Below are 56210 nucleotides of genomic sequence, written 5' to 3' on the forward strand. Positions count from 1 at the left end.
AGATGGGGCTGGCGCTGATGGACGTTGCCGATGAGATTCGCCCGCATCGGCATCTCGTCGCCTTTCTGAAGGAGGCCCGCGATGACTGCTTCCTGGACGGGCTGGAGAAGTTACCGGGTGGTCCAGAGGCCGGCCGCGCCATCCGGCGGTGGCTTGAGCTGTATGGCATGCGCTGCATCGGTGAGATCGATGTGGCCCGGCCGCGGTGGCGGGAGAGGCCGTCGCTGATGCTGCCGATGCTGCTGGTCAACATCAAGAGCTTCGAGTCGGGCGCCGGCCGGCGCCGATTCACCGAAGGCCTGCAGCGCGCGCGGCTGAAGGAGCTTGAGGTGCTCGACAGCCTGCGCGCACTGCCCGACGGTGAGCGCAAGGCCATGCAAGTCAAGAAGATGATCGACCGGGCCCGCGCATTGGCTGGCTACCGTGAGTACCCGAAGTACGCCTGGATGTGCCGCTGGTTCCTCTACAGGCAGGCGCTGATCCAGGAGGCGCAGCGCCTTGTCGAGGCCAGCGTGATCGACGGCGTGGACGACATCTTCAGCCTGAGATTTGAGGAACTCCAGGACACCGTCCGCATGCAGAAGGTCGATCGCGAGCTCATACGCGAGCGCAAGCAAGCCTTCGAATGGCACTCGACACTGACCCCACCGCGTGTATTGACGTCGGAAGGCGAGGCAGTCGCCGGGGTTCACCGCCGTGACGACTTGCCCGCTGGTGCGCTGGTCGGCATGGGGGTGTCCGCAGGCAGCGTGGAAGGCCGGGCCCGCGTGGTCTTTGATGCAGCGCGGGCCGATTTGCAACCCGGTGACATCCTGGTCACGCCGTTCACGGATCCGAGCTGGACGCCCTTGTTCGTCGCCATCGCCGGGCTGGTCACGGAAGTCGGCGGGCCGACGACACATGGTGCAGTCATCGCGCGCGAGTACGGCTTGCCCGCCGTCGTGGGCGTGCAGGGGGCTACCCGGTTGATCTGCGACGGCCATTGGATTCGGGTCCATGGTGGCGACGGCTTCGTCGAGATCCTGCCGGGGCCTGCTCCAACCCAACCGCCCCCTGGGCCAGCCTAGAGCCGTCGTCCGCCCTGCAAAGCCGGTGTCGGACAGCCTTGTGCGGACGTGGGCTCTAGGCCGGTTCTGTTGAAAAACTCGGTTGACCAAGGCTGCCGCGAGGGGCGGATCTTCTGGCCGCAGGACAGGTGCCTCGCGTGGTTGGCGCTGCGCGCCACGCAAAGGCTTCCAGACGCGATTTCCATAGGACTTGGCCCGGCGGGACGCCATGCTCGACGTCGAGAGTTCTAAGGCCCGAATCGTTCGTGCGAACTCGTCAAATTCCAGTTTTTCAACAGAATCGGCTGGCTGCTGTCACCCAGATTTCGCGATCCAAGGGCCGCTAGCGGCGGCAACGGTCAAAGAACGGTTTGCCGGCTAAGCGACTGCTGGACCACGGTGGGCTCAACCGGTCGGCGCATTACATCGATCACGCGCAACGCCTTCAGCTCAATAGCAGACCTGACCCTCACTCCCACTCGATCGTCGCGGGCGGCTTGCTGCTGACGTCGTAGGTCACGCGGTTGATGCCGCGCACCTCGTTGATGATGCGGCCGCTGGTGCGCTTGAGCAGCGAGTAAGGCAGCTCGGCCCAGTCGGCGGTCATGAAGTCGCTGGTCTGCACGGCGCGCAGCGCGACGACGTAGTCATAGGTGCGGCCGTCGCCCATCACGCCCACGCTCTTCACCGGCAGGAAGACGGCGAAGGCCTGCGACGTCAGCGCATACCAGCTCTTGCCGCTGGCCGGGTCGATGGTGTTGCGCAGTTCCTCGATGAAGATGGCGTCCGCCCGGCGCAGCAGGTCGGCGAAGTCCTTCTTCACCTCGCCGAGGATGCGCACGCCCAGGCCCGGGCCCGGGAAGGGATGGCGGTAGACCATGTCGGCCGGCAGGCCCAGGGCCACGCCCAGCGCCCGCACTTCGTCCTTGAACAGCTCGCGCAACGGCTCCAGCAGCTTGAGCCCCAGCGTCTCGGGCAGGCCGCCGACGTTGTGATGGCTCTTGATCGTCGTGGCCTTCTTGGTCTTGGTGCCACCGCTCTCGACGACGTCGGGATAGATGGTTCCCTGGGCCAGCCACTTGGCGTTCTTCAGCTTCTTGGCTTCGGCCTGGAAGACCTCGACGAACTCGGCGCCGATGATCTTGCGCTTGCGCTCGGGATCGGTCACCCCGGCCAGCTTGCCCATGAACTGTTCGCTCGCATCGACGCGGATCACCTTGGCGTGCAGCTTGCCCGCGAACATGTCCATGACCATGTCGCCCTCGTTCAGGCGCAGCAGGCCGTGGTCGACGAAGACGCAGGTGAGCTGGTCGCCGATGGCGCGGTGGATGAGCGCCGCGGCCACCGACGAGTCGACGCCGCCCGACAGGCCGAGGATGACTTCCTCGTCGCCGACCTGCTCGCGGATCCTCGCCACGGACTCGTCGATATAGCTGCCCATCTGCCAGTCGCCCTGGCAGCCGGCGATGTCGCGCACGAAGCGGCGCAGCAGCGCATCGCCTTGCACGGTGTGCGTGACCTCGGGGTGGAACTGCACGGCGTAGTAGCGCTTCTCCTCGTTGGCCATGCCGGCGATGGGGCAGCTGGGCGTGGAGGCCATCAGCTTGAAGCCCGGCGGCATCACGGTGACCTTGTCGCCATGGCTCATCCAGACCTTCAGCATGCCGTGCTTTTCAGGCGTCTCGAAGTCCTGGATGCCTTCGAGCAGCTTGGTATGGCCATGCGCGCGCACCTCGGCATAGCCGAACTCGCGGTGGTCGGCGGCCTCGACCTCACCGCCGAGTTGCACCGTCATCGTGAACATGCCGTAGCAGATGCCCAGCACCGGCACGCCGGCGTCCCACACGGCCTGCGGCGCGCGCAGCTCGTGGTCCTCGTAGGTGGAGGCGTGGCTGCCCGACAGGATGATGGCCTTGGGCGCGAAGCTCTTGATGAACTCGTCCGACACGTCGTTCGGGTGAATCTCGCAATACACCGCCGCTTCGCGCACGCGCCGGGCGATGAGCTGCGTGACCTGGGAGCCGAAGTCGAGGATGAGGACTTTGTCGTGTTGCATGGTGATCTCAGGCAGTTTGCAAAGCGGTGCGCTGGCCGTGGAAGAAGCGATAGGCAAGGATCAGGGCGATCAGTTGCAATGCGGCGCAGGTATAGAAGGGCAGGCCCATCAGCGGGTCGGTGGCCGGGCAGTGCGACACCCAGCCCAGCAGGGTCAGGCCCACGATGGGCGCGATGACGGCCATCAGGCTGTTCAGCGACGACACGGCGCCCATGGCCTGGCCTTGCCGGGTCGGCCCTGCCGCGTTGGAAATGATGCTCTGCACCGCCGCCGTGGCAACGCCACCGAGCAGATTGAAGCCGATGACGGCATACATCATCCAGCCCTCGGTCGCGAGGCCGAAGCCGAGATAGGCCAGGGACGCCGAGCCCATGCCGATGAGGGCCAGCCGCCGCGGGCTGAAGCGCGCCAGCAGCGGCTTGAGCAGCACGCCCTGGCTCAGCACCGACACGATGCCCACCGCGAACAACGACCAGCTGACCTCGAGCGGCCCCCAGCCAAACTTGAACTTGGTGTAAAGCACCCAGGTCATGTGCAACATGAACTGCGCCAGCGACGCCAGCGCGATGACCGCGACCAGGGAGCCGACGCCCTTCAGCGCCGCCAGGCCGCGCAGGGCCGAGACCGGATTGGCCTTCTTCCAGTTGAAACCCGTGCGCCGGTCCAGCGGCAACGACTCGGGCAGCACGAAGAAGCCGTAGCACCAGTTCAGCACGGCCATCGAGCCGGCAGCCAGGAAAGGCCAATGCACGTCGTAGTGGCCCAGCCAGCCGCCGATGACGGGGCCGAGGATGAAGCCGACGCCGAACATCGCGCCCAGCTGGCCGAAACGGCGCGCGCGGTCTTCGGCCGGCGTGATGTCGGCCACGTAGGCGTTGGCAATCGCGATATTGGCCTGCATGGCGCCCGAGAACAGGCGCACGGCAACCAGCATCCACAGCGCCGTGGCCACGGCCGTCACGAAAAAGCTCAGCGCCAGGCCCGCAAAGCCGATCAGCAGCACCGGGCGGCGGCCGAATCGGTCCGATAGCGAGCCCAGGACGGGCGAGCCGATGAAGTTGGCCACGCCGAAGGCCATGGTCACCAGCAGGAAGGCCGAGGTCTGCTCGTCATTGCTGTGCGTGAAGGTCCCGACGATATGCGGCAGCACCGGCACCATCAGCCCGATGGAGATCATGTCGATCAGCACGGCGGCCATGATGAAGCCCATGGCCGGGGTGCGTTGCGTGGAGGGACTCATCGTCTTCTTGAAAAGCGAAACGGGGCGACTCTCGTTCGCCCCGTTGTCGCCGTCAGCAGCTCATTCGCTGCGGTAGTTGGGCGCTTCCTTGGTGATCTGCACGTCATGGACATGGCTCTCGCGCATGCCCGCCGTCGTGATCTCGACAAACTCGGCCTTGTCCTGCATGTCGGCGATGGAGCCGCAGCCGCAGTAGTGCATCGAGGCCTTCAGGCCGCCGGCCATCTGGAAGATGACCTGCACGACCGAGCCCTTGTAGGGCACCTGGCCCTCGATGCCTTCGGGCACCAGCTTGGACGTGTTCGGGTTGTTGGCCGAGGTGTCCTGGAAGTAGCGGTCGGCGCTGCCCTTGGCCATCGCGCCCATGGAGCCCATGCCGCGGTAGCTCTTGAAGGTGCGGCCCTGGTAGAGGATGGTCTCGCCCGGGGCTTCCTCGGTGCCGGCGAAGGCGCCGCCCATCATGACGGTGTCGGCGCCGGCCGCGATGGCCTTGGCCACGTCGCCCGAGTAGCGGATGCCGCCGTCGGCGATGACCGGCACGCCGGTGCCCTTGAGGGCCGTCACGACGTTGTCGATGGCGGTGATCTGGGGCACGCCGACGCCGGCGACGATGCGGGTCGTGCAGATGGAGCCGGGGCCGATGCCGACCTTGACGCCGTCGGCGCCCGCCTCGACGAGGGCCAGGGCCGCGGCACCGGTGGCGATGTTGCCGCCGATGACGTCGACCTGCGGGAAGGCGCGCTTGACCCAGCGCACGCGCTCGAGCACGCCGGCGCTGTGGCCGTGGGCGGTGTCGACGATGAGGGCGTCGACGCCGGCCTTGACCAGCAGTTCCACGCGCAGCTCGGTGTCTTCGCCGAAGCCGACCGCCGCGCCGACGCGCAGCTTGCCGTGGCTGTCACGCGCAGCATTGGGGAAGCTGGTCTGCTTGGTGATGTCCTTGACCGTCATCAGGCCGCGCAGCTCGAAGACGTCGTTGATGACGACGACACGCTCCAGCTTGTGGGCGTGCATCAGCGCCTTGGCTTCTTCAAGTGACGCGCCTTCGCGCACCGTGATGAGCTTGTTCGCCGGCGTCATGATCTCGCTGACCTTGGCGTCCATGCGGGTCTCGAAGCGCAGGTCGCGGCCGGTGACGATGCCGACGACACGCTTGCCTTCGACGACCGGGAAGCCGGAGAAGCCGTGCTGGCGGACCAGCTCGACGGCGTCGCGCACCGAGGCGTCGGGGCCGATGGTCAGCGGCTCGCGGACGACGCCGCTCTCGTAGCGCTTGACCCGGGCGACTTCGCGAGCCTGGGCTTCGGCGCTCAGGTTCTTGTGCACGATGCCGATGCCACCCTCCTGCGCGATCGCGATCGCCAGGCGTGCTTCGGTCACGGTATCCATCGCAGCGGACACCAGGGGCAGGTTCAGGGGGATATTGCGCGACAGGCGGGTCGCAAGGCTGGTGTCGCGGGGCAACACCTGGGAGAACGCTGGCACCAACAGAACATCGTCGAAGGTGAGCGCTTTGCCGAGAAGGCGCATGAGGAAAGCTCCAGACGCAAAGCGGCATTATACGGAGGTCGCCCAGCTAAACTGCACGCATGCCCAGCAAAGCCCTTCGCCCCATCGTCCTCGCCCTGCTCTGCCTCGTCATGGCCGGCGCCGCCCAGGCGCAGTGGAAGTGGCGCGACGCCAAGGGCAATGTGCAGTACAGCGACATGCCGCCGCCGCCCGGCACGCCTGAAAAGGACATCCTGCAGCGGCCCTATGTCGCGAAGCAGACCATCGTCGTCGCGCCACCGGGTGCCCAGGCCAGTGCCGCTTCGGCGCCCAAGCCGGCCGCCAGCGCGCCCACCAAGGCCGAGCAGGAGGCCGCTGCGCGCCAAAAGCAGGACCAGGAAGGCGACGCCGCCAAGAAGAAGGAAGAGGAGCGCCGCGTCGCCGCGGTGCGCCGCGAGAACTGCAGCCGCGCCCAGGCCAATCTGCGCGAACTGCAGAGCGGCACGCGCCTGACCCGCACCAATGACAAGGGCGAACGCGTCTTCATGGACGAGGCCCAGATCGCCGCCGAAGTCGGCCGTGCGCGCGACGCCATCACCAGCGAGTGCCGCTGATCAGGCCTTGCCCGCCTGCGGCCGGTGCCGCGACACGATGCGCTCGCCGCGCTTGGCGTAACGCAGGCGCCGCGCCTCCTTGGGGTCGACGGTGAGCGGGCGGTAGACCTCGATGCGGTCGCGCTCGCGCAGCGGCGTCGTCAGCGGTCGCAGACGGCCCCAGATCCCGACCTGCAATTGCTCCAGAGGCTGCTGCTGCGCGGCCATGAAATCGGCACAGCCACGCAGGGCGGCGGCTATGGTGGCGCCCTCCTCCACCTCCAGCCAGCGGTGCTGGACATCGCCCGGCTGCGGGCTCCACACCAGCTCAACGCGGGCCATATTGGCTCTCGGCGCGCTGCACGAAGCTGTCGACGAAGGTATTGGCGATGCGATCGAACACCGGGCTCACCACGGCCTCCAGCGCCCCGCTGCTGAAGGCGTAGCTGAGCTCGAAGACGATCTTGCAGGCCGTGGCCTCGCCATCCGCCCCCGGCTTGTTCAGGGGCTGGAACTGCCACAGGCCATCCAGATGGGAGAAGGGGCCGTCGACGAGCTCCATGCGCACGCTGCGCCCGTCCTCGTTGCGGTTGCGCGTCGTGAAGGCATGGCGCACACCGGCGTAAGCGAGGTGCAGGCGGGCCGTGACGGTGTCGGCCTCACGGGCCAGCACCTCGACCTTGTTGCACCAGGGCAGGAACTCGGGATAGCGCTCCACCGCGGTGACCAGCTCGTACATCTCGCGCGGCGTGTACCAGAGCAGAACGGACTTTTTGACCTGCTTCATAGAATGCCAGGATTGTAAGAAGGGCCTCGGGCCCCACATCCCACTTCATGTCCATCGCCGAGAACCGCCGCGCCCGTTACGACTACCACATCGAAGAGCAGTTCGAGGCGGGGGTCGTGCTCTCCGGCTGGGAGATCAAGGCCATCCGCGCCGGCCAGGTCCAGCTGACCGATGGCTACGTGATGATCAAGGACGGCGAGCTGTTCCTGATCGGCTGCCGCATCAACGCGCTGCGCAGCGCCTCCACCCACGTCTCACCCGAGGCCGACCGCACCAAGAAGCTGCTGATGCACAAGGCCGAGATCAAGCGCTTGGTCGGCAAGGTCGAGCAGCGCGGCTTCACCCTCGTGCCGCTGAACCTGCACTACAAGGGCGGCCGCGTGAAGGCCGACATCGCGCTCGCCAAGGGCAAGGCCCAGCACGACAAACGCGAGACCGAGAAGAAGCGGGATTGGGAGCGCGAGAAGGGGCAATTGATGAGACACAAGGTCTCAAACAAGAGCTGACAAGGCCTGCTCGATGTCGGCCTTGAGGTCGGCGCCGTCTTCCAGGCCAATCGCAAATCGCACCAGCGTGCCGCCGTCGAACGGCAGCGGCAGGTCACGGCTGCGGCTCATGTCGTAGGGCACGGCCAGGCTCATGGGGCCGGCCCAGGAATAGCCGATGCCGAAAAGCTGCAGCGCGTCGACGAAGGCATCCACCTGCGCTGCGCTGTAGTCGGGCTTGAAGACGGCCGAGAACAGGCAGGCGGCACCCGCCCCACCAACGGCCAGCCAGTGCTCATGCCCCGGCGAGCCCGGCAGGGCCGGATGGAAGACCTGCGCGACCTCGGGCCGGCCCGCCATCCAGCTGGCGAGCTGGCGCGTCACGCGGTCCTGGGCGGCATAGCGCAGCGGCAGCGTCGGCAGGCCGCGCAACACCAGTTCGACGTCGTTCTGGCCCAACCCATAGCCCAGGTGCTCGTGGGCATGGTTGAGGCGGTCGTGCAGCTTGCGATCGCGTGTGCAGACCGAACCCATCAGCACGTCGGCGCCGCCGCTGGCGTATTTGGTCAGCGCCTGCATGACGATGTCGGCGCCCAGGCCCGGGTGGGTGCCCGGTGCCGGCTCGAAGCCGTTGAAGGCCAGGCCGGCGCCCCAGGTGTTGTCCAGCGCCGTGGTGATGCCCCGCGCACGGCAGGCGGCCAACGTGCCCAGCAGGTCGGGGAACTCCAGCGTGATGGAGCCCGCGGCCTCCAGCCAGACCAGCCTGGTGTTGTCGTGCAGCACCGGCACCGTCAGCGGGTCGTAGAAGCGATGTCTGACACCCCACTGCGGCAGCCAGGACTCGGTCAGGTAGCGGTTCTGGCCGTAGACGTTGTCCGGCACCAGCACCTCGTCGCCCGGGCGCAGCACGGCCAGCGACGGCAGCGTCACGGCCGCCAGCCCGCTGGGCACGAGCAGGCAATGCTCGGCATGCTCGAGCGTGGCAATGCGCGCTGCCAGCGTGTAGCTCGTCGGCGTGCCATGCAGGCCGTAGCGATAGGTCAGGCCATCGCGCGGCCGCGGCTTGTGCAGGTCGGCCGTGTTCTTGAAGAGCACGGTCGAGGCCTTGGCCACGGGCACGGGCACCGCATCCCAGCCTTCGGGGGCGCGGTAAGGGTGGTGGATCAGCTTGGTGCTTGCTGCTCTCTTGCTCATCAGACCAGGCTTGCCACGAGGTCGTGCCCATCCGCCGCGACGACGCGGGCGCGCACGAAGTCGCCCACCTTCATCGTCTTGCTGGCCTTCTCGGGCGGCAGGATCTTCACGGTGCCGTCGATCTCGGGCGCATCGGCATAGGAACGGCCCACGCCACCCTTGCGGCCCAGGGCCGGCGCGGAGTCGATCAACACCTGCAGCGTCTGCCCGACGCGGGCCTGCAGCTTGGCGGCCGACACGGCTTCAGCCACCGCCATGAAGCGCGCACGGCGTTCCTCGCGGACTTCGGTCGGCAGCGCACCGGGGATGTCGTTGGCGCTGGCGCCGTCGACCGGTGAATAGGCAAAACAGCCGGCGCGGTCGATCCTGGCTTCCTGCATGAAGTCCAGCAGATGCTGGAACTCGGCCTCGGTCTCGCCGGGGAAGCCGGCGATGAAGGTCGAGCGGATCACGAGCTCCGGGCAGGCCTCGCGCCAGCGCAGGATGCGCTCCATGTTCTTCTCGCCGTTGGCCGGGCGCTTCATGCGCTTGAGCACGTCGGGATGGGAATGCTGGAAGGGCACGTCCAGATAGGGCAGCACCAGGCCTTCGGCCATCATCGGCAGCACCGCGTCGACGTGCGGGTAGGGGTAGACGTAGTGCAGGCGCACCCAGGCGCCAAAGGGCTTGGCGATCTCGCCGAGCTGGGCGACGAGGTCCAGCATGCGCGTCTTGACCGGCTTGCCGTCCCAGAAGCCCATGCGGTATTTCACGTCCACGCCATAGGCCGAGGTGTCCTGGCTGATGACGAGCAGTTCCTTGACGCCGCTCTCGAACAGCGCGCGCGCCTCGTTCAGCACATCGCCGATGGGGCGCGACACCAGGTCGCCGCGCATGCTCGGGATGATGCAGAAGGAACAGCGGTGGTTGCAGCCCTCGCTGATCTTCAGGTAGGCGTAGTGCTTGGGCGTCAGCTTGACGCCGTAGCTGGGCACCAGGTCGACAAAGGGGTCGTGGGGCTTGGGCACATGGGTGTGCACCGCGTCCATGACTTCCTGGGTGGCATGCGGGCCGGTCACGGCCAGCACGCTTGGGTGGATCTCGCGCACCAGGCTGCCGGCATCCGTGCTGGCAGCGCCAGCCTTGGCGCCCAGGCAGCCGGTCACGATGACCTTGCCGTTCTTGGCCAGGGCCTCGCCGATGGTGTCCAGGCTTTCCTTGACGGCGTCGTCGATGAAGCCGCAGGTGTTGACGATGACCAGGTCGGCGCCGGCAAAGGTCTTGGAGGTCTCGTAGCCCTCGGCGCGGAGCTGGGTGAGGATCAGTTCGCTGTCGGTCAGCGCTTTCGGGCAGCCAAGTGAAACGAAGCCAATCTTCGGGATCGCGGCGGGGGTGATCTGTTCATTCATCCCCGTATTTTCGGCGATGTGGCGCCAAGCGTACTTTTCAGCTGTCGCGTGGCCGCGTGAAACCACCGGGCTTCACTGAAAAAACCGCTATTCCACCGCTTCGACCGTGACGGAGGCCGCGAACGGCGGCTGGGTCGACCGGGCCTCGCGCACGACATAGCTGCCGACCCGCAAACCCGCGGGGTCGACGACCTCGAAGTAGGACAGACGGGTCTCCACCCCTTCGCGCTGCAGCGATTCGGTGCCCGTCGGCCTCAGCTGGTGCCCCGGCGGCACATGGATGCGCCGCTGGTGTTCTTTCTGGATCATGCTCGCTCCCGTCCACATCGGAGGGAGCACCTGCGGCCAGTCGGCGCAAGCTCAAGGCGCCGCTAACAGGCCTCACCCACTGTTACGCGGGTCGGGCCGGCGCGGCGGGGGTGGCTATTTCTTGGGCACGAACGGGAACATCACGCCCGCCTGCTTGAGCTGCTCCTGCCACTGGTTCATCAGCGTCTTGGACTGCTCGGCATAGCCGCCCATCAGCCCGGTCCAGGCGTCGGGCGTGAAGGGGACGCCGCCTGGCGTCTGCTCGGTAAAGCGCGATTGCAGGTCGGTGAAGGCCTGCATCTGGCGCTCCAGCAGCCCACCCATGACGCCCTGCATCGCGTGGCCATAGAAACGGATGATCTGCGCCAGCGAGTTGGTCGAGAACATCGGCACGCCGCCGGTCTCTTCCTCCAGGATGATCTGCAGCAGGATGGAGCGCGTCAGGTCTTCCTGGCTCTTGGCATCGTGCACCTCGAAGTCGATCCCCTCCAGCACCATGCGCTTCACGTCGGCCAGCGTGATGTAGCTGCTGGTCTGGGTGTCGTAGAGGCGGCGGTTGGGGTACTTCTTGAGAATGCGCAGGCTGGGCTTGGTGTCGCCGGCCTGGGCTTGATCGGGTGCCGCTTTCTTGCGGGCAGTCGCCATGCGCTGATCTCCTGTGCAGTGCAGCAAATTCTAGGCAGAGCTGACAGCCGCTCTGAACGGGTTTACCTGGGGCTCGTCAAATTCGACAGCCTCTGCCCGCGACAAGACCCGCGCACCCCGACTCGCAGCGCTTGATCAGGCGCAAGGTCTGATTCGATCGCTCGACCTAGGCTCACGGCCATTGAGCCACAGGCTCGCAGGAGCTGTCATGCCCACGATGAAAGCCGCCGTCGTTCGTGCCTATCGCGAGCCCCTCAGCCTGGAGGAAGTCCCCGTTCCGGAGGTGCCGGCCGGGCAGGTCCTCGTCAAGGTGGCCGCCTGCGGCGTGTGCCACACCGACCTGCACGCGGCCGACGGCGACTGGCCCGTCAAGCCGCCCCTGCCCTTCATCCCTGGCCACGAGGGGGTCGGCCATGTCGCCGCCGTGGGCGCGGGCGTCAAGGGCATCCGCGAGGGCGATCGCGTCGGCGTGCCCTGGCTGCACACCGCCTGCGGCCACTGCGAGCACTGCATGACAGGCTGGGAGACGCTTTGCGATCACCAGCAGATGACGGGTTATACCGTCAACGGCGGCTTCGCCGAATACGTGCTGGCCGACCCAGGCTATGTGGGCCATCTGCCGGACGGCCTGTCATTCGAATCGCTGGCGCCCATCCTGTGCGCCGGCGTGACGGTCTACAAGGGGCTGAAGGTGCTGGACGCCCGGCCGGGGCAGTGGGTGGCCATCGTCGGCGTCGGCGGCCTGGGGCACCTGGCCGTGCAATACGCGCGGGCCATGGGTTTTCACGTCGTGGCGGTGGACATCGACACCGCCAGGCTGCGGCTGGCCAAGCAACTGGGCGCCGAACTCTGCGTGAACTCGGCCGAGGAGGACCCCGTCGCCGTGCTCCAGCGCGAGCTGCGCGGCGTGCACGGCGCCCTGGTGACCGCCGTGTCGCGCGAGTCCTTCGGCCAGTCGCTGGGCATGCTGCACAAGCGCGGGACCATGTCCATGGTCGGCCTGCCGCCCGGCGACTTCGCGCTGCCGATCTTCGACGTCGTCCTCAATGCCAAGACCGTGCGCGGCTCCATCGTCGGCACGCGGCAGGACCTGAATGAAGCGCTGCAGTTCGCGGCCGACGGCGTGGTGCACGCCAGCACCACCACGCACCGCCTCGATGACATCAACCGCATCTTCGATGAGCTGCGGCTGGGGCGCATCGATGGCCGGGCGGTGCTGAGCTTCGAGTGACCCCTCAAGGAGATCCACATGACATATCGCAGCATCCTCGTCGCACTCGATGCGACACCGGCCAATGGGGCCCGTACCGACATCGCCATCGCGCTGGCCCGCCAGTTCGAGGCGCATCTGATCGGCCTGGCGCCCACGGCTGCCCTGGATGCGCAGGCCAGACACGGCGCCGCGGCGATGGCCGACGCGGCAGCGGCCGCCAGCGAACTCCTGCTGGCCGAGGCCATGGCCAGCGCGCAAGGGTTTCGCAAACGCTGCACGTCGGAGGCGCTGCCGTCTTTTGAAGCGCTGGCCGACCCGTCCCCGGCATCGACCTCGCTCGTGCTGCGCGCCCAATGCGCCGACCTGCTGATCATGAGCCAACCCGACCCCTCGGTGCCCGGCCACCGCCAGCAGGAAGCCGAGCTCGAGCAGGTGCTGCTCGCCTGCGCCCGGCCCGTGCTGCTGATCCCCTACACCCACCGGGAGCCGGTCCGCACGCAGCGGGTGCTGGTGGCCTGGGATGGCAGCCCCGAATCCGTGCGCGCCCTGACCGATGCCCTGCCCTTGCTGCGCCGTGCCGGGCAGGTCACGCTGATGCACTGGCGCCGCGATGCGCAAGGCACGGGGCCGCTGGCGCGTCTGGCCGGCATCCGGCAGTGGCTGGCCTTCCAGGGCGTCGACGCCGAGGTGCGCGACGAGGTCACGACCGTGTCCATCGGCGACGCGCTGCTCAACGCTGCATCCGACACCGGCGCCGACCTCATCGTCATGGGCGCCTATGGCCATGCGCGCTGGACCGAGCGGCTGTTCGGTGGCGTTTCGCGCACCCTGCTGGCGTCGATGACCGCACCGGTACTGATGTCCCACTGAGCGCAGCGTCCCATGACCCAACGCCATCTCAACCGACTGCTGGCGCCAGAGTCCGTGGCCGTCTTCGGCGCCTCGGACAAGCCCGGGCGGGTCGGCACCACCGTCTGGCGCAATCTGGCCGCCGGGGGTTTCAAGGGGGCATTGGCCCCCGTCAACCCGCGGCTGCAGGCGCTCGACGGCGCGCGATGCTTCAGCGCCGTGGCCGAGCTGCCCTTCGTGCCGGAACTGGCCATGCTGTGCACGCCACCAGACACCATCGTGCCGCTGATCGAACAGCTCGGCACCTTCGGCACGCGCGCTGCCATCATCGTCACTGCCGGTCTCACGGTGCTGCAGAAGCAGGCCGCGCTCCACGCCGCGCGACCGCACACGCTGAGGCTGCTGGGTCCGAACTGCATCGGCCTGCTGAGCCCTCACCTGGGCCTGAACGCGAGCTTCACCCAGGCCAGCGCCCTGCCTGGCGAGCTGGCGCTGGTGTCACAGTCGGGCGCCTTGCTGACCGCCCTGCTGGATTGGGCGAATGCCGAACAGATCGGGTTCTCCCACCTGATCTCCCTGGGCGAGCACATGGACGTCGACTTCGGCGACCTGCTGGACCATCTGGCCGCGGACCGGCGCACGCGCGCCATCCTGCTCTACATCGAGTCCATCAACTCGCCGCGCAAGTTCATGTCGGCGGCGCGCGCTGCTGCGCGCACCAAACCGGTCATCGTCGTGAAGGCCGGCCGCGCGCCGGCCGGCATCCGGGCGGCGGCCTCGCATACCGGGGCCCTGGCGGGCGAGGATTTCGCCTTCGACGCGGCCATACGCCGCGCCGGCATGTTGCGCGTGGACACCCTGCAAGACCTCTTCATCGCCGCACAGACGCTGGCGCGTTTTCGCGACAACCACAGCCGCGAGCTGATGGTGGTGACCAATGGCGGCGGCGCTGGCGTGATGGTGGCCGACGCGGCCTCCGCCATGGGCGTGCCGCTGGCGCGGCCGGGTCCGGCGCTGATGCAGCGACTCAACGCCGTGCTGCCCGCCAACTGGTCGCATGGCAACCCCATCGACATCATTGGCGACGCGCCGGCGCAGCGCTATGTGGAAACGCTCAAGGCCCTGTTTGACGCCCCTGAAGCTGGCGCCGTGCTGTTCGTGCATGCACCAACGGCCATCGTGCCCAGCGAGGCCATCGCCCGGGCCTGCGCCCCGCTGATGGCAGAACACAGCGGCCGTGTGCTGAGCTGCTGGATGGGCGGCCACAGCGCCGCGCCGGCGCGACGTGCCTTCGAGGCGGCCGGCATCGCCGGGTACGAGACACCCGAGGAAGCCGTGCGGGCCTTCTCGCTGATGCAGACCTATCGGCGCAATCAGGCCGCGCTGCGCCAGACCCCCAGCGCCAGCACGCAGGCAGAGCCGGACCGCGCCAAGGCGCACGCCATCATCGACACGGGCATTGCAGCGGGCCGGGAGTGGCTGGATGAGGTCGATGCGAAGGCATTGCTGGCCAGCTACGGCATTCCCGTGGTGCCCACATTGCGCGTCGGCGCATCGCCACAGGCTGCCGTCGATGCGGCTCGCCAGATTGGCGGGCCGGTGGTGCTGAAGGTGGTGTCCGCCGCTATCCTGCACAAGTCGGATGCCGGCGGCGTGCGCCTGGACCTGCGCGACGAGGACGCCGTGCGGGCGGCGGCGCGGGACATGCTGGCTCAGCTGCAGGCCACGCGCCCCGCAGCCCCCATCGAGGGTTTCAGCGTGCAGGCCATGGTGCAGCGGCCCCATGCCCAGGAACTGATCGTGGGCGCCCATGTCGACGCCATCTTCGGCCCGGTGCTGCTGTTCGGCCAGGGCGGCATCGCTGCGGAAGTGCTGGGCGACCGCGCCGTGGCGCTGCCGCCGCTGAACCGCACGCTGGCTCGCGATCTGGTGGACCGCACGCGCGTGGCACGCTTGCTGGCGGGCTACCGCGATCGGCCACCGGCGCAACTCAATGCGCTGTGCGACACGCTGATCGCGGTCGGGCAGATGCTGGCCGACCTGCCCGAAATGGCCGAGCTGGACATCAACCCGCTGCTGGCCGACGAGCACGGCGTTGTCGCGCTGGACGCGCGCGTGCGCCTGTCCTCTTCGGCGCCCTCGGGGATGGCGCGTTTTGCAGTGCGCCCCTACCCAGCCGAACTGGTCCGCACGCTGCACTGGCGAGGCAACACCCTGGTCATGCGCCCGATCCGGCCCGAAGACGAGGCCCTGCACCGCGAATTCCTGGAGGCCTGCAGCCCTGAAGACCTGCGCATGCGTTTCTTCCAGGCGCCGCACGCCTTGACCCACGACGATCTGGCCCGCATGACGCAGATCGACTACGAGCGCGAGATGGCCTTGCTCATCGTCGACGAGCAGGCACCGGGCTGCCCGACCACGCTGGCCGTGGGTCGCCTCGTGCGCGACCCCGACAACGTCGATGCTGAGTTCGCCCTGCTGGTGCGCAGCGACCTCAAGGGCCAGGGCCTTGGCCGATTGCTGATGCAGGCCTTGCTGGACTATGCGGCGTCGCGCGGCACCCAGCGCCTGGTCGGCCATGTCTTGCGCGAGAACCGCGCCATGCTGAACCTGCTCAAGCCCATGGGCTTCGACATCCAGGCGGACGGCATGCAGCCGCCCGAAGTCTTCGTCGCGAGCCGCGCGGTAGGCTGACCGCGCGCTTCAGTCGGCGCGCTCGCCGGCCTTGCGCATGCGCGCCAGCCACTTGGCAACGCCGGCTTCCTCCAACCCCTCCACGCCGCCGATCAAGGTCTCGCTCACGGGCGCGAAGCCGACGAATCCGAGGATGTTGCGCTCCAGCGATTTCACGCTGTGTGCCCGGAAGTACCAGCGGTAGACCAGCGCCGGCATGCCCATGGTCACGACGACGCGGGCCGAGCGCCCCTTCAGCAATTTGGTGCCCAGCGATTCCTGGCCGGCCTTGCCGACCGCGAAACCGGGGCGCGCCACCTGTTCGAGAAAGGCCTTGAGCAGCGCCGGCATGTCGCCCAGCCACAGCGGGAAGAACAGCACGACGTGATCGGCCCATCCGATGTCGGCCTGCGCTGGCAGCAGCGCGGGCGGCACCGGCCCTTCCTCCCACGCCTGCTTGCTGCGCAACAGCGGGAAGTCGAGCTGGGCGACGTCGATGCGACGAACCTCATGCCCGGCCCGGCCGGCACCTTCTGCGTAGGCATCCGCAAGCGCGTGGCACAGGTGGCTGCCATTGCCGTCGGGATGGCCAAGGATCAACAGGACGTGGCGCGCTTGGGGGGTCATGGCCCCACGGTAGCCCGACAGGCGGCCCCGGCCATTGCGCTGGATCAATCCAGCTCGCGGGTCGGTCCGCGGCCTTCACGGCACGCTGAGCACCAGGGCCGCCTGAAGAATGGCGCGGCGCCTGACGGCGGGCGCCGCGTCGATGCCAACGGAATCAACCAGCGCTGCCGTCGGATGGTCCTGGGTCGCCAGCCCGGCGAAGACGGGAATGGTGGTGCTGCTTGCGATCCGCCCGACCAGTGTGGCCGGCAGGTGCTGGCATTCGACGGCGTCGTAAAGCCTGGCCAGCACCCGCGCGGTGGTGGCGATCTGCTGTGCGCTGCTGTCCTCGTCGAGCCCCAGGTGGACATATGACACATGCGCACCCAGCGCCGTGGCGGCATGGACGAATTCGCCCTCACTCGCCTCGCCCGGCCGGGGCGACACGAGTGCCAGCTTCTTGCCTTGCAGCAGCTTCAGTGCGCCGTTGCCGAGCTTGGAGAGCGCTTGCGCCTGCAGCACCAGGGCGGCTGCATCTTCGGGGTTGGAGAAGTCGGCGCTCGTGACGCCTTGACGGGGTTTTGCAGACATTGGCCGCCAGCGTAGCGACGCGACATGCGCGGGCATTGACGCAGGTCAACGCCGCTGGATCCGGCCTGGTGTTGCGAAGCTCCGTCACCGTCTGTTCACCGAGTGTTACGCAGTGCGACCGACTGGTGCCGCCCGTTGGCATCGCATTGGCGGGCGCTACCTAGCATCCATCGCATCAATCAGCCCTCACCGGAGCCCCAGATGCACACCACCCCGCACAGCGCCATCCAGCGCCCAGACGCCCCGGCCTTTCCTGCCCCCGACGGGTCGAGCACGCGGACGGCTGCGTCGACCGGACAACGCATCACCGATGACCTGGCGCTGCTGCAAGCCACACTGAAGCCCACGCGGCGCATCGTGCACGCTGGCGACGTGCTCTACCGCAACGGCGAGCGTTTCGAGCATCTGTACGTGCTGAACTCGGGCTGCTTCAAGCTGCTCAGCGTCTCCGAGGGCGGCCACGAGCAGGTGGTGGGGCTGAAGTTCCGCGGCGACTGGCTGGGCTTCGGCGGCATCGCCAAGGGCAGCTTTGCCTGCGACGCCGTCGCGATGGACACGGCGGAGGTCTGGTCGCTGCGCTACGACGCCTTGCTGCGGGCCTGTGCCGAACAGCCGCGCCTCATGGCCCTGCTGCATCAGGCCATGAGCAGCGAAATCATGCGCGATCGCGAGGCCAAGACGGCGCTTTGCACCCTCCCGGCAGACGCCCGGGTCGCCACCTTCCTGCACGACTGGGCCGACTCCCTGTTCGTACGCGGCCTGCGCACCGACCAGATCAGCCTGCGCCTGACCCGCGCCGAGATCGGCAACTACCTCGGCCTGACGCTGGAGACGGTCAGCCGCGTGCTGTCAAGGCTGGCCCGGGCCCGGTTGATCGCCTTCAACGAAAAAAGCCGTCGCGACATCTGCATCCCCGACTTCCATGCCCTGGTCGCCTTCACCAGTCGCCGTCCGGCGACAGCCGGCCTTCACTGAGCGACACGCCCTTCGAAGGCGACGCGGCGATCCAGGGAGACACCATGAATGCACAGCATCAAGATCCAAGCGCAACTTCTCTGAACCCAGCGGCCGAAGGCGGGCCCCCCAACCATGATGCGACGTCACTGCGTCGCCTGCTGCCGGGAACCCCGAAGCAGATCGCGGCCGCATACGCCGCCTTCGGCCTGGCATGGATCATCCTGTCCGACAGGCTGCTGCAGTTCGTGGCCCCCGACGTCGCGACCCTGTCGGCCGTCAGCCAGGGCAAGGGCCTGGCCTTCGTGCTGGCGACCAGTGGCCTGATCTACTTCGTGGCGGCGCGTGGTCGCCGTACCAACAGCGGTGCGGCGCACCCGATCGGCTCGGGCAACCTGCTGTGGGTGTTCGCGCTGCTGTCGGCGACCGTGGTCCTGGCCAGCCTGGTCAGCTACGCGAGTTCGACCCGCAAGTCCCATGAGCAGCAGGTGGACCATCTGCGCCGTGAAGCCGCGCTCAAGGCGGACATGGTCCAGGGCTGGGTCGAAAGGCGTACCGACGAAGCCCGGCGGCTTGCCACCGACACGCAATTTCGCGCCAGCGTGCAACGCTGGCATCGCAGCCCGGATGACGCGCTGACCGCCGACATGCGCCGGCAGTTGCTGTTGCTGCTCGCCTCCTCGCGTTACACCGATGCGCTGCTGCTCGACGAGCAGGGTCAGCTGTTGCTGGCGCCGGACAGCCGCGCGCGACACCTCGACACTGCCACGTCATCTGGCGCTGGCGGGGCGATGTTGCGCGGCCTGGTGAGCAGCAGTGACTTCCAGGCTCGGGCGGGCGACCCTGCCAGCCTGCAGTTCGACCTGTTCGTGCCGCTGCCCGGCGTCGACGGCAGGCCCGAAACGGTGCTGCTGCTGCGCACCGCGCCGCGCCGCACGCTGCTGCCCCAGTTGCTGTCGCGCTCGGTCATCGACACAACCGAGACGCTCTTCTTCCGCCCCGCCAGCCAAGGCCTGCTGGCCATCGGCGTCAACGGCTCGGACATGCCGCTGGCACAGCCAACGGATGCGTCCGGCGCCTCACTGGCCACCTTGTCCAGCAGCCCGTCCCTGGCCGGCACGGTGCTGGACGGCCTGGAGCATGACGACGAGGCCAAGGCCGCCGTGGCCGCAGCGGTCCGCGGTTCGGCCTGGTATGTCGCGATGCAGGCACCTCGCAGCCTGCTGCAGGGCGATACCGTGTCCGGCGCGGCAACGCTGGCCATCGTCAACATCCTGGCCGTGCTGGCCGCCGGGGCGGTCATCTACGGCGCCATGAAGCGGCGCGAACTGCAGGCGGCTTCGCGCATGGCGGTGGCCAGCCAGGACAAGGAGCGCGCCTGGAAGATCGCCGAAGCCATCGCCAACTCCTCGACCGATGCCATCTTCGCCAAGGACCTGCAGGGCCGCTACCTGTTCGTGAACCGCGAGCTCTGCAAGTCGCTGGGACGCACCCCTGAGCAATTGATCGGTCTGGACTCCACGGAGCTGTTTCCACCCGATCAAGTACGCCGCCTGCTCGAAGACGACGCCGCCGTGCTGCGCGCGGACAAGCCCGTCTGCGTCGAAACGCGGCTGACGATGGCCGATGGCGAGAGGGTCTATGCCTGCGGCAAGGGCCGGCTCGTGGACGACGAGGGGCGCACCATCGGCGTCTACGGCATCTCCAGCGACATCACGGAGCGGCGCGACCTGCAGCAGCGCATGCGCCAGTGGGCCACCGTCTTCGAGGACATCCGCGACGGCGTCGTCATCACCGATTCACAGGGCCACATCCAGTTGGTCAACCGCGCATTCACGGCCATCACGGGCTACGCCATGAACGAGGCCGTCGGCGCCAGCATGCAGCTGCTGCACTCCGGCCGGCATGACAAGACGTTCTACGAGGACATGTGGGCGTCGCTAAGTCAGACCGGCCATTGGCAGGGCGAGATCTGGAACCGCCGCAAGAACGGCGAGATCTACCCCGAATGGCTGACCATCAGCGCCGTGCGCGAGGACGACGGACCGGTGACTCACTACGTGGGCGTGTTCACCGACATCAGCCGCCTCAAGGACAGCGAGGCCCAGGCCGACTGGCTCGTCCACCACGACCCCCTGACACGCCTGCCCAACCGCATGCTGCTGCAAAGTCACCTCGAGCAGGTACTGAGCAAGGCGCGCCGCCACGAGAGCCGGGCCGTCGTGATGGTCCTCGACCTCGACGGCTTCAAGACGGTCAATGACAGCCTGGGCCATCCCGCCGGCGATGAACTGCTGGTCTGCATTGCCGACCGGCTGAAGACCCGCCTGCGCCAGACGGACTTCCTCGGTCGGCTCGGTGGCGACGAATTCCTTGTCATCCTGGATGGGGGACCCGGTGCTGGCTGCATCGCCACGCTGGCCGGCGACCTGCTGGCCGCGGTCTCGGCGCCCGTCGCGCTGTCCTGCGGCCAGGACGCCTATCTGACAGCCAGCATCGGCATCAGCACCTTCCCCGACGACGGCAGCTCCTCGGCCGTGGAACTGCTGCGGGATGCCGACGCCGCCATGTACCGCGCCAAGGACATGGGCCGCAACCGCTTCTGCTTCTACACCGATGACATGAACGGCAAGGCCATGGCCAAGCTGGACCTGGAGGCAGCGCTGAGCCGCGCCATCGAGCGCAACGAGCTGCTGCTGCACTACCAGCCCAAGGTCGACGCCAACAGCGGCGAGACCATTGCGGCCGAAGCGCTGCTGCGCTGGAACCGGACCGGCGTCGGCCTCGTTTCCCCGGGCGAGTTCATCCCGCTGGCCGAACACAGCAGCCTCATCCTCGCCATCGGCGCCTGGGTCATCGACACGGCATGCCGCCAGATCCGGACGTGGATGAACGCCGGACTGCCAGTGGTGCCCATCGCCGTCAACGTGGCCGCGCGCCAATTCACCGCTGGGGACCTGGACGCCGTCGTGGCCTGGGCCCTGGAGCAGCACCAGGTGCCCGCGCGCTACCTTGAACTGGAGCTGACCGAGGGCATGCTCATCAGCAACCCGCAAGCCGGAACGCAGATGCTGCAGCGGCTGCGGGACCTGGGCGTCAAGGTGTCGCTGGACGACTTCGGCACCGGCTATTCCAGCCTGGCCTATCTGCAGCAGCTTCCGATCGACGCGCTGAAGATCGACCAGTCCTTCGTGCGCCGCATTGGCGAGGCGCCGGACGGCGAGGCCCTCGTCGACGCCGTGATCGGGCTGGCGCATCGCCTGCGGTTGCGCGTCGTCGCCGAGGGCGTGGAGACGCCCGCCCAGCGCGACCACCTGCTTCGCCAGGGCTGCGACGAGATGCAGGGCTACCACTTCGGCCGGCCCGACACGCCTGAGGCGCTGCAGCGAAGGCTGGTCGCCGAGGCGGATTTGGCGCTTGCTTCCTGAACCACACCCCACCCTCTTTCACCAGTACCGCCGCGCATCGCGGCAGGGAGACCTCCATGCGTAGCAACTTGCCAGTCACCGATCGCGAATACCCGGTCCCGGCCGATCGCAACCTCGTCTCGACCACTGATCTGAAGGGCCGCATCCTGCATTGCAACGCGGCCTTCGTGGACGTCAGCGGCTATTCGCGCGACGAGTTGCTCGGCCAACCCCACAACATGATCCGGCACCCCGACATGCCGCCCGAGGCCTTCCGCGACCTCTGGGCCACGATCTCCGCCGGCCAGCCCTGGTCCGGGCTGGTGAAGAACCGCCGCAAGGATGGCGACCACTACTGGGTGCTGGCCAACGTCACGCCGCTGGTCGAGAACGGCCAGCCCATCGCCTTCCTGTCGGTGCGGTCTGCCCCCAGCCGCGCCCAGATCGATGCGGCCGAGCAGCTCTATGCGCAGATGCGCGACGAGCAGCAAGCCGGCGAGCTGGTCCACACCCTGCACCGTGGCCAGGTGCAGCGCCGCGGCTTGCTGGGGCGCATCAGTCGCGCTCTGGCCTCACAGCCCTGGCTGGGCCTGGCGCCCAGCTATCTTGCCGTGGGCGCGCTGGGCGTGGCACTGGCTGGCCAGGGCCCCTGGATTGCAGCCTGCGCCGTCTTCCTGGCCGCTTCTGTCGCGGCGGCCCTGGCGCAGCAGAGGCGGAACCGCGGCCTCATTCACGTCGAGCGCTATGCCAACCAGCTCGCCGCTGGCGACCTCAGCCACAACCTGCAGCCCAGCGGGGATCGCCTGAGCCGAGGGCTGGAGCAAGCCCTGGCTCAACTGGCGGTCAACATGCGCTCGCTGGTCTCCGACACGCGCGCCGAGCTGGACCAGATGAACCGCGTCAGCCGCGAGATCGCCCAGGGCAACCGCGACCTGGCCCAGCGCACCGAGTCGCAGGCCGCCAGCCTGGAGGAAGCCGCGGCCAGCATGGAGCAGATCACGGCCACGGTCCGCCAAAGCACCGATACCACCCACCTGGCCAGCGGCGTGGCGGAAGACCTCAGCGGCGTCTCCCGCCGCAGCGCGCAGGTCGTCCACTCGGTCACCGAGACCATGGGTGGCATTGCGCGCTCGTCGCACAAGATCGCCGACATCATCCAGGTCATCGACAGCATCGCCTTCCAGACCAACATCCTGGCCCTCAATGCCGCCGTCGAATCGGCCCGCGCGGGCGAGCATGGCCGCGGCTTCGCAGTGGTGGCCACCGAAGTGCGCGCGCTGGCGCAGCGCAGCTCCACGGCAGCCCGCGAGATCAAGCAGCTCATCCAGGCCTCCACCGAGCAGGTGCAGGCGGCCGAACGACAGACGGACAGCGCGCGCTCGAGCATTGACACGACACTGAAGGCGGTGGAGAACTTCACCACCCTGATCGGCGACATCGACCGCGGCGCCCAGGAGCAACTGCTGGGCATCTCGCAGATGCACGAGGTCATCCAGCAGATGGATGGCTTCACGCAGCAGAACGCGGGTCTGGTGGAAAAGCTCGCCGGCTCGGCCCAGCAGGTTCTGGCCCAGTCCGAAGAGGTGAGCGCCACGCTGCGCCTGTTCCGGCTGGACCGGAGCCCCACCGCGCGCATCCAGCCCGATGCCGTCGGCCTGAGGCGCGCTGCTCGGCTGGGTGCGGCTTAACCGACCAGGGCGCGGGCGATGGCCTGCGCCAGTTCGGACCGCGAGTAGGGCTTGGGCAGCAGCTCCCAACCCGGCGGCGAGTCGCGATCGGCGTCCAGCAGTTCTGCCGAGAAGCCCGACATCAGCAGAATGGACAGCCGCGGCAGCCTCTGCTGCGCCAGCCGCGCCAGTTCCGTGCCGCGCATGCCCGCGCCCAGCGCGATGTCGGTCAACAGCAGCTCGAAAGGCGCCTCGGGCGTCAACAGCAGCAAGGCCTGCTCGGCGCTGGCGCAGACCGTGATCTCGCAACCCAGCGCATCGAGGAAGCGCTTCGCCACCGAACGCACTTCGGCATCGTCCTCGACCATCAGCACCTTCAGGCCCGGGGGGATGGCGTCGCTACCCTCAGCGGGTTCGTCGGCAGACAGGTGCTCGTCCCAGGGCCGAGGCAGGTAGAGGGAGACCGTCGTGCCGACACCGGGCGCCGAGTCGATCGCCACCGCGCCGCGGGACTGCTTGACGAAGCCATAGACGGTGCTGAGGCCCAGGCCTGTGCCCCGCCCGGCCTGCTTGGTCGTGAAGAAGGGCTCGAACGCTCTTTCCTTCACCTCTTCGGGCATGCCGGAGCCGGTGTCCGAGATGGCGAGGCGCACGAAGCGCTCGTCCTGGGCGCTGACATCGTCGATCTCCCGCCTCACATCGGCCGGCAGGCTGCCCACCAGCCCGGCGCTGAAGCGCAGTGACCCTCCGTCGGGCATCGCATCGCGGGCGTTGATGGCAATGTTCAGCAGGGCCGACTCCAGTTGCCCGGGGTCGGCCAGCACGGCCGGGCAGCCCTGGGCGATGTCGACCTCGATGGCGATGCGCTGGTCGAGCGTGCGGCGCAGCATGTCCGACAACGACAGCAGCATGGCTCCCACATCGACGGCATCGGGCTGCAGCACCTGGCGGCGCGAGAACGCCAGCAGCTTGCCCGTCAGCTCAGCGCCGCGCTTGGACGCGCGCGTGGCCGCGCCCACGAGCTGCAGGGCCAACTCCTCGCCCGACAGCGCCGGCAACTCCTCCAGCACCTGCAGATTGCCCTGGATGACGGTGAGCAGGTTGTTGAAGTCGTGCGCGATGCCGCCCGTGAGCTGGCCCACGCTCTCCAGGCGCTGGGCGTGGTTGAGGGCCTCCTCGCTCTGGGCGCGCTGCAGGCAGGTGGCCAGCAGATTGGCCAGCGCCTGCAGGAAACGCTGTTCATCGTCGCCGAATCGCTTCAACTGCCGGGAGCGCACCTTCAGGGCACCGATGGCGCGTCCACGATCCAGCAAAGGCACCGCCAATGCGCTGACCAGCCCGGCTTCGAGATAAGCCGGCGGAACCGCAAAGCGCTGTTCATCGCGAAAGTCCTCGACCACGACCGATCGGCCCTGGGCCAGCACGAAGCCCAACGGGGTGTCGCTGCGGTTGGGCACGATGGCGCCGAGCGATTCACCGGCTATCAATCCCACCCCGCCGGCAACGCGAAACTCGAGCCGGCTGCTTTCCAGCAGCAGGACGAGGGCCATCTCGACCTCCAGCGCTTCGGCAGCGATGGCGGGCACCTGCTGCAGCAAGGCCTGCGGATCACGGCCATCTGCGGCCAGGCGGCCCAGCTGCGCGAGATGCTCGCTGTAGCGCGCCCGCTGCAAGGCCTGCTTGACGCGCGGATAGCCGCCAATGTCGCGGATGGCCGCCACCACGAATGGCAGGCCATGGTCCTGCAGCGGGCTCAGGGCGATCTCCACCATGACCTCACTGCCGTCGCGCCGCTTGGCCACCAGCTCCATCTGCGTGCCCATGGGTCGGGAACGCGGCGCGTGCGCGTAGGCATGGCGGTAGGACGCATGGCGCGGCCGGATGCTGTCGGGCACCAGCTCGTCCACGCTCAGGCCGACGAGTTCCTCCGTGGCGTAGCCCAGCAGCGTGGTCGCGGCAGGGTTGGCCCGCACGATGCGGCCAGCCGCGTCCACGAGCAGCAGCGCGTCGGGATAGGCCGAAAAAAGCGATCGGTAGACCGTCAGGTCGTCGACGGCCTGCGCCGGCTCAGGCGGTACACCGGGCGGCTGTGCGGCGTCCATCTATCGGACCGGTTCGACCGGCGGCACGAAGATGTAGCCGGCCCCGCGCACCGACTTGATGATCTGGGGATTCTCCGCGTCGGCCTCCAGCTTCTTGCGCAGCCGCCCGACCTGCACGTCGATGGTCCGGTCGAAGGGTGCGGCATCACGGCCACGGGTCCGCTCCAGCAGGAAGTCGCGCGACAGCACGCGGCCGGCATGCTGCACCAGCGTGGCCAGCAGCTCGAACTCGCCGGTCGTGAGCCTCACCTCGGCGCCGCCGGGAGCGTCCAGGCGGCGGGCGGCCAGGTCGAGGCGCCAGCCCAGGAAGGCCAGGCAGGCGCCGCCCGTCGGCGCAGGCGGCGGCACCGGCGCATTCGCTGCGCCCGGCACGGTCGGTTCGATGCGACGCAACACGGCCTTGATGCGTGCGACCAGCTCGCGCAAGTCGAAGGGCTTGGTGACGTAGTCATCGGCGCCGACTTCCAGGCCAACAATCTTGTCGACCGAGTCGCCACGGCCCGTGATGATGACCAGACCGCAGCGCCAGCGCTCGCGCAGCTGCCGGGCAATCGCGAAACCGTCCTCGCCAGGCAGGCCCAGGTCCAGCAGCACCAGCAGGGGTGCGTCGCTGACCATCAGATCCATGAGCGGCCGCCCGGAATGCAGCTGCGTGACGCGAAAGCCGTGTCCGGCCAGGTAGTGGGCGAGCAGCTCCGTGATGGCAGCTTCGTCATCGACAACAGCAATGTGCTGGGGAGTCACGGCGTCGGCGCAGCTGGGAAGTTATGGCGACGCAGCATTCTGTCACCGATCCTTCACCGGCAAAGTCCGGCGGCAAGCCTTCGGAAAGCCATAGTGCCGGCACTCAGTAGGTCGTGTGCAACTGCGAGTCACCGTGGTCCGCTGCGGCAGGAAGATGCTGAACGTGGCCCCGCCGCCAGGGCGGTTCTCAGCCGTGATGCGGCCGCCATGGATCTCGACGATCTTGCGGGAGATCGCCAGTCCCAGCCCCGTGCCGCCCGACCCGTCCTTGGTATGGCTCGACTGCACGAAGGCCTCGAAGATCGATCGAGCTCGGTCGGTGGAATGCCGGGCCCTCGATCCGCGACGCTCATCACGATCTCATACTGGGCATTGCCCAAGCACTCGACGCGCAGACGGTCGTCGTCAACATCGCCGGCCGCACTGTCGGCCTCGTGGTTGACGCCGTATCCGAGGTCTTGGCGCTCAACCCGGGTCAAGTTCAGCCGCGTCCGGCGCTGGGGGGCGGTGGCGCCCCAGCAGATCGTTGAAGCAGGTCTTTGACCCAGAATGAAAAATGCCTCAGACCCGTGAAGATCTGAGGCATTCTCAACCTACCGATAGACCGATCCACAGGATCGATCTTTAAATCTGGTAGGCGCGATTGGATTCGAACCAACGACCCCCACCATGTCAAGGTGGTGCTCTAACCAACTGAGCTACGCGCCTAAAGAGCTGCGCACTATAGCATGGATTTTTGAGCCCAGTCCAGGCTCACTTGCGGCGCGCCGAGCGGACGCCCGGGATGGCGCAGAGGTCGCGCAGCACCTTGGCCAGCCTGGACGCATCGGACAGCTCCAGCGTGAAGCTCATCCAGGCGGTATCGCCGCCACCCGCTCGCGGCTTGGCCGCGCCGGGCTTCATCGACTGCGTGTTCACGGCGACGACGTTCATCTTCTCCTTCGCAAACACTTCCAGCACGTCACGCAGCAGGCCCTGGCGGTCGCCGGCTTCGACGAGCACATCGACCGGATAGACCGGTGCGCCCTTGGCTGCCGCGTCACCGCCGCCCCACTCCACCGCAATGACACGCTCCGGTGAGCGCCGCTGCATCTCGGCGAGGTTGCTGCAATCGGTACGGTGGATGGCCACGCCCTTGCCGCGCGTGACGAAGCCGGAGATGGCGTCGGGCGGCGCGGGCCGGCAGCAGCGCGACAGCGTCGTCAGCAGTGAGTCGATGCCCACCACCAGCACGCCGCCCCGGTTGCCGCTGGCGCTGCGCGTATGCCGCTGCGCCAGCAGTTCGTCCTCGTCGGGGACCGGCTCGGGCGGGCGCAGCAGCAGTTCGATATTGCGCAGCGAGTACTCGTCCTTGCCGACGACTTCGAACAGCGCATCGGCGCCCTTGAAGCCCAGGCGCGCGGCCAGCTCGTCGAGCTTGAGCGCCGTCTTGCCCTCGCGCTGCAGCAGCTTCTCGACCAGTTCGCGGCCCTTGGCGATGGTCTGGGTCTGTTGCAGCGCGTTGAACCAGGCGCGCACCTTGGCGCGCGAGCGCTGGCTCTGCAGATAGCCCAGCTCGGGGTTGAGCCAATCCAGCGAGGGGCCGCCTTCCTTGGTCGCGATGATCTCGACCGTCTGGCCACTGTGCAGCGGTGTGTTCAGCGGCAGCATCTGGCCATCGATGCGCGCACCGCGGCAGCGGTGGCCGAGGTCGGTGTGCACCGTGTAGGCGAAGTCCACCGGCGTCGCGCCCGCCGTCAGCTCGACGACGGTCGCCTGGGGCGTGAAGACATAGATGCGGTCATCGAAAGCCGGGCCACCTTCGGCGCCTTCCAGGGTATCGCGCTCCCAGGCCAGCAGCTGGTTCAGCACGGCCTTGCGGGCCCGGGCCACCTGCTCCTCGAACTCCCCGGCTGCGCTGACCCCGGCGTAGCCGCGCGCACCGGCTTCCTTGTAGGCCCAATGCGCGGCCACGCCATGCTCGGCGTGCTCGTGCATCTCGCGCGTGCGGATCTGAACCTCCATCGCGCGGCCATCAGGCCCCAGCACGACGGTGTGCAGCGACTGGTAGCCATTGGGCTTGGGCTTGGCGATGTAGTCGTCGAACTCGCCCGGCACCGGCGTGAAGGCCTCGTGCAGCCGCGCCAGGGCCGCATAGCAGTCCGCCACGCTGGCGACGATGACGCGCAGCGCGCGCAGGTCGAAGACGCGGTCCAGGGACAAGTCCTTGCCCTGCATCTTCTTGTGGATGCTGTAGAGATGCTTGGGGCGGCCCTGCACCTCGGCGGCGAGGCCCTGGCCGTAGAGGTCGGCCTGCAGGGCCGCACGCGCAGCCTCGACGCGCTGCTCGCGCTCCACGCGGGTCTCGTGCAGCCCCCTGGCCAGGGCCTTGTAGGCCTCGGGCTCGCGAAAGCGAAACGCCAGGTCCTCCAGCTCCCACTTGATCTGCCAGATGCCCAGGCGGTTGGCCAGCGGCGCGAACACGGACTGCGACTCGGCCGCCAGCTCCTGCGGGCAAGGCGTCTTGCTGGCGGCATACCAGCGCAGCGTCTGCAGCCGCGAGGCCAGGCGCAGCAGCACGACGCGCAGGTCCTTCGAGAAGGCCAGCAGCATCTTGCGCACACGCTCGGTCTGCTCAGCGCGCTGCTCCGACTTCTTGTCGCTCGACACCTTGGCGTCGCGCGTGGCGCGCTGCAACTGCACAAGGCGGCGCGTGTGCGTGACCAGGCTGACATAGCTGTCGCCAAAGGCCTTGGTGACGACCTCCTCGGGCTTGCTCAGGAAATCGGCCGCGTAGACCAGATAGGCCGCGGCCTGCAGCTCCCGCGCGCTGCCCACCGCATGCAGGATGGCGGCCACGCCGTCGGCGTGGGACAGCGCGTTCTCGCCGGTATCGAGCAGCTCGGCGGCCAGCAGAGGCTCGGCAAAGGCGCGGGCGCGCACGACCTCGGCATTGGAATGTTCGGCGCCCGCATCCAGCAGCGCGACGATGGGCGCCGTCGCGGCGCCCTCGGGCATCAAGCCAGTCTTCATGAACTCAGGAAATCTCTCACGATGGCGATCTGGTCGGCGTGGATCAGCGTCGGCGCGTGGCCGATGCCGGGCAGCTCGACAAGACGGGCGCTGGGCCCGCGCTGCGTCATGGCGCGCGCCGTCTCGGCGCTGAGCAGGTCGGAATCGGCGCCGCGGATCAGCAGCGTCGGGCAGCACAGCTGGTCATAGGCCGCCCAGAGCGCGGCTTCGCCGGCGGCGACCAGTTCAGGTGTCACCGCCGAGAAGGGCAAGGCGATGGCCGGGTCGTAGTGCGACCTCCATTCGCTGCCTTCCTGGCGGAACAGCGGCTCGGACAGACCCAGCCACTCCTCGTCGGTGTGAGGGCCGAAGCCCTCGGAGATGCTGCGCAGATAGGCCGCGCCCTCTTCCAGCGATTTGAAGCGGCTCGCCTTGCCCAGATAGCTGCCGATGCGCTGCAAGGCCTCGATGCGGATGGCCGGACCCACGTCGTTGAGCACCAGGCGGCGGATGGGGCTGGCCACGCCATCGGGTCGCGGCAGCGAGGCCAGGCCCAGGCCGATCAGCCCGCCCATGGACGTGCCGACCCAGTCGACCTGATCGGCGTCCAGCCGCGCCAGCAGCGCCACCATGTCGGAGACATAGCTCGGAATCTGATAGCCCGCCGGCTGGCGCAGCCAGTCCGAACGGCCACGGCCGACGACATCGGGGCAGATGACGCGGTAGCGCTCGCTCATCACACGGGCCAGCGCGTCGAAGTCCCGCCCCTGGCGCGACAGGCCGTGCACGCAGACCAGCACCGGCGCGTCGACGCTCGGGCCGGCCCACTCCCAATAAGCCATGCGGTGCAGGCCGGTACTGTCCAGGCAATTGACGAAGCGCAGTCGGGGCTGGGTCATGATGCAATCCTTTGAGTCATCCTAGCAACCAAGAAGGACCCTCCATGTTGAAAGGCAAGACCGCCCTCGTCACGGGCTCCACCAGCGGCATCGGCCTCGGTATCGCCCTGGCGCTGGCCCGGCAGGGCGCCAATCTGATCCTGAACGGCTTCGGCGACGTGGCAGGCCCCAAGGCCGAAGTGGCGGCGCTGGGCGTCAAGGTGGGCTACCACGGCGCCGACATGAGCAAGCCCGACGACATCGCCGCCATGGTGGCCTATGCCGACGCCGAGTTCGGCGGCATCGACATCCTCGTCAACAACGCCGGCATCCAGCATGTGGCGCCGGTGCAGGATTTCCCGGTCGAGAAGTGGGACGCCATCATCGCCATCAACCTCACCTCGGCCTTCCACACGACGCGCCTGGCCCTGCCCGGCATGCTGAAGAAGAACTGGGGCCGCATCGTCAACATCGCGTCCGCCCACGGCCTGGTGGCGTCGGCGCAGAAGTCGGCCTATGTGGCGGCCAAGCACGGCCTCGTCGGCTTCACCAAGAGCATCGCGCTGGAGACGGCGACGACGCCCGTCACCGTCAACGCCGTCTGCCCCGGCTGGGTGCTGACGCCGCTGGTGCAGAAGCAGGTCGATGCGCTGGCCGCCAAGGACGGCGTGGACAACGAGGAGGCCAAGCGCCGCCTGCTGGCCGAGAAGCAGCCCTCGCTGCAGTTCACGACGCCGGAGGAACTCGGCGCCCTGACCGTCTTCCTGTGCTCGGACGCCGCCATCAACGTGCGCGGCCAGGCCTGGGCCATGGACGGCGGCTGGACGGCAGTTTGACTATTTGGTGAGTTGCACCGAGCCGCTGACGTTGACCGTCACGGTCGCCTTGCCGGCTTCGGTCGGCAGGGCCTCGTCAGAGCCGGCCACGCTCATGCGCATGGCCTTCATCATCATGGGCCGCGGCGCGGCCTCGTCGCTGTTGACGCTGACCTCACCCACCACATAGCCGCCGTAGCCGAACTGGCGCGCATAGTCCGCCGCCTTGGCGCGGTAGCGCGCGATGGCCTGGGCCGTGATGTCGCCTTCGACCTTCTCGCGCGCCTCGCGCGACAGGCTGTAGCCGACGCGGGCGATGCTCAGCGTGCTGATGCGGCCGGCCAGCTGGGCGATGGCGGCACTGTCGCGCCCCTCCACCAGCAGCTCGGCACTGCCCTGCCAGCCATTGATCTTGCCGGTCTTGGGGTCGTTGCGTGGATAGAGGGAGAAACCGCCGGTCTGCACGTCCACCTGGCCCGGCTTGGCGACCTTGCGCGCCTCGGCCAGCGCGGCGTCCAGGGCCTGCTTCAGCGCGGTCTGCACGGTCGCCGCATCGGGCCCCTCGCGCGTGGTCGAGAAGCTGATGCCCAGCACATCGCGCGTCACGTCGGCACTCGCGCTGGCGGTCAGGCTCAGGCGCTCGCGCGGCGGCCCGTCAGCGGCCGCATGGGCCGACAGCGCCAGGGCCAAAGTGGAAAGAACCAGGACTTCGCGCATGGGGAACTCTCTTTGCAAGGAGGGAAAGCCCAGATTACCCCGGCCACTTGGCAACGAGCTGTAACTGCTGCGTGATGTCCTACAAAGCGGGGTTTCAAAACCTGCTCACAATGTCGCTGTTACAAATTCAGGAACCGCGATGAACAGCAGCGCGACACCCCGCCCCAACCGTATCCTTGTCGTCGACGACGACGCCCGCATCCGCGATCTCCTGCGCCGCTACCTGACCCAGGAAGGCTTTGAAGTGCTGCTGGCCGAAGACAGCCGCGCGCTGAACAAGCAGCTGACCCGCGAGACCGTCGACCTCATCGTGCTGGACCTGATGCTGCCCGGCGAAGACGGCCTGACCATCTGCCGCCGCCTGCGCGCCGCCAACGACCAGACGCCCATCATCATGCTGACGGCCAAGGTCGAGGACGTTGACCGCATCGTCGGCCTCGAAGTGGGTGCCGACGACTACCTCGCCAAGCCCTTCAACCCGCGCGAACTGCTGGCCCGCATCAACGCCGTGCTGCGCCGCCGCCCGCCGCCGGAAGCCCCGGGCGCGCCGTCCAAGGAGCCGATGACGGTCAGCTTCGGGCCCTTCGAGTTCGACCTCGCCCTGCGCCGCCTGACCAAGAACGGCGAGCAGCTGCCGCTGACGACCGGCGAGTTTTCCATGCTCAAGACCCTGGTGCGCCACCCGCGCCAGCCGCTGTCGCGCGACAAGCTCGCCCAGCTGGCCCGCGGCCGCGAGTTCGAGCCCTTCGACCGCAGCCTGGATGTGCAGATCTCGCGCCTGCGCAAGATGCTGGAAGCCGACCCGGCCCAGCCGCGCTATATCCAGACCGTTTGGGGTGTCGGCTACGTCTTTGTGCCTGACGAAAATAGCTGATGATCCTGGGGACGGGTCGCCTGAGCGCAGCGGCTCTGTCCCCCACCGGTTTCCTTATTAGCGGGACGGACCGCCCGAGCACCAGCGAGTAGTTCTGTCCCCAACCGACTAGAAGGCATGGCCCGCCCTCACCTCGCGCTCAATCTCTTCTGGCGCACCTTCGCCTGGCTGGCCCTGCTGCTGGCCGGCGCGGTGCTGGCCTGGCAGTACACCTTCAAGCTGCTGGAGGCGCAGCCGCGGGCGCTGGAGTCGGCCGAGCAACTGGCCGGCCTCGTCAAGCTCAGCCGCATCGCGCTGGAGCACACCGACCCCATCAACCGCGTCGCCGTCATCAGCTCGATGTCGCGCGGCGACACGGTGCAGGTGCGCGTGGCCGAGACCAGCGACCGTTGGCTGCCCTATGACACCAGCCCCTTCGCCAAGCAGCTCGCCGCCGAGCTGCGCAGCACGCTGGGCCCCGACACCGTCATCGCCCGCAGCGTCAACGACGTCTCGGGCCTGTGGGTGCGCTATGTCGTCGGCGAGGACGCCTTCTGGCTGCGCACCAGCGGCACGCCGCTGTCCATCTCGCTGACCAGCAACTGGTGGTGGGTGGTCATCGCGCTGCTGGCCACCGTCGTCGGCTCGGCGCTGATCGCCCGCCTCATCAACCAACCGTTGCGTGAGCTGGCCGAGGCGGCTGGCCGCATCCGCGAAGGCGAGTACGACTCGCGCCTGGACGAGACGACGATGACCAGCGAGATCCGCGAGGTCAACATGGGCTTCAACCGCATGGCCCGAGAGCTGGCCAAGCTGGAGGAAGACCGCGCCGTCATGCTGGCCGGCATCTCCCACGACCTGCGCACGCCGCTGGCGCGCCTGCGTCTGGAGACGGAGATGAGCGTCAATGACGAGCAGGCGCGTCACTTCATGGCGCAGGACATCGACCAGCTCGACGCCATCATCAGCAAGTTCATGGACTACGCGCGGCCCAACGAGACGCAGTTGCGCGAGGCCCGCCTCACCGAAATCGTCGAGCGCGAGGTGCAGGGCTTCCGCGACCCCGACCAGATCCGCTTCCGCGTGCAGGTCAGCGAAGCCCTCAAGGTCTTCGTCGACGACACCGAGCTCGGCCGCGTGCTGCTCAATCTGTTCGAGAACGCACGCCGCTACGGCCATGCGGAAGGCGAGCCCGCGCGTGTGGACGTGAGCGCGACCCGTCAAGGCTCCTGGGTCGAGGTGCGCGTGCGCGACCATGGCCCCGGCGTGCCGCCCGACCGCCTGCAGCGCCTCACCGTGCCCTTCTACCGCGGCGATGCCGCGCGCACGGCGGCCAGCGGCGCCGGCCTGGGCCTGGCCATCGTCGAGAAGTCGGTGCAGCGCCTGGGCGGCACGCTGTCCATCAGCAATGCGCAGGGCGGCGGCCTGATCACCGTGCTGAAGTTGCAGGCGGCCTGAGCTAACCTGGGGCACCTCCACCGCCAGGACTCCACCGGCTGTCGCCATGCGCCCACCTCGCCGATTCGCGTGGCTCCTGCTGTTGTTCCTGCTGCCGCCCCTCGCGGGCGCAGAAACCCTGGACATCCTGGTCTACGCGAATGCCGGCGTGTTCGAGGCATCGCCGGGCGAAGGACCAGGCGGCCCGGGAGGCGCCATGCTGGAGCGCATGCAGGCGCTCAGCGGCGTCACGCTGCGCCAGCAGGTCCTGCCCATCAGCCGCGCCATGCTGCTCGCCGAGCAGAAGCCTGGCCACTGCGTCGTTGCCCTGGCGCGCACGCCGGAGCGCGAGGCACGCTACCTGTGGGCAGGGCCCTGGGCACGCGGCGCGATGGCGATCTACGGTCGCGGTGACGAGACACGGCATGTCGACGGCCCACAGGACCTGCGCGGCCGCAGCCTCGTCGTGCTGCGCGACTCGGCACCCGCGGCCTGGCTCAAGGAACAAGGCCTGGCGGCCGAAGAGGTCAAGGACAACAGCACCGCGCTGCGCATGCTGCAGGCCCGGCGCGTGGACTACTGGCTGGCCAATGAGGTCGCCGGGCATTTCGTCATCCGGGCCGGCGGCGGTATGGCGCCTCGCGTGCTGCACAGCTTCGGCCGCATCGATCTCTACTTTGCCTGCCACCCCGCCAGCGACCCCGCCGCGATCGGTGCATTGGATCTCGCCATCGCCCAGCTGCGCCGCACGGGCGAACTGGCCGAATTCGGCCTGCGCTGATTCAGGCTGACGCGGCCAGGAGGCAGACGGCCCGCGCCTCGATCGCGCGCCCTTCACCCACCGGCCCCATCTTCTCGGCTGTCTTGGCCTTCACGTTGACCTGGCCGACGTCCACGCCCAGCACTTCGGCGAGCCGCGCGCGCATCGCCGGGATGTGAGGGGCCATCTTGGGCGCCTGGGCGACGATGGTCGTGTCCACGTTGACGAGCTGCCAGCCCGCCTCGCGCACGCGGCGGTAGGCCTCGGCCAGCAGCACCATCGAATCCGCGCCCTTGAACTCGGCGGCCGTGTCGGGAAACAACTTGCCGATATCACCCAGTGCCGCAGCACCGAGCAGCGCATCGGTCATCGCATGGGCGAGCGCGTCGGCGTCGGAATGGCCGAGCAGGCCATGCGTGTGCGGGATGGTGATGCCGCCGAGGATGAGAGGGCGGCCGGTGACGAGCTGGTGGGTATCCCAGCCCTCGCCGATGCGCAGGGAGGTCAAGGCGTTCATGAGGGCATTGTCGGGGAGACAGGCGCGCGGCCACGAGATACGCTGCGCGCGACTTCAGGGAGGGGAATGAGATTCGGTTCACGTCTGCTGCCGGTGCTGCTGGCGCTGCTCTTTGGCTCGGCCCAGGCACAGCAGCTTCAGCTGCTGGTCTTTCCCAACCCCGGCCTGTTCGACGTCGCTGCTGACGGCACGGTCAGCGGACCGGGCGCCGAGCTGCTCGCCAAGCTGGGCCGGGCCAGCGGCCTGCAGCTGGGCATCCTGGCCATGCCGATCCCGCGTGCGCTGGCGACCGCCGGCTCAACGCCCGGCAGCTGCGCGGTGGGGCTGACCCGCACGCCCGAGCGCGAGGCAGCCTTCCATTGGGCCGGCCCGCTGGCCAGTGGCGCCCTGGTCGTCTACGCGCGCGCCAACGAAACCCAGGCCCTGCAAGGCCCGCTGGACCTGCGCGGCCACGGTGTCGTCGTGCAGCGCGAATCCGCCGCCGCCACCTGGCTGCGCGAACAAGGCATCCCGGCCCAGGAGACCAACAATTCGGTGTCGGCCCTGCGCATGTTGCAGGCGCGGCGCGTGGACTTCTGGGTCGCCCACGAACTCGCCGCCGAACCCGTGATCCGCGCCGAGGGCGGTGCGCCGGTCGAGAACCACCTGACGCTGCGCCGCGTGGACGCCTATGTGGCCTGCCACCTGGCCACGCCGCTGGAGCCGGTCGACAAGCTGCGCCAGGCCATCCAGAAACTGCGCCGCCAGGGCGAGCTGGCGGAGTTCGGCCTGCGCTGACGCTGCTATGGTGCGGGCCGCCATGAAACGCCTGCTCCTCCTCTGCTGCCTGATCGCCGGCTCCGTGCTGGCCGCCGAACCTCCTGCCGCCCAGCGCCCCAAGATCGGCCTCGTCCTGTCCGGCGGCGGCGCCCGCGGCCTGGCCCATATCGGCGTGCTGCGCGTGCTGGAAGAGATGCAGGTGCCGGTGGACCTCATCGTCGGCACCAGCATGGGCGCCGTCGTCGGCGGGGCGTATGCCTCGGGCCGCAGCCTGGACGAACTCGAAACCCTGGTGAAGGGCGCGAACTGGAACGCCATCCTGGCCGACCGGCCGGCGCGGGAACGCCTGTCCATCCGCCGCCGCGAGGATGACGAGCGCCTGCCCTCGCGCATCGAGTTCGGCTTCACGCCGCAACGTGGCGCCATGCTGCCCGGTGGCGCTGCCGCCAATGGCCAGCTGGAGGCGACGCTGTCCTCCCTGCTGCCGGCCACGCGCACCGACGACCCGCTGCGCAAGCTGCCCATCCCTTTTCGCGCCGTCGCCACCGACCTGCTTTCCGGCGCCATGCTGGACCAGGCCGACACGCCGCTGTTCGAGGCCCTGCGCGCCTCCATGGCCGTGCCGGGCGTGTTCGCACCGCTGCGCGTCAACGGCCGGCCGCTGGTGGATGGCGGCCTGGTGCGCAACCTGCCCGTCGACTTGGCGCGCGCCCTGGGTGCCGACATCGTCATCGCGGTGAACGTCGGCACGCCGCTGCTGGAGGAGCGCGAGATCACCAGCGCCGTCATGGTGGCCAACCAGATGCTGCAGATCCTGACCGAGCAGAACGTGCAGCGCTCGCTGCGCGAACTCACGGCCAGTGACATCGTCATCGACCCCGACCTGGCCGGCATGGGCTTCATGGACTTCTACCGCGCCGACGAGGCCATGGCCACCGGCCGGCGCGCAGCCCTGGCGGCCGGCGAGCGCCTAGCGGCGCTGGCCGCGCCCGCCGCCCAGGCCGCGCTGCAGGCGCGTCGCCTGGGCACGCCCGAATCCGCCCTGCCCACCCTGCCCCTGGCCGAGCTGAAGATCAGTGGCACCCAGCGCGTCAATGCCGAAGCCCTGCGCGCCGAGCTGGCCCTGCAGCCCGGCGAGCGGGTCGGCCGCGCGGAGCTGACCCGCGCCGTCGAGCGCCTGGACGGCACCGGCGACTTCGAGCGCATCGAGACCGAGATCGACGACCGCGAGGGGCGGCGCTTCGTCGAGCTCAAGCTCACCGAGGCCGACTGGGCCGCCAGCCGCGTGCGCTTCGGCCTGGAGCTCTACAGCAACTTCGCCGACGCCAACCGCTACTCCCTCGTCGGCATGCACGTGGCCGACTGGCTCAACCGCTGGGGCGCCGAACTGCGCACCGTGGCCCGCATCGGCTCCACCCGCGGGCTCAACACCGAGTTCTATCAGCCGCTGGGCCCGGGCTCACGCTGGTTCGCGGCCGCTAAGGTCGGCTTCGAGGCCGGCAGCAACGATGTCTTCAACCAGGGCCAGCGCGCCTTGCGCCTGTCCAGCAGCCTGGCCAGCGGCCAGCTCGAACTCGGCCACCGCATCGCCGGCCTGGGTGATTTGCGGCTGGGCATAGGCAAGCTGCGCGCCTCCGATGAAGTCATCATCCCGGTGCTGCCCGAAGGCGGCCGGCGCTCGCAGACCTATGCCCAGCAATACCTGGAACTGCACACCGACACGCTGGACTCCCTGGCCTTCCCCAGCCGCGGCCAGTGGACGACGGCGCGCATCGAATGGCTGCACCCGCGCGGCGAGGACAGCGTCATCAACGCCTCGCTGATCGGCCTGTCGGCCTTCCGCCTGGGCGAGTGGGCCGGCCAGCTCTATGGCGAGGCGGCGCATGCGGAGCGCGGCCAGGCACGCTCACTGGGCGGCTATCTGCGCCTGTCCGGCACGCCCGATGCGTCGCTGGTGGGCGAGAACATGACCCTGCTGCGCCTCGTCATGGCGCGGCGCATCGGCGAGATGCCGGTGGGCCTGGGCGGTGCCGTGCGCATCGGCTTCTCGCTGGAGACGGGTGCCATCGGCGCCGGCTCGGGGCTCAAGCTGTCCAACCTGCCCAGCAGCGGCTGGAAGCAGGCCGTCAGCGGCTTCCTCAGCGTGGACACGCGCTTCGGGCCTTTCTACCTGGCGCTCGGCGCGACGCGCGGTGGCGAGACGGCCGCCTATTTGCTGCTCGGACCGAGCTGGTAGAGAAAATGGCAGTCAAGCCCCGCTCTCATCTGCCGATAAGCCTGTTGAACGGGCCTGCAGCATTCGCAGGTCGGCACATTCCAGGAGCCGAGGAGCATCCCATGACGACATCGTTGCATCGAATCACACGGCTTCAGGGCCTGCTCGCGCTGAGCGCCCTGGTGCTGCTGGGCGCCGCCGGCATGCGGTCCGTGCAGGCCGCCGACAACGCCACCGCCACCGCCACGGGCGTCGTGCTGCAACCCATCGCGGTGACCAAGGCCGCCGACCTCGTGTTCGGCAATCTCGTCGCCGGCAACGGCATCGTGACGCTGGCGACCGACGGCACCCGCACCAAGTCCGGCGCCGCCGCGCTGCCCACAGGCGTCGCCGGCGTGGCCGCACGCTTCGACGTGACCGGTTCCGGCAACAACACCTTCTCCATCGACTACACCGGCAGCGACACCGTGCTGACCGATGCCAGCGCCAACACGATGGCCGTCGACTGGATCACCGAGGCGTTGGCAGCGGCCACTGCCACCGGCAAGACCGATGAAACCTCCGACGCGGCGACCGGCACGCTGTCCTCCGGCGCGGCCTATATCTTCGTCGGCGGCAAGCTGACCGTCGGCGCCGCCCAGGCTGCGGGCACCTACACGGGCGTCGTCAAGGTGACCGTCGCCTACAACTGAGGCTGCACGCCATCGCGGCCATGACGACCGCCCGCCACACCACCCTCGGCACCACCGCCGCGCTGCTGTGCAGCCTGATGCCGGCGGGCCCGGCCGTGGGCGCCAGCGCCACGACCCAGGCCAGCGCCGCGGTCATCGTGCCGGTGACGGTCACCGCCTGGCTGGGCGTGCCCGTCAGCGTGCAGGACCTGCTGCTGGCCCAGGACGCTCCCGCGGGCCCGGCGACCGGCGCCCTGGTGCCGCGCGTCGCCAGCGCCACCACACCGGCCAGCCTGCGCGCCCTGCCCGTCTGGATCGCTGCCGCCGTGGAGTCCCGGCAGGCCTTCGGCGTCGACATCGTCCCCACGACCGGTGCAGCGCTGCTGGCACGCGGCCCGGCAGCGGCCGTGTCGGTGGCTGCCGCCACGCCCACGGGCGACGGCGGCGATGGCGAGGCCCCGCTCGTCATCATCGTCGCCTTCAACTGAGGCCATGCGCCAACCGGCCTGGCACCTCGCCCTGCCCTGGCTGCTGCTGCTCGCCAGCGTGTCGGCCTCGGGCCAGACCCTGGTCAACACGGGCGGCCTGTCCTTCGGCGCCTTCACGGCGGGCAGTGGCGGCACGGTCACCGTCACGCCGGGCGGCGCCCGCATGAAGACGGGCAGCGTCATCCTCGTCAATCAGGCCGGTACGGCCAGCGCCGCGCAGTTCACGATCACGGGCACGCCGAGTGCCGTCTTCGTCATCACGCTGCCGGCGGACGGCACCACCTTCCTCACCGACGGTGCCAGCGGCAGCATGGCGTTGAACAGCTTTGTCAGCAGCCCCTCGGGCACTGGCGTGCTGTCGGGCGGCGGCACGCAGACCATCAACGTCGGGGCGACGCTGAGCGTCGGCAACCTGCAGGCCACGGGCAGCTATTCCGGCAGCTTCAACGTGACGGTGAACTACCAGTAACGAACTGCACGGCAACTGCCGCGCTTTTCCGAGCTTTGCCGCGCTCAAGTCCTGGCGACCATGCCGGCATGCGTGCAACACCCCAGCTTTTCCTGCTTGCGGCCCTCGGGCTGCTGCTGCCGCACGCCGCCTTCGCGGACCTGATGCTCTTCCCCACGCGCATCGTCTTCGACAAGCAGCAGCGCGCCGCCCAGGTCGAACTGATGAACCAGGGCAAGACGCCCGAGACCTACCGCATCAACCTCGTCAACCGCCGCATGGGCCCGAACGGCGAGTTCATCGCCATCGACGCACCCGGCCCCGGCGAGCAGTTCGCCGATGCCATGCTGCGCTACTCGCCGCGCCAGGTCACCATCCCGCCCGGTGGCTCGCAGATCGTGCGCATCCTGCTGCGCAAGCCCGAGGATCTCGCCAGCGGCGAATACCGCTCCCATCTGCAATTCGACCGCGTGGCCGAGGCGACGGGCGCCAGCAGCGTCGAGGACGTGGCCAGGCGCGAAGGCAAGGACGTCGGCATCGTCATCCAGGCCCTGGTGGGTGCGTCCATCCCGGTCATCGTCAGGCAAGGCGAGACCCATGCCAAGGTCGAGCTGTCCGAACTGGGCTTGCAGCCGGCGTCGGCGGCGGGCCCAGGCACCCTGTCCTTCCAGATGAAGCGCGAAGGCAACCGCTCCGTCTATGGCGACCTGGTCGCCACCTTCACGACCACGGCCGGCGTCACCTTCGAGGTGGCGCGCGCCGGCGGCGTGGCCGTCTACGTGCCCAATGCGGCCCGGCGCGTGCAACTGCCGCTGCAGCTGCCCTCGGGCAACCCCCTGCCCGCCGGCACGCTGAAGCTGGCCCTGCGCGAACGTCCCGAATCCGGCGGCAAGCTGCTGGCCGAGACCAGCCTCGCCCTCCCCTGACGGCCGGCGCCCGCGCGATGCGCGCCATGGCCCTGCCCCGCCTTCTCCGCGCCATCGCCGCGGCCCTGCTGGCCGCGCCGCTGCTGCTCGCCCAAGCCGCGCCGGACGACGCCGCGACACCGCTGCGCCGCCTTGAAGTACAGCTCAACGGCCGCAGCCTCGCCGAACCGCTCGACGCCTACCAGACCGACTACCAGGTGCTGCTGCCGCTGGGCAGCATCTCCAGGCTGCTCGGACTGGACATCCGCGTGCAGACCGTGTCGGGCCGCGCCGCCGGCACGCTGCCGGGTTCGGGCGAGCCCTTCTGCCTGGACCTGGTCGAGTCCAGCATGCGCATCGGCGAACGGCGCCAGTCCTTCGAGCCGCGCTTGGCCCAGGCCATAGGCGGCGACATCTATGTGTCGACGCAGCTGCTGGCGCGCTGGCTGAACCTGGAACTGGCCGTCGACCTGCCGCACTGGCAGCTGCGCCTGCGCGCCCGCGACGCCGTGGTGGCCCAGCCGCCCGCACCGCCGCGGCCGGCGGGGCCACGCCGCATCGACGAGACCAACCTCCTCGTGCTGGAGGTGATGCTGGACGGCCAGGTGGTGTCCGACAGCCTCAGCGCCTACCAGGACGGCACCCAGACCCTGCTGCCGCTGGGCGAGCTGTCGCGCCTGCTGATGCTGGCCATCCAGGTGAAGCCTGACCGCGGCAGCGCAGACGGCCGGCTGCCCGGCGAGCGCGGCTTCGCGCTGAACCTGGCCGAGTCCCTCGTCAGCCTGGGCGGCCGGGAGCAGAACTTCGAGCCGCGCCTGGCCGGCGTCGTCGGCGACGACATCTATGTGTCACGCCAGCTGCTGACGCGCTGGCTGCCGCTGGAGCTGCAGGTCGACCTCACCACCCTCAAGCTGAAGGTCGTGCCGCGCGAGAAGCTGCCGCTGCAGGAGAGGCTGGAGCGCGAGCGCCTGGCCGCGGCCCTGGCCGGCGTGCAGCCCGCCGAGCGGCCGAACTACCCGTATGCGCCGTCCACGCCGGCGCTGATCGACGTGCCGTCCATCGACCAGTCCTTCGGCGCCGACGCGCGCCGCGGCCGCAACTCGCGCCAGTACAAGGCCGCCTACACCGCCTTCATCACCAGCGACCTGCTCGGCATGGAGGGCTCGGCCTATGTGCTCAAGACCCAGGACAAGGCCAGGCCCGACCTGCGCCTGACGCTGGCCCGCAACGATCCTGACGCCGGCCTGCTCGGGCCCCTGCAGGCGCGCTCCGTGGCGCTGGGCAATCTCGCGCTGCCCAGTGTGCGCAACGTCATGCAGGGCAGCGCCAAGGGCAATGGCGTGTCGGTCAGCAACCGGCCGCTGGACCAGCCCAACAGCTTCGACCGCCACAGCCTGCGCGGCGACCTGCAGCCAGGCTGGGACGTGACGCTGTACTACAACGACCAGCTGCTGGGCTACCAGTCCTCGCGCGCCGATGGCCAGTACGCCTTCGACGACCTGCCGCTGTCCTTCGGCCCCAACGAGTTCCGCCTCGTCTTCCACGGCCCGCTGGGCCAGCTGCGCGTGGAGAAACAGAGCTTCCTGCTCGACCAGGCCAGCGTGAAGCCCGGCCAGGTCTTCTACACGCTGGCCTCGCAGGTGGCCGACGACGGCTCGGTGCGCAGCGTGGCCCAGGCCGACATCGGCATCGGCAAGAAGCTGACCGGCAAGGTCGGCCTGGTGCGCCGCCCGCGCCTGGTGGCCGGCGTCGTCACCGAGGCCCTGGACTACGGCCAGCTCGGCCTGCTGGCCTATCTCGACTCGATGATCCTCAGCTCGCAGCTGGTCGGCATGCGCGGCGGCGGCGCCCTGGGCGAGGTTGGCATGAAGACGCGCCTGGGCAGCTTCGCGCTGGACCTGCTGCACACCCAGCGCCAGGGCAATTTCGTCAACGACCAGTTCGCCGACGTGGCCGGCGGCGTGCGCCAGCGCGACGAACTGCGCCTGCAGGGCGGCGTGCGCCTGGGCGGGCTGCCGCGCGTCGTCATCGATTTCAACGCCGTGCGCAACAAGCTGGACCGCGGGCCGGCCAACGTCCAGCTCGGCCTGCGCACCTCCAGCATGCTGTGGGGCACGGCCCTGTCCAACAGCCTGCGCTGGCAGCGCAACGGCGATGACAGCGTCACCGACGGCACGCTGCAGATCAGCCGGCGCGTCGCCGACATCGGCCTGAACGCGCAGTTCAACTACCGGCTGCAGCCCGGCGCCAGCCTGCAGGCCGTCGCCATCAGCGCCGACCGCAGCCTCGGCGACGGCTATCTGCTCAACGCCGGCCTGCTGCGCAGCATGGACTCGGGCCTGACGCTGGTGGCGGCGGGCTTCAGCAAGAACCTTGGGACATTCGGCCTGGCGATGAGCGCCAGCTACTCCAGCCAGCACGAGCTGGCCGTGGGCATGCAGCTCTTCGTCGCGCTGGACCGCGACCCGCGCAGCGGCCGCTGGCAGCTGGATGGCCAGCCACTGGCCGGCAGCGGCGCCGTGTCGGCCCGGGCCTTCGTCGACCGCAACATGAACGGCATCCGCGACCCCGACGAGGATTTCGTGCCCAACGCCGGCTTCCTGCTCAACGGCGGCGGCCGCCACCCGCGCCTGACCGACGCCGGCGGCGTCGCGCTGCTGAACCGCCTGGCACCCGGCCGCTATGCCGATATCGCGCTGGACCCCACCACGCTGGAAGACCCGCAGTGGAAGCCGCTGACGCCCGGCGTGCGCGTGCTGCCCCGACCCGGCCGCGTCGAGCAGCTGGAGTTCCCGGTCGTGCTGACCTCCGAGGTCGAGGGCACCATCTATCTGGTCGAAGCGGGTGCCAAGAAGCGCGGCATCGGCGACGCGCAAGTCGAGCTGGTCAACGCCAAGGGCGAGGTCGTCGCGACGACGACCAGCTCGGCGGACGGCTACTACCTCTTCCACCAGGTCACGCCTGGCGCGCTGCGCCTGCGCATCGCACCCGAGCAGGCGGCCAAGCTCAAGCTGAAGGGCAAGCTGGAACGCGGCCTGGACGTGCCGGCCAACGGGGACTTCCTGAGCGGTGAGGATCTGGAGCTCAGGCTCTGAGGCAGCGCTCGGCCAGCTCGAAATCCTCCGGCCACGTCACCTTGAAGTTGGCCATCGACGCACGCACCAGCAGTGGCGCCAGACCCAGGGCCTCGACGGCGCTGGCTTCGTCGGTGGCGGCCGCACCCATCGCGGTCAAGGCCTTCTCGACGAGGCCGAGGCGGAACATCTGCGGCGTCTGCGCCGCCCATTTGTCGCGGCGGTCGATGGTGGCCGTCACGCGACCATCGGCGTCGCCGGCCTTCAGCGTGTCAGCAATGGGCTGGGCCAGCAGGCCGCCGACGTCGTCGCCAGAGCAGACATCGATCAGCGCATCGACCCATTCAGGGCGCAGCAGGCAGCGGGCGGCGTCGTGCACCAGCACCCAGTCGGCGTCGCTCGCGCCGCGACGGCGCAGCTCGGCCAGACCGCCCAGCACACTCTCGGCTCGACTGGCGCCGCCCACGCGAGCGACCCACCCCCCGTAGCCGGGCAAGGCGGCTTCGAAGCGTTCGTCCTCGGGCGACAACACGACCAGGGTCTGCGCGACACGCGGCACGGCCGCGAGGGCGGCGAGCGTGTGGGCCAGCATGGGCCGGCCGGCGATGTCGACGTATTGCTTGGGGATGCCGGCGCCAGAGCGCTCGCCTATGCCGGCGGCGGGAACAAGGGCGAAGAAACGTGTCATGCCCGCATCTTCTCAAGTGCGCGTTGTACGGCCGCCAACACGGCCGCCGGCGCCTCGACCTGCGGGTAGTGCCCCACGCCGCCCAGCTCGACGACTTCGGCCGGAATCTTCAGCTCGCGCAGCCGCGCAATCATGTGGGCACCCGAGATCGGATCGGCGCTGCCGTTGATGACCGTCAGCGGCACCGGGCAGTGCTGCAGCGCGCCGACCCAGCGTTCACGCTGCTCGCGGCGCTCGACCATGTAGCGGATCAGCCCGGGCAAGGCGAGGCGGCCGTCGTCGCGGCTCATCAGCGCCCACATCGCGTCCAGCTCTTCTTCGCTCGGCTTCACGTCGCCCGCGATGGCGATGAGGTTGGCGCCCAGCTTGGCGCGGCTGGACAGTCGCGCGATCAGGGGGCCCAGCGGCGACAGCAAAAGCTTCTGCAGCAGCACCGGCCGGTGCGTTTCGGGGAAGAGGCCGCCATTGAGCAGGATGACGCCGCGCAGCTTGACCGGCAGACGGCCATCGATGGCGCGGGCGATCAGCTCCTGGGCGACCGTGTCGCCGAGGTCATGGGCGAGCACCGCGCATTCCTGGACGCCCGCTTCGGCCAGCGCGGCCAGAAAGAGGTCGGCCTGCTCGCCCACCGTGTAGCGGTGGCCGCGCGGCTTGGCGGAGAAGCCCAGGCCCAGCATGTCGGCGGCCACCAGCCGGTGGCTGCGCGCCAGGTCCGGCCAGAGCTTGCACCAGTCCCAGCTCGCCGTCGGGAAGCCGTGGATCAGCAGCAGTGCCGGCGCATCGGGCGGGCCATCGGTGCGGATGAAGACGCGGTAACCGTTGAACAGGAAATACCGGCCCGCCGCCTGCCAGGCCTCGACGCTGGGCGTCACGCGTCGTGCCCGGGGTTCTGGCGCGCCAGGCGGCGCAGCAGCCCCGGCCAGGCCAGCTCGGCACCCGAGCCGCGCATGACCTTGTCGCTCTGGGCGCGGATGCCGGCCAGGATCTGCTGCGGGATGCGGATCAGCTCACCACCACCCGCCTGGGCCGCGATCTGGATCTCGCAGGCGCGTTGCAGCATGAACATCTTCAAAAAGGTGTCGGCCGCGCTATGGCCCAGCGTCAGCAGGCCGTGATTGCGCAGCAGCATCAGCGAGGCACGGCCGAGATCGGCGACGAGCCTGACCTTCTCCTCGGGGTTGAGCGCGACGCCCTCGTAGTCGTGATAGCTGAGCGAGGCCAGCGGAAACAGGCTGTGCTGCGAGATCGGCAGCAGGCCCTCGCGCTGCGTGCTGACGGCCACGCCGGCCACCGTGTGCAGGTGCATGACGAACATCGCATCCTCGCGCGCCTCATGCACGGCGCTGTGGATGATGAAGCCGGCCGGGTTGACGTTGTAGTCGCTGGGCGCGACCTTCTCGCCGGCCTGGTCCACCTTCACCAGGCTGCTGGCCGTGATCTCCTCGAACATCATCCCGTAGGGGTTGATGAGGAAGTGATGCTCGGGGCCGGGCACGCGGGCCGAGATGTGGGTGAAGATCAGGTCGTCCCAGCCCTGCAGGGCCGCCAGGCGGTACAGCGCCGCCAGGTCGCAGCGGACGGCCCATTCTTCGGGGGCGCAGTTCTCAGGCTTGGCCATGGTGTCTCCTCGTGAAAAGGGTCGATCCAGCATAGCGCCGACAATCGCCGGGCTGTTGTCACCTCCGTTCCCATGCTGATTGCCGACCTCCGCCAGCGCCTGCGTGCGCTCGGCGCCAACCCCGACCACGAAAGCCGCGTGCTGCGCCACTGGCTGCACAGCCTGCCGCTGGACGGTGGCAAGCGGCCGCTGCAGGGCTTCCTGCCCAAGGCGGTCATGGAGGCGCTGCCGGGGCTGATGGCGGCGCTGGACAGCCTCGTCACGCTGCGCAGCGAGCATGCCGGCGGCGATGGCGAATCGGCCCGGCTGCTGCTCGGCCTCACCGACGGCCAGACCGTGGAGACCGTGCTGCTGCCGCGCGAAGGCGTGTGCGTGTCCAGCCAGGTGGGCTGCGCGGTCGGCTGCCAGTTCTGCATGACCGGAGTCGACGGGCTGATACGCCAGGTCGGCAGCGCGGAGATCGTGGCCCAGGTCGTCATGGCACGGCGCAAGCAGCCGAAGCTGCGCAAGGTCGTCTTCATGGGCATGGGCGAGCCCGCGCACAACCTGGCCAATGTGCTGGACGCGATCACGCTGCTGGGCCGCGAGGGCGGGTTTGCGCACAAGCAACTGGTGTTCTCCACCGTCGGCGACGAACGCGCCTTCGAGGCCTTGAACGCCTCCACGGTCAAGCCGGCGCTGGCCCTGTCGCTGCACACGACCGACGCCGCCAAGCGCGAGCGCCTGCTGCCCCGCGCACCGCGGCTGACGCCGCAGGCCCTCGTCGAGGCCGCCGACGCCTATGCCCGGGCCAGTGGCTACCCCATCCAGTACCAGTGGACGCTGCTCGACGGCGTCAACGACGGCCCCGAGGAGCTGGACGGCATCGTTCAGCTGCTCAAGGGTCGCTACGGCCTCTTGAACATGATCCCGTTCAACAGCGCGCCCGGCCTGCCCTTCACGCGGCCGAGCTGGGAGCGCGCTCGCGCCATCGCGGCGGAGCTGTCCAGCCGCGGCGTGCTGACCAAGCTGCGCGACTCGGCCGGCCAGGACGTCGAAGGCGGCTGCGGCCAGTTGCGCGCCCGCGAGGCCGTCGGCCGGCCGGTTCGCGTTGTGAGGATTCACGCCTGATTCGAGGGTATCCGGGGAGCCGGGTACACGCGGTTCCACCCGCAGAATCGCGGCGCCGCAGCGGCCTCGCTGCGCGCAGAGATCACTTCGGAGAAGACATGATTCAGCTTCAGACGCTGGCCAGGCAAGCCCGCATGGCCGCCCTGATCGCAGGCGCCGCCCTGTGCTTGCAGGCCTCGGCCGCCAACACGGCCAGCAAGTTCGAGCCGACGGCCCAGTTGGGCGGCAGCACGCTGCAACTGAATGGCAAGGGCACCCGTGTGCGTCTCGTCTTCAAGGCCTATGACATGGGTCTGTACACGACCAGGCATGTCGGCACGGCTGCGGAGCTGCTGGCCCTGCAAGGCCCCAAGCGGCTGCAGTTCACCGCGCTGCGCGAACTGCCCGGCACCGACCTGGGCCGCCTCTTCCTGCGCGGCATCAGCGACAACACGCCCAGCCAGCAGATGACCCGCCACACGCTGGCCACGACCCGCCTGATCGAAGTCTTCTCTGGCAAGCCCAAGCTGATGCCCGGTGACACCTTCACGATGGATTTCGTGCCCGGCAAGGGCACGCAGTTCTACATCCAGGGCCAGCCTCAGGGCGAGCCCATCGGCGACGACGAGTTCTTCACCATGGTGCTGAAGATCTGGTTCGGCGAGTCGCCGGCCGACACCAATCTGCGCGACGCGCTGCTGCAAGGCCCCACGGCCTGAGGCGCTTCAAGCAGGCCTCCTAGAATCCTCGGCATGCGCCGCTGGTTTCTTGTCCTGCTGAACCTGCTCGTCGCCGCCCAGTTGTCCTGGGCCGGCGCAGCGCTGTGTTGCGTGGACGAACTGGGCGGCGAGAAGACCGGCCTGTCGCAGCTGGGTGGCGAGCAATCCCACACGGCCAAGGCCGGCGACACCCACCCGGTCTGCGAGACCGGGCATTGCCACTGCCACCATGCCGGCTGCGCCACGCCGCTGGCCGAGCGCGATGCTCTCGCGGCACCGCAGACGCTGGCTCCCGAGCCCGCCGATGCGCTGCGGCTCAAGTCCTACATCCCCGCCGGGCTCGAACGCCCCAATTGGCTGCGCGCCTGATTCGGCGCGCCGCTTCCCTCCTCTTGATCTGAAGCGCGGCACCCGCTGGGTGCCGGGCGCGCGCCGAACCGTCCGCCGTTGTTCCCACAACCCCTGGAGAGTTCGATGCGAAGCCCTGCTGTTGGCTTTTTGCTGTGCATGGTGCTGGCGCCCGCCAGCCATGCCCTGACCCTGGCCGAGGCACAACGCCTGGCCCTCACCCACAACCCCGAACTGGCCGGCGCGCGGCTGGAGCTGCAGGCGCAGCAAGGCGCTGAGCTGCAGGCCGGAGCGCGGCCCAACCCCGAGCTGGGCGTGCTGCTGGAAGACACCCGCAGCGCCACGCGCACCAGTACCGTTCAGCTGTCCCAGGCCATCGAACTGGGCGGCAAGCGTGCCGCCCGCCAGGCCGCCGCCGCTCAGGCGCGCGAGCAGGCCGCCGTGGCACTGGCAGCCAGGCGGGCCGACGTGCGCGCCGCCGTGGCTATCGCCTTCCTCGACCTGCTCGGCGCGCAGGAACAGTTGCGACTCGCAGACTCGTCGCTGGCGCTGGCGCGCAGCGCGGCAGGCGCCGCCGACAAGCGCCTGCAGGCCGGCAAGGTGCCGCCGCTGGAACTGGCCAAGGCCCGTGTCGCCGAGGCCGGCGCGCGGGCCGAGCTGGCCCAGGCGCAGAGCGAGCTGCTGCTGGCACGCGGCCGCCTCGCGGCGTTGTGGGGCCAGGGGCCGCAGGCAGCGGCGCAGGCCGACGGTGACACCGCCGCCCTGCCCGGCCCGCCCGACGAGCAGCGCCTGGCCGAGGCGATGGCCGAAGCGCCGTCGTTGCGCCTGGCGCGGCTGGATATCGCGCGCCGCCAGGCCTTGAGCGAGGGAGAACGCGCGCGCCGCGTGCCCGACGTGACCGTGACGCTGGGCGCCAAACGCGACGCCGAACTCGGCCGCACGCAGGCCGTCATCGGTTTCTCGCTGCCACTGCCCGTCAACGACCGCAACCAGGGCGGCCTGCTGGAAGCCCTGCGCCGAGAAGACCAGGCGCGCGAGGCACTGACCGCCGCGACGCTGAAGCTGAACACCGACGTGGCCCAGGCCACCGCGCGGCTGCGCCTGGGACGCGAGCAGGCGCAGCTGCTGCGCGACGACGTGCTCCCCACGGCCCAGACCGCCTACGAGGCCGCGCTGAAGGGGTACGAACTCGGCAAGTTCGCCTTCCTGGACGTGCTGGACGCGCAGCGCACGCTGTTCCAGCTGCGCCGCCAGTTGCTGCAGGCCAGCGCCGAGGCCCACCGCGCCGCCGCCGAGCTGGACCGCCTGCTCGGCCGCACCCCACCGAACGAGGACTGAAGCGATGAACAAGAAAAAGAGCACCCTGGCCATTGCCGCCGTGCTGGCCGTGGGCCTGCTGCTGGGCGTGGCCATCCTGCGCCACGACAAGCCCCAGGCACATGATGACCACGACGAGAAGCCGCACGCTGACGAGCCGGCCACGGCAGTCGTGAACAATGGCCCGCATGGCGGCCGCCTGTTCGGCCAGGACGGCTTCGGCCTGGAACTGACCATCTTCGAGACCGGCGTGGAGCCGCAGTTCCGCGTCTACCTGTACCGCGACGGCAAGCCGCTGGCGCCTGCGCAGGCCGAGGTCGGCGTGACGCTGCAGCGCCTGGGCCGCGCGCCGCAGGCCTTCGCCTTCCAGCCGGAGGGCGCCTATCTGAAGGGCGCGGGCGTCGTCGAGGAGCCGCATTCCTTCGCTGCCACCCTCACGGCCAATGTCGGCGGCAAAGCTTACGAGTTCCGCTTCGAGCAGGTCGAGGACCGCGTCACCGTCAGCGACGAGCAGCTGCGCCACAACGGCATCGTGCTGGCCACGGCCGGGCCGGCGCGCATCGCCAGCACGCTGCAGCTGCTGGGCGAGGTGAAGCTGAACCAGGACCGCGCCGTCGTCATCACACCGCGCCTGGGCGGCCTCGTCGAGGCCGTGCGCGTGAATGCCGGCGACCGCGTCAAGCGCGGCCAGGTGCTGGCCGTCATCTCCAGCCCGGCGCTGGCCGACCAGCGCGGCGAGCTGCTGTCGGCAGGCAAGCGCCTGGCGCTGGCACGCACGACGCACGAGCGCGAGAAGAAGCTGTGGGAGGACAAGATCTCCGCCGAGCAGGACTACCTGGCCGCCCGACAGGCCATGCAGGAGGCCGAAATCGCCGTCGAGGCGGCGCGGCAGAAGCTGGCCGCGCTGGGCGCCTCGGCGGGTGACGCGCAGGGGCTCACGCGGCACGAGATCCGCGCCACGATCGACGGCGTCGTCGTCGACAAGAAGATCAGCATCGGCGAGGCGCTGAAGGAGGACGCGCCGGTCTTCCAGCTGGCCGACCTGTCCAGCGTCTGGGTCGAGCTGACCGTGCCGGCCAAGGACCTCCACCAGCTGCAGGAGGGCATGGCGGCGCAGGTCAGGGCCAGCGCCTTCGAGGCCCAGGGCGAGGCGAAGCTCAGCTACGTGGGAGCACTGGTGGGCGAGCAGAGCCGCAGTGCGACCGCACGCCTGGTGCTGGCCAACCCCAAGGGACTGTGGCGGCCGGGGCTGCCGGTCACCGTGGGCTTGAGCGCCAGCGCAACCGAGGTGGCCGTGGCCGTCGAGGCCGAAGCGGTGCAGACGCTGCGCGGCGCCACCGTCGTGTTCGGCCGGTATGGCCAGCAATTCGAGGCCCGGCCGCTGATGCTGGGACGCAGCGATGACCGCAACGTCGAGGTGCTCAAGGGGCTGAACGCCGGCGAGCGCTATGCGGCGAAGAACAGCTTCCTGGTCAAGGCCGACATCGGCAAGGCCGGTGCCGAGCATGACCATTGAGAGACACGGCCATGTTTGAAAAACTCATCCGATTCGCCATCGCCCAGCGCTGGCTGGTGCTGCTGGCCGTGGCGGGCATGGCGGTGCTGGGCGTGTTCAGCTACCAGCGCCTGCCCATCGACGCCGTGCCCGACATCACCAATGTGCAGGCGCAGATCAACACCGAGGCGCCGGGCTATTCGCCGCTGGAGGCCGAGCAGCGCGTCAGCTTCGCCATCGAGACGGCGATGGCCGGCCTGCCCCGGCTGGAGCAGACGCGCTCGCTGTCGCGCTACGGCCTGTCGCAGGTCACCGTCGTGTTCAAGGACGGCACCGACATCTACTTCGCCCGCCAGCTCGTCGGCGAGCGCATGCAGCAGGCGCGTGCCAGCCTGCCGGCCGGCCTGACGCCCGCGCTCGGCCCCATCGCGACGGGGCTGGGCGAGATCTATATGTGGACGGTCGAGACCAAGCCCGGTGCGCTGAAGGCCGACGGCACGCCCTACACGCCGATGGACCTGCGCGAGATCCAGGACTGGATCGTCAAGCCGCAGCTGCGCACGGTGCCCGGCGTGACCGAGATCAACAGCATCGGCGGCTACGCCAAGGAGTACCAGGTGGCGCCCTGGCCCGACAAGCTGGTGGCCCACGGCATCGACTGGCGAGAGCTGGTGCAGGCGCTGGAGCGCAACAACGCCAACGTCGGCGCGGGCTACATCGAGCGGCGCGGCGAACAGGTGCTGATCCGCGCGCCGGGCCAACTGGCGGGCGTGGAAGACATCGCCGACATCGTCATCCGTGGATCGGTGCGCGTCCGCGATGTGGCGGACGTCGGTATCGGCCAGGAGCTGCGCAGCGGCGCCGCCACTGACAACGGCCACGAGGTCGTGCTCGGTACGGTCTTCATGCTGATGGGCGAGAACAGCCGCCAGGTGTCCCTGGCCGTGGACCGGCGGTTGGAGGAGATCAACCGCAGCCTGCCGGCCGGCGTCGTCGCGCAGACGGTGTATGACCGCACGACGCTGATCGACAAGGCGATCGCCACCGTGCGGACCAACCTGCTGGAAGGCGCCCTGCTCGTCGTCGCCGTGCTGTTCGCCTTCCTGGGCAATCTGCGCGCGGCCGTCATCACGGCGGCCGTGATCCCGCTGGCCATGCTGTTCACGTTCACGGGGATGGTCGCCAACAAGGTCAGCGCCAACCTGATGAGCCTGGGGGCACTGGACTTCGGCATCATCATCGACGGCGCTGTCGTCATCGTCGAGAACTGCGTGCGGCGGCTGTCGCATGCCCAGGCCGCGGCGGGCCGAGCCTTGAGCCGCGACGAACGCTTCGCCGAAGTCTTCGCCGCCGCCCGCGAGGCGCGCCGGCCGCTGCTGTTCGGCCAGCTCATCATCATGGTGGTCTACCTGCCCATCTTTGCGCTCAGCGGCGTGGAGGGAAAGATGTTCCACCCGATGGCCTTCACGGTCGTGGCGGCACTGCTGGGCGCGATGTTGCTGTCGGTGACCTTCATTCCCGCGGCCGTGGCGCTGTGGATGGGCGGCAAGGTCGGCGAAAAGGAGAACCGGCTGATGGCCTGGGCCCGGCGCGCTTATGCGCCGCTGCTGGACTGGACGCTGGCTCACCCGCCGCTGGTGCTGACCATCGCCGGCGTGGCCGTGGCCCTGAGCGCACTGCTGGCCACGCGCATGGGCAGCGAGTTCATCCCCAGCCTGGACGAAGGCGATTTCGCCGTGCATGCGCTGCGCATCCCCGGCACCAGTCTGACCCAGGCCGTCGAGATGCAGCGCGAGCTGGAGCGCACGCTGCTGCAGGCCCCAGAGGTGGCGCGCGTGTTCTCCAAGCTCGGCACCGCCGAGATCGCGACCGACCCGATGCCGCCCAGCGTGGCCGACACCTTCGTCATGCTGAAACCGCGCGATGAATGGCCCGACCCCAAGCGCAGCACCGCGTCCCTGGTCCAAGACCTTCAGAAGCTTGCAGCGAGCCTGCCCGGCAACAACTACGAGTTCACGCAACCCATCCAGATGCGCTTCAACGAACTGATCTCGGGCGTGCGCAGCGATGTGGCGGTCAAGGTGTTCGGCGACGACATGGCCGTCATGGAGGCGACGGCCGAGCAGATCGCGAAGCTGCTGCAGGGCGTGCCGGGCGCAGCCGATGTGAAGGTCGAGCAGACGACCGGCCTGCCCATGCTGACGCTGCAGATCGACCGCGCCAAGCTCGCACGCCTGGGCCTGAGCGTGGCCGATGTGCAGCAGACCGCCGCCGCGGCCATCGGCGGGCAGGAGGCCGGCGTACTGTTCCAGGGCGATCGGCGCTTCGACATCCAGGTTCGACTGCCCGACAGCGTGCGCAGCGACGTCGACGCCCTCAAGCGGCTGCCGCTGCGACTACCGAACGGCGCGCATATGCAGCTTGGCGAAGTGGCGGGCTTTGACGAAGCCCCCGGCCCCAACCAGGTCAGCCGCGAAAACGGCAAGCGCCGCGTCGTCGTGACGGCCAATGTGCGCGGCCGCGACATCGGTTCCTTCGTGACCGAGGCACAGGCCAGTCTGCAAGCCAAGGTGAAGATCCCGAGCGGCTACTGGACCAGCTGGGGCGGCAGCTTCGAGCAGCTGCAATCGGCCACCGCGCGGCTCAAGGTCGTCGTGCCGGTGGCGCTGGGCCTGGTGTTTGCGCTGCTGTTCGCGATGTTCGGCAATGTGCGCGACGGGCTGCTGGTGTTCACGGGCGTGCCATTTGCGCTGACCGGTGGCATCGCCGCGCTGTGGCTGCGCGACATCCCGCTGTCGATTTCGGCCGGTGTGGGTTTCATTGCGCTGTCGGGCGTGGCGGTACTGAACGGGCTCGTGATGATCGCCTTCATCCGCTCGCTGCAGGACGATGGCCTGCCGCTGGACCGCGCCGTTCGCGATGGGGCGCTGACGAGATTGCGGCCGGTGCTGATGACGGCCCTGGTCGCATCGCTCGGCTTCGTGCCCATGGCCCTGGCCACCGGCACCGGCGCCGAGGTGCAGCGCCCCCTGGCCACGGTCGTCATCGGCGGCATCCTGTCGTCCACCGCGCTGACGCTGCTGGTGCTGCCGCTGCTGTATCGCTGGGTGCACCGCGGTGCTTCAACTGGAACGGTAGGCGTCGGCGTCGAGGCCTAGTCGGCGGATGCGGTCGTGCAGGGTCTTGCGCGCCAGGCCCAGGCGCTCGCCGGCCTTGGCGATATTGCCGCCGCTCTCCCGCAGGGCCTGCACGATCCATTGCCGCTCCACGGCAGCCAGCGCCTCGTCCAGTGGCGCCTGCGGCAGCGCTGCGGGTTCGCTGGTGGTCGGCAGTTGGGGTGCCACGGCCTCGGTGACGAGGCCCAGCACCCAGCGCTCGGCAAAGTTGCGCAGCTCGCGCACATTGCCGGGCCAGTCGCGCGCCGCCCAAGCGGCGAGCTGGGCGGCGCTCCAGGCCGGCACGGGGCGCTGCAGGCGCTCGGCGGCCTGGGCGCAGAAGTGGCTCAGCAGCAGCGGGATGTCCTCACGGCGCTGGCGTAGCGGGGGCAGCGCGATGGCGGCCACGTCCAGGCGATAGAACAGGTCCTCGCGGAAGCGCCCTTCCCTGGCCAGCTCCAGCAGGTCCACCTTGGTCGCCGCCACGACGCGGCAGGCCAGCGGCACGGCCGTGTTGGCGCCCAGCCGCTCCACGCTGCGCTCCTGCAGAACGCGCAGCATCTTGACCTGCAGGGCTATGGGCATGGACTCGATCTCGTCGAGGAAGACCGTGCCGTCGCCGGCGAACTCCAGCTTGCCGATGCGGCGCCTGGCCGCGCCCGTGTAGGCCCCCGCCTCGGCGCCGAAGATCTCGGACTCGAACACGCTCTCGGGCAGAGCGCCGCAATTGATGGCGACAAAGGGACCGCTCGCGCCGCTGGCCGCGTGCAGGGCGCGGGCCACGACCTCCTTGCCGGCACCGGTCTCGCCGTGGATGAGCACGTCAACCCGTGCCGGGCCGAGCGTGGCGATCAGCGTGCGAAGCTGCTCCATCGCCGCGCTGGCACCCAGCAGGCCATCGACCGGGCCGCCGGCAAGCTGGGCCTTCAGCCGCCGGTTCTCCAGCACCAGGCGGCGCTGGGCCAGCGCGCGGCGCACGACCTCGACGAGGTGCTCGGCCGAGAAGGGCTTTTCGATGAAGTCCCAGGCGCCGTCGCGCATGGCTTCGACCGCCATGCCGATGTCGCCATGGCCGGTCACGAGGATGACGGGCAGTTCAGGGTCCTGCTCGCGCAGGCGCTGCAACAGCGCCAGGCCACTGTCGCCGGGCAGTTGCACGTCGCAGACGACGATGCCGGCAAAGCCCGGCTGCAGCCAGGCGCGCGCCGCCTCGGCCGAGTCCACGCCGTGCGCCCGCAGGTCGGCCAGGCGCAAGCTCTGCGACGTGGCCAGGCGCACATGCTCGTCGTCCTCGACGAGCAGCACATCGATGGAATCAGCGCGGGTCATGCGGGGATTGTGTGATGGGCAGGCGCAGCGTGAACTGCGCGCCGCCCTGCGCTGCGTTGCCACCCTGCAGCGAGCCACCCAGCGCATTGGCGATGGAGGCCGAGATGGACAGGCCCAGGCCCAGCCCGTCGCCACGGCGCTTGGTCGTGAAGAAGGGCTCGAATAAGCGCGCCTGCACGTCGTCGCTCAGCCCGGGGCCGTCGTCCGTCACGCGCAGCAGCGCCTGGCCGGCATCGACCTCGGCCTGCAGCGTGACCGTGCCGCCGCCTTTCTCGGCGCTGGCGTCGATGCCGTTGCGCAGCAGGTTGACGAGCACCTGCTCGATGCGCACCTGCTGGCCCAGCACGGCCAGACCTTCGGGCACGGGCAGGCAATTGAGCTTGACGCGCTGGCGGCGCGCTTCGGCGCTGACCAGGGCCACCGCGGCCTGGAAGGCTTCCGCCACCACCACCGGCTGCACGCGCAGCTCGTCGCGCCGCGCAAAGCCCTTGAGCTGGCCCACGATGGCGGCGATGCGCTGGGTCAGGCTGTCAATGGACTGCAGATTGGTCTCGGCATCGGCCTGCATGCCGCGTTCGAGAAACACGCGGGCGTTGTCGTTCAGCGCCCGCAGCGCCGCCAGCGGCTGGTTGATCTCGTGCGTGATGCTGGCGGCCATCTGGCCCAGCACGGCGAGCTTGCCGGCCTGCACGAGGTCGTCCTGCGTGGCGCGCAGCGTCTGCTCGGTGCGATGCAGCTCGTCCACGCGTGCCTGCAGTTCGCGCGTGCGCTCGGCGATGCGCGTCTCCAGGCTGTCGTAGGCGGCGCGCAGCTCGCCCTGGGCGGCCAGGCGCTCGCGGGCGCGGCGGCGGCGCAGCTGCAGATAGGCCAGGGTCAGCAGCAGCGAC

The 56210-nt window shown here is 69.2% G+C and carries 50 protein-coding genes and 1 tRNA gene (1 of these 51 running past the window's edge); 27 read left to right on the forward strand and 24 right to left on the reverse strand.

The window, feature by feature from the left end:
• Positions 1 to 1067 (forward strand): PEP-utilizing enzyme (locus AC1D2H_RS01805; RefSeq protein ID WP_478009668.1); only part of this gene is annotated, 1067 nt, incomplete at its 5' end.
• A gap of 448 nt (positions 1068 to 1515) precedes the next feature.
• Here the strand turns inward: AC1D2H_RS01805 and guaA are convergent.
• From guaA to guaB, 3 genes are read right to left on the reverse strand one after another with little or no spacing between them, the layout of a single operon-like run.
• On the reverse strand, positions 1516 to 3102 hold the full coding sequence (gene guaA / locus AC1D2H_RS01810; RefSeq protein WP_477936989.1) for a glutamine-hydrolyzing GMP synthase: 1587 nt from the start codon (positions 3100 to 3102) through the stop codon (positions 1516 to 1518).
• A 7-nt stretch (positions 3103 to 3109) separates the two neighbouring features.
• On the reverse strand, positions 3110 to 4342 hold the full coding sequence (locus AC1D2H_RS01815; protein WP_477936991.1) for a TCR/Tet family MFS transporter: 1233 nt from the start codon (positions 4340 to 4342) through the stop codon (positions 3110 to 3112).
• Between the two features lie 60 nt (positions 4343 to 4402).
• On the reverse strand, positions 4403 to 5872 hold the full coding sequence (guaB, locus tag AC1D2H_RS01820; RefSeq protein ID WP_478009669.1) for an IMP dehydrogenase: 1470 nt from the start codon (positions 5870 to 5872) through the stop codon (positions 4403 to 4405).
• A 59-nt stretch (positions 5873 to 5931) separates the two neighbouring features.
• On the opposite strand from guaB, the gene AC1D2H_RS01825 reads away from it, so the two are divergent.
• Complete coding sequence (locus tag AC1D2H_RS01825) at positions 5932 to 6444, forward strand: DUF4124 domain-containing protein (protein WP_477936995.1); 513 nt, start codon at positions 5932 to 5934, stop codon at positions 6442 to 6444.
• On the opposite strand, the gene AC1D2H_RS01830 is transcribed toward AC1D2H_RS01825, so the two are convergent.
• Together AC1D2H_RS01830 and AC1D2H_RS01835 are read right to left on the reverse strand one after the other, a co-directional pair.
• Complete coding sequence (locus AC1D2H_RS01830) at positions 6445 to 6765, reverse strand: RnfH family protein (RefSeq protein WP_477936997.1); 321 nt, start codon at positions 6763 to 6765, stop codon at positions 6445 to 6447.
• On the reverse strand, positions 6752 to 7210 hold the full coding sequence (locus AC1D2H_RS01835; protein WP_477936999.1) for a type II toxin-antitoxin system RatA family toxin: 459 nt from the start codon (positions 7208 to 7210) through the stop codon (positions 6752 to 6754). The genes AC1D2H_RS01830 and AC1D2H_RS01835 overlap by 14 nt, the downstream gene beginning before the upstream one ends.
• A gap of 47 nt (positions 7211 to 7257) precedes the next feature.
• Here AC1D2H_RS01835 and smpB point away from each other — a divergent pair, with 47 nt between their 5' ends.
• The gene (gene smpB / locus AC1D2H_RS01840) at positions 7258 to 7716 is read left to right on the forward strand and encodes an SsrA-binding protein SmpB (RefSeq protein WP_477937001.1); all 459 of its coding nucleotides are present in this window, start codon (positions 7258 to 7260) and stop codon (positions 7714 to 7716) included.
• On the opposite strand, the gene AC1D2H_RS01845 is transcribed toward smpB, so the two are convergent.
• The 4 genes from AC1D2H_RS01845 to phaR form a co-directional block, all read right to left on the reverse strand.
• Complete coding sequence (locus AC1D2H_RS01845) at positions 7702 to 8889, reverse strand: PLP-dependent transferase (RefSeq protein ID WP_477937003.1); 1188 nt, start codon at positions 8887 to 8889, stop codon at positions 7702 to 7704. The two genes, smpB and AC1D2H_RS01845, sit on opposite strands and share 15 nt — an antisense overlap.
• The gene (rimO, locus tag AC1D2H_RS01850) at positions 8889 to 10277 is read right to left on the reverse strand and encodes a 30S ribosomal protein S12 methylthiotransferase RimO (protein WP_477937005.1); all 1389 of its coding nucleotides are present in this window, start codon (positions 10275 to 10277) and stop codon (positions 8889 to 8891) included. The genes AC1D2H_RS01845 and rimO overlap by 1 nt, the downstream gene beginning before the upstream one ends.
• A gap of 87 nt (positions 10278 to 10364) precedes the next feature.
• Positions 10365 to 10586 (reverse strand): hypothetical protein, encoded by a 222-nt coding sequence (locus AC1D2H_RS01855; protein ID WP_477937007.1) that lies wholly within the window; start codon positions 10584 to 10586, stop codon positions 10365 to 10367.
• 114 nt (positions 10587 to 10700) lie between these two features.
• Entirely contained in the window at positions 10701 to 11231 is a 531-nt protein-coding gene (phaR, locus tag AC1D2H_RS01860) for a polyhydroxyalkanoate synthesis repressor PhaR (RefSeq protein WP_477937009.1), read from the reverse strand.
• Between the two features lie 208 nt (positions 11232 to 11439).
• Here phaR and adhP point away from each other — a divergent pair, with 208 nt between their 5' ends.
• The 3 genes from adhP to AC1D2H_RS01875 are packed head-to-tail and all read left to right on the forward strand — an operon-like array spanning position 11440 to position 15987.
• Entirely contained in the window at positions 11440 to 12462 is a 1023-nt protein-coding gene (gene adhP, locus AC1D2H_RS01865; RefSeq protein ID WP_477937011.1) for an alcohol dehydrogenase AdhP, read from the forward strand.
• Positions 12463 to 12480: 18 nt separating this feature from the next.
• Positions 12481 to 13314 (forward strand): universal stress protein, encoded by an 834-nt coding sequence (locus tag AC1D2H_RS01870; RefSeq protein WP_477937013.1) that lies wholly within the window; start codon positions 12481 to 12483, stop codon positions 13312 to 13314.
• 12 nt (positions 13315 to 13326) lie between these two features.
• Positions 13327 to 15987 carry a bifunctional acetate--CoA ligase family protein/GNAT family N-acetyltransferase gene (locus AC1D2H_RS01875; RefSeq protein ID WP_477937015.1) on the forward strand — a complete coding sequence of 887 codons (2661 nt, stop codon included), beginning with the start codon at positions 13327 to 13329 and terminating at the stop codon, positions 15985 to 15987.
• Between the two features lie 9 nt (positions 15988 to 15996).
• On the opposite strand, the gene AC1D2H_RS01880 is transcribed toward AC1D2H_RS01875, so the two are convergent.
• Both AC1D2H_RS01880 and AC1D2H_RS01885 read right to left on the reverse strand, forming a co-directional pair.
• On the reverse strand, positions 15997 to 16593 hold the full coding sequence (locus AC1D2H_RS01880; protein WP_478009843.1) for an NAD(P)H-dependent oxidoreductase: 597 nt from the start codon (positions 16591 to 16593) through the stop codon (positions 15997 to 15999).
• 75 nt (positions 16594 to 16668) lie between these two features.
• On the reverse strand, positions 16669 to 17163 hold the full coding sequence (locus tag AC1D2H_RS01885; RefSeq protein ID WP_478009670.1) for an ornithine carbamoyltransferase: 495 nt from the start codon (positions 17161 to 17163) through the stop codon (positions 16669 to 16671).
• A gap of 201 nt (positions 17164 to 17364) precedes the next feature.
• Between AC1D2H_RS01885 and AC1D2H_RS01890 the strand changes: the two genes are divergently transcribed.
• From AC1D2H_RS01890 to AC1D2H_RS01900, 3 genes are read left to right on the forward strand one after another with little or no spacing between them, the layout of a single operon-like run.
• Positions 17365 to 18138, forward strand: a complete 774-nt coding sequence (locus AC1D2H_RS01890; protein ID WP_478009671.1) for a Crp/Fnr family transcriptional regulator — start codon at positions 17365 to 17367, stop codon at positions 18136 to 18138.
• Positions 18139 to 18182: 44 nt separating this feature from the next.
• Positions 18183 to 21545: a putative bifunctional diguanylate cyclase/phosphodiesterase gene (locus tag AC1D2H_RS01895; RefSeq protein WP_478009672.1), complete on the forward strand. Its 3363-nt coding sequence runs from the start codon at positions 18183 to 18185 to the stop codon at positions 21543 to 21545.
• A gap of 56 nt (positions 21546 to 21601) precedes the next feature.
• Positions 21602 to 23212, forward strand: a complete 1611-nt coding sequence (locus AC1D2H_RS01900; RefSeq protein WP_478009673.1) for a methyl-accepting chemotaxis protein — start codon at positions 21602 to 21604, stop codon at positions 23210 to 23212.
• Here AC1D2H_RS01900 and AC1D2H_RS01905 read toward each other — a convergent pair.
• The 3 genes from AC1D2H_RS01905 to AC1D2H_RS01915 are packed head-to-tail and all read right to left on the reverse strand — an operon-like array spanning position 23209 to position 26325.
• Entirely contained in the window at positions 23209 to 25293 is a 2085-nt protein-coding gene (locus AC1D2H_RS01905; protein ID WP_478009674.1) for a PAS domain S-box protein, read from the reverse strand. The two genes, AC1D2H_RS01900 and AC1D2H_RS01905, sit on opposite strands and share 4 nt — an antisense overlap.
• A complete protein-coding gene (locus AC1D2H_RS01910; RefSeq protein ID WP_478009675.1) occupies positions 25294 to 26037 on the reverse strand; it encodes a winged helix-turn-helix domain-containing protein in 744 nt (247 codons plus the stop codon).
• A gap of 42 nt (positions 26038 to 26079) precedes the next feature.
• Positions 26080 to 26325 carry an ATP-binding protein gene (locus tag AC1D2H_RS01915; protein WP_477937031.1) on the reverse strand — a complete coding sequence of 82 codons (246 nt, stop codon included), beginning with the start codon at positions 26323 to 26325 and terminating at the stop codon, positions 26080 to 26082.
• 146 nt (positions 26326 to 26471) lie between these two features.
• Here AC1D2H_RS01915 and AC1D2H_RS01920 point away from each other — a divergent pair, with 146 nt between their 5' ends.
• On the forward strand, positions 26472 to 26567 hold the full coding sequence (locus tag AC1D2H_RS01920) for a hypothetical protein (protein WP_477937033.1): 96 nt from the start codon (positions 26472 to 26474) through the stop codon (positions 26565 to 26567).
• A gap of 101 nt (positions 26568 to 26668) precedes the next feature.
• On the opposite strand, the gene AC1D2H_RS01925 is transcribed toward AC1D2H_RS01920, so the two are convergent.
• The 3 genes from AC1D2H_RS01925 to AC1D2H_RS01935 all read right to left on the reverse strand — a co-directional run bounded on the left by AC1D2H_RS01925 (position 26669) and on the right by AC1D2H_RS01935 (position 29927).
• Positions 26669 to 26745 (reverse strand) — tRNA-Val (locus AC1D2H_RS01925).
• Positions 26746 to 26790: 45 nt separating this feature from the next.
• Positions 26791 to 29049, reverse strand: a complete 2259-nt coding sequence (locus AC1D2H_RS01930) for a RelA/SpoT family protein (protein WP_478009676.1) — start codon at positions 29047 to 29049, stop codon at positions 26791 to 26793.
• Entirely contained in the window at positions 29046 to 29927 is an 882-nt protein-coding gene (locus AC1D2H_RS01935) for an alpha/beta fold hydrolase (protein WP_478009677.1), read from the reverse strand. Before AC1D2H_RS01935 ends, AC1D2H_RS01930 begins: the two co-directional genes overlap by 4 nt.
• Before the next feature lie 44 nt (positions 29928 to 29971).
• Between AC1D2H_RS01935 and AC1D2H_RS01940 the strand changes: the two genes are divergently transcribed.
• Complete coding sequence (locus AC1D2H_RS01940) at positions 29972 to 30742, forward strand: 3-hydroxybutyrate dehydrogenase (RefSeq protein WP_477937039.1); 771 nt, start codon at positions 29972 to 29974, stop codon at positions 30740 to 30742.
• Here the strand turns inward: AC1D2H_RS01940 and AC1D2H_RS01945 are convergent, their stop codons facing one another.
• Positions 30743 to 31438, reverse strand: a complete 696-nt coding sequence (locus tag AC1D2H_RS01945) for an SIMPL domain-containing protein (RefSeq protein WP_478009678.1) — start codon at positions 31436 to 31438, stop codon at positions 30743 to 30745. It abuts the gene before it with no gap.
• A gap of 139 nt (positions 31439 to 31577) precedes the next feature.
• Here AC1D2H_RS01945 and ompR point away from each other — a divergent pair, with 139 nt between their 5' ends.
• The 3 genes from ompR (at position 31578) to AC1D2H_RS01960 (ending at position 34509) form a co-directional block, all read left to right on the forward strand.
• Positions 31578 to 32312 (forward strand): osmolarity response regulator transcription factor OmpR, encoded by a 735-nt coding sequence (gene ompR, locus AC1D2H_RS01950; RefSeq protein WP_477937043.1) that lies wholly within the window; start codon positions 31578 to 31580, stop codon positions 32310 to 32312.
• Positions 32313 to 32429: 117 nt separating this feature from the next.
• The gene (locus tag AC1D2H_RS01955; protein WP_477937045.1) at positions 32430 to 33749 is read left to right on the forward strand and encodes an ATP-binding protein; all 1320 of its coding nucleotides are present in this window, start codon (positions 32430 to 32432) and stop codon (positions 33747 to 33749) included.
• An 82-nt stretch (positions 33750 to 33831) separates the two neighbouring features.
• Positions 33832 to 34509 carry a substrate-binding periplasmic protein gene (locus AC1D2H_RS01960; protein ID WP_478009679.1) on the forward strand — a complete coding sequence of 226 codons (678 nt, stop codon included), beginning with the start codon at positions 33832 to 33834 and terminating at the stop codon, positions 34507 to 34509.
• 1 nt (position 34510) lies between these two features.
• Here AC1D2H_RS01960 and ispF read toward each other — a convergent pair whose 3' ends face one another.
• Positions 34511 to 35005 (reverse strand): 2-C-methyl-D-erythritol 2,4-cyclodiphosphate synthase, encoded by a 495-nt coding sequence (gene ispF / locus AC1D2H_RS01965; protein ID WP_477937049.1) that lies wholly within the window; start codon positions 35003 to 35005, stop codon positions 34511 to 34513.
• A 66-nt stretch (positions 35006 to 35071) separates the two neighbouring features.
• Here ispF and AC1D2H_RS01970 point away from each other — a divergent pair, with 66 nt between their 5' ends.
• From AC1D2H_RS01970 to AC1D2H_RS02000, 7 genes are all read left to right on the forward strand, one after another.
• Positions 35072 to 35782 carry a substrate-binding periplasmic protein gene (locus tag AC1D2H_RS01970; RefSeq protein ID WP_478009680.1) on the forward strand — a complete coding sequence of 237 codons (711 nt, stop codon included), beginning with the start codon at positions 35072 to 35074 and terminating at the stop codon, positions 35780 to 35782.
• A gap of 22 nt (positions 35783 to 35804) precedes the next feature.
• On the forward strand, positions 35805 to 38000 hold the full coding sequence (locus AC1D2H_RS01975) for a patatin-like phospholipase family protein (RefSeq protein ID WP_478009681.1): 2196 nt from the start codon (positions 35805 to 35807) through the stop codon (positions 37998 to 38000).
• Positions 38001 to 38101: 101 nt separating this feature from the next.
• Positions 38102 to 38671: a DUF4402 domain-containing protein gene (locus tag AC1D2H_RS01980; RefSeq protein WP_477937676.1), complete on the forward strand. Its 570-nt coding sequence runs from the start codon at positions 38102 to 38104 to the stop codon at positions 38669 to 38671.
• A gap of 20 nt (positions 38672 to 38691) precedes the next feature.
• Entirely contained in the window at positions 38692 to 39138 is a 447-nt protein-coding gene (locus tag AC1D2H_RS01985) for a hypothetical protein (RefSeq protein ID WP_478009682.1), read from the forward strand.
• A 4-nt stretch (positions 39139 to 39142) separates the two neighbouring features.
• A complete protein-coding gene (locus AC1D2H_RS01990; protein ID WP_477937680.1) occupies positions 39143 to 39607 on the forward strand; it encodes a DUF4402 domain-containing protein in 465 nt (154 codons plus the stop codon).
• A 68-nt stretch (positions 39608 to 39675) separates the two neighbouring features.
• Positions 39676 to 40512 (forward strand): fimbrial biogenesis chaperone, encoded by an 837-nt coding sequence (locus AC1D2H_RS01995; RefSeq protein WP_478009683.1) that lies wholly within the window; start codon positions 39676 to 39678, stop codon positions 40510 to 40512.
• Between the two features lie 26 nt (positions 40513 to 40538).
• On the forward strand, positions 40539 to 43586 hold the full coding sequence (locus AC1D2H_RS02000) for an MSCRAMM family protein (protein WP_477937684.1): 3048 nt from the start codon (positions 40539 to 40541) through the stop codon (positions 43584 to 43586).
• On the opposite strand, the gene ispD is transcribed toward AC1D2H_RS02000, so the two are convergent.
• Genes ispD through AC1D2H_RS02015 form a run of 3 tightly spaced genes read right to left on the reverse strand, consistent with a single transcriptional unit; the run spans position 43576 to position 45871 of the window.
• The gene (gene ispD, locus AC1D2H_RS02005) at positions 43576 to 44253 is read right to left on the reverse strand and encodes a 2-C-methyl-D-erythritol 4-phosphate cytidylyltransferase (RefSeq protein ID WP_478009684.1); all 678 of its coding nucleotides are present in this window, start codon (positions 44251 to 44253) and stop codon (positions 43576 to 43578) included. The genes AC1D2H_RS02000 and ispD overlap by 11 nt on opposite strands.
• Positions 44250 to 45125, reverse strand: coding sequence for an alpha/beta fold hydrolase (locus tag AC1D2H_RS02010; protein WP_478009685.1), 876 nt, complete (start codon positions 45123 to 45125; stop codon positions 44250 to 44252). The genes ispD and AC1D2H_RS02010 overlap by 4 nt, the downstream gene beginning before the upstream one ends.
• Entirely contained in the window at positions 45122 to 45871 is a 750-nt protein-coding gene (locus AC1D2H_RS02015; protein WP_477937690.1) for a class II aldolase/adducin family protein, read from the reverse strand. The genes AC1D2H_RS02010 and AC1D2H_RS02015 overlap by 4 nt, the downstream gene beginning before the upstream one ends.
• Positions 45872 to 45943: 72 nt before the next feature.
• On the opposite strand from AC1D2H_RS02015, the gene AC1D2H_RS02020 reads away from it, so the two are divergent.
• The 6 genes from AC1D2H_RS02020 to AC1D2H_RS02045 all read left to right on the forward strand — a co-directional run bounded on the left by AC1D2H_RS02020 (position 45944) and on the right by AC1D2H_RS02045 (position 53997).
• Entirely contained in the window at positions 45944 to 46981 is a 1038-nt protein-coding gene (locus AC1D2H_RS02020) for an RNA methyltransferase (RefSeq protein ID WP_478009686.1), read from the forward strand.
• A gap of 98 nt (positions 46982 to 47079) precedes the next feature.
• Positions 47080 to 47679 carry a chalcone isomerase family protein gene (locus tag AC1D2H_RS02025; protein WP_477937693.1) on the forward strand — a complete coding sequence of 200 codons (600 nt, stop codon included), beginning with the start codon at positions 47080 to 47082 and terminating at the stop codon, positions 47677 to 47679.
• Positions 47680 to 47712: 33 nt separating this feature from the next.
• Positions 47713 to 48048, forward strand: a complete 336-nt coding sequence (locus AC1D2H_RS02030) for a hypothetical protein (protein WP_477937695.1) — start codon at positions 47713 to 47715, stop codon at positions 48046 to 48048.
• Positions 48049 to 48153: 105 nt separating this feature from the next.
• Positions 48154 to 49365, forward strand: a complete 1212-nt coding sequence (locus tag AC1D2H_RS02035; protein ID WP_478009687.1) for a TolC family protein — start codon at positions 48154 to 48156, stop codon at positions 49363 to 49365.
• Between the two features lie 4 nt (positions 49366 to 49369).
• Complete coding sequence (locus AC1D2H_RS02040; protein WP_477937699.1) at positions 49370 to 50860, forward strand: efflux RND transporter periplasmic adaptor subunit; 1491 nt, start codon at positions 49370 to 49372, stop codon at positions 50858 to 50860.
• Positions 50861 to 50871: 11 nt separating this feature from the next.
• A complete protein-coding gene (locus tag AC1D2H_RS02045) occupies positions 50872 to 53997 on the forward strand; it encodes an efflux RND transporter permease subunit (protein ID WP_478009688.1) in 3126 nt (1041 codons plus the stop codon).
• Here AC1D2H_RS02045 and AC1D2H_RS02050 read toward each other — a convergent pair.
• A complete protein-coding gene (locus AC1D2H_RS02050) occupies positions 53962 to 55323 on the reverse strand; it encodes a sigma-54-dependent transcriptional regulator (RefSeq protein WP_478009689.1) in 1362 nt (453 codons plus the stop codon). The genes AC1D2H_RS02045 and AC1D2H_RS02050 overlap by 36 nt on opposite strands.
• Positions 55310 to 56210, reverse strand: partial view of an ATP-binding protein gene (locus AC1D2H_RS02055; protein ID WP_478009690.1) — the end only. 911 nt of this gene lie beyond the right edge of the window; the window shows 901 of its 1812 coding nt (coding positions 912-1812); its start codon lies off the right edge, out of view; the stop codon is at positions 55310 to 55312. Before AC1D2H_RS02055 ends, AC1D2H_RS02050 begins: the two co-directional genes overlap by 14 nt.

Source organism: Roseateles sp. P1_C1_2 (assembly GCF_056406535.1).

Bases quoted from the DNA above. Each gene is read 5' to 3' on its own strand.
- AC1D2H_RS02050 (WP_478009689.1), bottom strand. From the start codon at position 55,323: ATGACCCGCGCTGATTCCATCGATGTGCTGCTCGTCGAGGACGACGAG.
- AC1D2H_RS01945 (WP_478009678.1), bottom strand. From the start codon at position 31,438: ATGCGCGAAGTCCTGGTTCTTTCCACTTTGGCCCTGGCGCTGTCGGCC.
- AC1D2H_RS01995 (WP_478009683.1), top strand. From the start codon at position 39,676: ATGCGTGCAACACCCCAGCTTTTCCTGCTTGCGGCCCTCGGGCTGCTG.
- AC1D2H_RS01980 (WP_477937676.1), top strand. From the start codon at position 38,102: ATGACGACATCGTTGCATCGAATCACACGGCTTCAGGGCCTGCTCGCG.
- AC1D2H_RS01975 (WP_478009681.1), top strand. From the start codon at position 35,805: ATGAAACGCCTGCTCCTCCTCTGCTGCCTGATCGCCGGCTCCGTGCTG.
- AC1D2H_RS02035 (WP_478009687.1), top strand. From the start codon at position 48,154: ATGCGAAGCCCTGCTGTTGGCTTTTTGCTGTGCATGGTGCTGGCGCCC.
- AC1D2H_RS01870 (WP_477937013.1), top strand. From the start codon at position 12,481: ATGACATATCGCAGCATCCTCGTCGCACTCGATGCGACACCGGCCAAT.
- AC1D2H_RS01825 (WP_477936995.1), top strand. From the start codon at position 5,932: ATGCCCAGCAAAGCCCTTCGCCCCATCGTCCTCGCCCTGCTCTGCCTC.
- guaA (WP_477936989.1), bottom strand. From the start codon at position 3,102: ATGCAACACGACAAAGTCCTCATCCTCGACTTCGGCTCCCAGGTCACG.
- AC1D2H_RS02000 (WP_477937684.1), top strand. From the start codon at position 40,539: ATGGCCCTGCCCCGCCTTCTCCGCGCCATCGCCGCGGCCCTGCTGGCC.
- ispF (WP_477937049.1), bottom strand. From the start codon at position 35,005: ATGAACGCCTTGACCTCCCTGCGCATCGGCGAGGGCTGGGATACCCAC.
- AC1D2H_RS01905 (WP_478009674.1), bottom strand. From the start codon at position 25,293: ATGGACGCCGCACAGCCGCCCGGTGTACCGCCTGAGCCGGCGCAGGCC.
- AC1D2H_RS01880 (WP_478009843.1), bottom strand. From the start codon at position 16,593: ATGACCCCCCAAGCGCGCCACGTCCTGTTGATCCTTGGCCATCCCGAC.
- guaB (WP_478009669.1), bottom strand. From the start codon at position 5,872: ATGCGCCTTCTCGGCAAAGCGCTCACCTTCGACGATGTTCTGTTGGTG.
- AC1D2H_RS01985 (WP_478009682.1), top strand. From the start codon at position 38,692: ATGACGACCGCCCGCCACACCACCCTCGGCACCACCGCCGCGCTGCTG.
- AC1D2H_RS01890 (WP_478009671.1), top strand. From the start codon at position 17,365: ATGCACACCACCCCGCACAGCGCCATCCAGCGCCCAGACGCCCCGGCC.
- ompR (WP_477937043.1), top strand. From the start codon at position 31,578: ATGAACAGCAGCGCGACACCCCGCCCCAACCGTATCCTTGTCGTCGAC.
- AC1D2H_RS01990 (WP_477937680.1), top strand. From the start codon at position 39,143: ATGCGCCAACCGGCCTGGCACCTCGCCCTGCCCTGGCTGCTGCTGCTC.
- AC1D2H_RS01935 (WP_478009677.1), bottom strand. From the start codon at position 29,927: ATGACCCAGCCCCGACTGCGCTTCGTCAATTGCCTGGACAGTACCGGC.
- AC1D2H_RS01885 (WP_478009670.1), bottom strand. From the start codon at position 17,163: ATGTCTGCAAAACCCCGTCAAGGCGTCACGAGCGCCGACTTCTCCAAC.
- AC1D2H_RS01855 (WP_477937007.1), bottom strand. From the start codon at position 10,586: ATGATCCAGAAAGAACACCAGCGGCGCATCCATGTGCCGCCGGGGCAC.
- smpB (WP_477937001.1), top strand. From the start codon at position 7,258: ATGTCCATCGCCGAGAACCGCCGCGCCCGTTACGACTACCACATCGAA.
- AC1D2H_RS02025 (WP_477937693.1), top strand. From the start codon at position 47,080: ATGATTCAGCTTCAGACGCTGGCCAGGCAAGCCCGCATGGCCGCCCTG.
- AC1D2H_RS02040 (WP_477937699.1), top strand. From the start codon at position 49,370: ATGAACAAGAAAAAGAGCACCCTGGCCATTGCCGCCGTGCTGGCCGTG.
- AC1D2H_RS02020 (WP_478009686.1), top strand. From the start codon at position 45,944: ATGCTGATTGCCGACCTCCGCCAGCGCCTGCGTGCGCTCGGCGCCAAC.
- AC1D2H_RS01900 (WP_478009673.1), top strand. From the start codon at position 21,602: ATGCGTAGCAACTTGCCAGTCACCGATCGCGAATACCCGGTCCCGGCC.
- AC1D2H_RS01955 (WP_477937045.1), top strand. From the start codon at position 32,430: ATGGCCCGCCCTCACCTCGCGCTCAATCTCTTCTGGCGCACCTTCGCC.
- AC1D2H_RS01830 (WP_477936997.1), bottom strand. From the start codon at position 6,765: ATGGCCCGCGTTGAGCTGGTGTGGAGCCCGCAGCCGGGCGATGTCCAG.
- phaR (WP_477937009.1), bottom strand. From the start codon at position 11,231: ATGGCGACTGCCCGCAAGAAAGCGGCACCCGATCAAGCCCAGGCCGGC.
- AC1D2H_RS01970 (WP_478009680.1), top strand. From the start codon at position 35,072: ATGAGATTCGGTTCACGTCTGCTGCCGGTGCTGCTGGCGCTGCTCTTT.
- AC1D2H_RS02015 (WP_477937690.1), bottom strand. From the start codon at position 45,871: ATGGCCAAGCCTGAGAACTGCGCCCCCGAAGAATGGGCCGTCCGCTGC.
- AC1D2H_RS01895 (WP_478009672.1), top strand. From the start codon at position 18,183: ATGAATGCACAGCATCAAGATCCAAGCGCAACTTCTCTGAACCCAGCG.
- adhP (WP_477937011.1), top strand. From the start codon at position 11,440: ATGCCCACGATGAAAGCCGCCGTCGTTCGTGCCTATCGCGAGCCCCTC.
- AC1D2H_RS01835 (WP_477936999.1), bottom strand. From the start codon at position 7,210: ATGAAGCAGGTCAAAAAGTCCGTTCTGCTCTGGTACACGCCGCGCGAG.
- AC1D2H_RS01930 (WP_478009676.1), bottom strand. From the start codon at position 29,049: ATGAAGACTGGCTTGATGCCCGAGGGCGCCGCGACGGCGCCCATCGTC.
- rimO (WP_477937005.1), bottom strand. From the start codon at position 10,277: ATGAATGAACAGATCACCCCCGCCGCGATCCCGAAGATTGGCTTCGTT.
- AC1D2H_RS01845 (WP_477937003.1), bottom strand. From the start codon at position 8,889: ATGAGCAAGAGAGCAGCAAGCACCAAGCTGATCCACCACCCTTACCGC.
- AC1D2H_RS01940 (WP_477937039.1), top strand. From the start codon at position 29,972: ATGTTGAAAGGCAAGACCGCCCTCGTCACGGGCTCCACCAGCGGCATC.
- AC1D2H_RS01815 (WP_477936991.1), bottom strand. From the start codon at position 4,342: ATGAGTCCCTCCACGCAACGCACCCCGGCCATGGGCTTCATCATGGCC.
- AC1D2H_RS02030 (WP_477937695.1), top strand. From the start codon at position 47,713: ATGCGCCGCTGGTTTCTTGTCCTGCTGAACCTGCTCGTCGCCGCCCAG.
- AC1D2H_RS01875 (WP_477937015.1), top strand. From the start codon at position 13,327: ATGACCCAACGCCATCTCAACCGACTGCTGGCGCCAGAGTCCGTGGCC.
- ispD (WP_478009684.1), bottom strand. From the start codon at position 44,253: ATGACACGTTTCTTCGCCCTTGTTCCCGCCGCCGGCATAGGCGAGCGC.
- AC1D2H_RS02045 (WP_478009688.1), top strand. From the start codon at position 50,872: ATGTTTGAAAAACTCATCCGATTCGCCATCGCCCAGCGCTGGCTGGTG.